At 49.8% G+C, this 54,574-nt stretch carries 64 protein-coding genes (2 of these 64 only partly in view); 37 read left to right on the top strand and 27 right to left on the bottom strand.

Features of this window, described 5'->3' with window-relative positions; translation table 11 throughout:
• The 5 genes from AF_RS09835 to AF_RS09815 form a co-directional block, all read right to left on the bottom strand.
• Positions 1-302: the 5' end (the start) of a BadF/BadG/BcrA/BcrD ATPase family protein gene (locus AF_RS09835; RefSeq protein ID WP_010879451.1), read on the bottom strand. 454 nt of this gene lie to the left of the window's left edge; only the first 302 of its 756 coding nucleotides appear in the window; it begins with the start codon at positions 300-302; its stop codon lies off the left edge, out of view.
• Positions 303-306: 4 nt separating this feature from the next.
• The gene (locus tag AF_RS09830; RefSeq protein WP_010879450.1) at positions 307-1,482 is read right to left on the bottom strand and encodes a 2-hydroxyacyl-CoA dehydratase subunit D; all 1,176 of its coding nucleotides are present in this window, start codon (positions 1,480-1,482) and stop codon (positions 307-309) included.
• Entirely contained in the window at positions 1,479-2,468 is a 990-nt protein-coding gene (locus AF_RS09825; RefSeq protein WP_010879449.1) for a 2-hydroxyacyl-CoA dehydratase subunit D, read from the bottom strand. The genes AF_RS09830 and AF_RS09825 overlap by 4 nt, the downstream gene beginning before the upstream one ends.
• Before the next feature lie 46 nt (positions 2,469-2,514).
• Positions 2,515-2,784, bottom strand: coding sequence for a DNA-binding protein Alba (gene albA / locus AF_RS09820; RefSeq protein WP_010879448.1), 270 nt, complete (start codon positions 2,782-2,784; stop codon positions 2,515-2,517).
• A gap of 72 nt (positions 2,785-2,856) precedes the next feature.
• Positions 2,857-4,281 carry a phenylalanine--tRNA ligase subunit alpha gene (locus AF_RS09815; protein ID WP_010879447.1) on the bottom strand — a complete coding sequence of 475 codons (1,425 nt, stop codon included), beginning with the start codon at positions 4,279-4,281 and terminating at the stop codon, positions 2,857-2,859.
• A gap of 68 nt (positions 4,282-4,349) precedes the next feature.
• Here AF_RS09815 and AF_RS09810 point away from each other — a divergent pair, with 68 nt between their 5' ends.
• Positions 4,350-5,711, top strand: a complete 1,362-nt coding sequence (locus AF_RS09810; protein ID WP_010879446.1) for an amidase — start codon at positions 4,350-4,352, stop codon at positions 5,709-5,711.
• Between the two features lie 13 nt (positions 5,712-5,724).
• Here AF_RS09810 and AF_RS09805 read toward each other — a convergent pair whose 3' ends face one another.
• From AF_RS09805 to AF_RS09750, 12 genes are all read right to left on the bottom strand, one after another.
• Positions 5,725-6,462 (bottom strand): hypothetical protein, encoded by a 738-nt coding sequence (locus tag AF_RS09805; RefSeq protein WP_048064496.1) that lies wholly within the window; start codon positions 6,460-6,462, stop codon positions 5,725-5,727.
• Positions 6,463-6,549: 87 nt separating this feature from the next.
• The gene (locus AF_RS09800; protein ID WP_048064495.1) at positions 6,550-7,323 is read right to left on the bottom strand and encodes a presenilin family intramembrane aspartyl protease PSH; all 774 of its coding nucleotides are present in this window, start codon (positions 7,321-7,323) and stop codon (positions 6,550-6,552) included.
• A complete protein-coding gene (locus AF_RS09795) occupies positions 7,320-9,089 on the bottom strand; it encodes a PINc/VapC family ATPase (RefSeq protein ID WP_048064494.1) in 1,770 nt (589 codons plus the stop codon). The genes AF_RS09800 and AF_RS09795 overlap by 4 nt, the downstream gene beginning before the upstream one ends.
• On the bottom strand, positions 9,073-9,399 hold the full coding sequence (gene hisI, locus AF_RS09790) for a phosphoribosyl-AMP cyclohydrolase (protein WP_010879442.1): 327 nt from the start codon (positions 9,397-9,399) through the stop codon (positions 9,073-9,075). Before hisI ends, AF_RS09795 begins: the two co-directional genes overlap by 17 nt.
• A 54-nt stretch (positions 9,400-9,453) precedes the next feature.
• Positions 9,454-9,942, bottom strand: a complete 489-nt coding sequence (locus tag AF_RS09785) for a hypothetical protein (protein ID WP_048064493.1) — start codon at positions 9,940-9,942, stop codon at positions 9,454-9,456.
• 2 nt (positions 9,943-9,944) lie between these two features.
• Positions 9,945-12,395, bottom strand: coding sequence for a hypothetical protein (locus tag AF_RS09780; RefSeq protein WP_010879440.1), 2,451 nt, complete (start codon positions 12,393-12,395; stop codon positions 9,945-9,947).
• Positions 12,396-12,547: 152 nt separating this feature from the next.
• The gene (locus AF_RS09775) at positions 12,548-13,186 is read right to left on the bottom strand and encodes a DUF333 domain-containing protein (RefSeq protein WP_010879439.1); all 639 of its coding nucleotides are present in this window, start codon (positions 13,184-13,186) and stop codon (positions 12,548-12,550) included.
• Complete coding sequence (locus AF_RS09770) at positions 13,183-16,449, bottom strand: CARDB domain-containing protein (protein ID WP_010879438.1); 3,267 nt, start codon at positions 16,447-16,449, stop codon at positions 13,183-13,185. Before AF_RS09770 ends, AF_RS09775 begins: the two co-directional genes overlap by 4 nt.
• Positions 16,450-16,585: 136 nt before the next feature.
• Complete coding sequence (locus AF_RS09765) at positions 16,586-17,278, bottom strand: COG1470 family protein (protein ID WP_048064492.1); 693 nt, start codon at positions 17,276-17,278, stop codon at positions 16,586-16,588.
• Between the two features lie 4 nt (positions 17,279-17,282).
• A complete protein-coding gene (locus AF_RS09760) occupies positions 17,283-18,320 on the bottom strand; it encodes a hypothetical protein (RefSeq protein WP_010879436.1) in 1,038 nt (345 codons plus the stop codon).
• Positions 18,317-19,963 (bottom strand): CARDB domain-containing protein, encoded by a 1,647-nt coding sequence (locus tag AF_RS09755; protein WP_081423277.1) that lies wholly within the window; start codon positions 19,961-19,963, stop codon positions 18,317-18,319. Before AF_RS09755 ends, AF_RS09760 begins: the two co-directional genes overlap by 4 nt.
• The gene (locus AF_RS09750; RefSeq protein WP_086976085.1) at positions 19,912-20,466 is read right to left on the bottom strand and encodes a hypothetical protein; all 555 of its coding nucleotides are present in this window, start codon (positions 20,464-20,466) and stop codon (positions 19,912-19,914) included. The genes AF_RS09755 and AF_RS09750 overlap by 52 nt, the downstream gene beginning before the upstream one ends.
• Before the next feature lie 201 nt (positions 20,467-20,667).
• On the opposite strand from AF_RS09750, the gene purS reads away from it, so the two are divergent.
• Both purS and purL read left to right on the top strand, forming a co-directional pair.
• Positions 20,668-20,910, top strand: coding sequence for a phosphoribosylformylglycinamidine synthase subunit PurS (gene purS, locus AF_RS09745; protein WP_010879434.1), 243 nt, complete (start codon positions 20,668-20,670; stop codon positions 20,908-20,910).
• A gap of 4 nt (positions 20,911-20,914) precedes the next feature.
• Positions 20,915-23,212, top strand: coding sequence for a phosphoribosylformylglycinamidine synthase subunit PurL (purL, locus tag AF_RS09740; RefSeq protein ID WP_010879433.1), 2,298 nt, complete (start codon positions 20,915-20,917; stop codon positions 23,210-23,212).
• A 265-nt stretch (positions 23,213-23,477) separates the two neighbouring features.
• Here purL and AF_RS09735 read toward each other — a convergent pair whose 3' ends face one another.
• A complete protein-coding gene (locus AF_RS09735) occupies positions 23,478-25,499 on the bottom strand; it encodes an acetate--CoA ligase (protein WP_010879431.1) in 2,022 nt (673 codons plus the stop codon).
• Between the two features lie 112 nt (positions 25,500-25,611).
• Here AF_RS09735 and AF_RS09730 point away from each other — a divergent pair, with 112 nt between their 5' ends.
• The 5 genes from AF_RS09730 (at position 25,612) to AF_RS09710 (ending at position 29,552) form a co-directional block, all read left to right on the top strand.
• A complete protein-coding gene (locus tag AF_RS09730; RefSeq protein WP_010879430.1) occupies positions 25,612-26,370 on the top strand; it encodes a ParA family protein in 759 nt (252 codons plus the stop codon).
• A gap of 35 nt (positions 26,371-26,405) precedes the next feature.
• The gene (locus AF_RS09725) at positions 26,406-27,089 is read left to right on the top strand and encodes an RNA ligase partner protein (RefSeq protein WP_010879429.1); all 684 of its coding nucleotides are present in this window, start codon (positions 26,406-26,408) and stop codon (positions 27,087-27,089) included.
• Between the two features lie 49 nt (positions 27,090-27,138).
• Positions 27,139-28,089 carry a methenyltetrahydromethanopterin cyclohydrolase gene (gene mch / locus AF_RS09720; protein ID WP_010879428.1) on the top strand — a complete coding sequence of 317 codons (951 nt, stop codon included), beginning with the start codon at positions 27,139-27,141 and terminating at the stop codon, positions 28,087-28,089.
• 78 nt (positions 28,090-28,167) lie between these two features.
• A complete protein-coding gene (locus tag AF_RS09715; RefSeq protein WP_010879427.1) occupies positions 28,168-29,019 on the top strand; it encodes a universal stress protein in 852 nt (283 codons plus the stop codon).
• Between the two features lie 47 nt (positions 29,020-29,066).
• Positions 29,067-29,552: a MaoC/PaaZ C-terminal domain-containing protein gene (locus AF_RS09710; protein ID WP_010879426.1), complete on the top strand. Its 486-nt coding sequence runs from the start codon at positions 29,067-29,069 to the stop codon at positions 29,550-29,552.
• On the opposite strand, the gene AF_RS09705 is transcribed toward AF_RS09710, so the two are convergent.
• From AF_RS09705 to AF_RS09685, 5 genes are all read right to left on the bottom strand, one after another.
• Complete coding sequence (locus tag AF_RS09705; protein WP_010879425.1) at positions 29,527-31,056, bottom strand: class I adenylate-forming enzyme family protein; 1,530 nt, start codon at positions 31,054-31,056, stop codon at positions 29,527-29,529. The genes AF_RS09710 and AF_RS09705 overlap by 26 nt on opposite strands.
• 84 nt (positions 31,057-31,140) lie before the next feature.
• Entirely contained in the window at positions 31,141-31,845 is a 705-nt protein-coding gene (locus tag AF_RS09700; RefSeq protein ID WP_052270512.1) for a formylmethanofuran dehydrogenase subunit C, read from the bottom strand.
• Between the two features lie 13 nt (positions 31,846-31,858).
• Positions 31,859-33,550: a formylmethanofuran dehydrogenase subunit A gene (locus AF_RS09695; protein WP_010879423.1), complete on the bottom strand. Its 1,692-nt coding sequence runs from the start codon at positions 33,548-33,550 to the stop codon at positions 31,859-31,861.
• A gap of 3 nt (positions 33,551-33,553) precedes the next feature.
• Complete coding sequence (locus AF_RS09690; RefSeq protein WP_010879422.1) at positions 33,554-34,819, bottom strand: formylmethanofuran dehydrogenase subunit B; 1,266 nt, start codon at positions 34,817-34,819, stop codon at positions 33,554-33,556.
• Entirely contained in the window at positions 34,820-35,188 is a 369-nt protein-coding gene (locus AF_RS09685; protein WP_010879421.1) for a molybdopterin dinucleotide binding domain-containing protein, read from the bottom strand.
• 166 nt (positions 35,189-35,354) lie between these two features.
• Here AF_RS09685 and AF_RS09680 point away from each other — a divergent pair, with 166 nt between their 5' ends.
• From AF_RS09680 to cmk, 28 genes are read left to right on the top strand one after another with little or no spacing between them, the layout of a single operon-like run.
• Positions 35,355-35,951 carry a LolA family protein gene (locus AF_RS09680; protein WP_048064487.1) on the top strand — a complete coding sequence of 199 codons (597 nt, stop codon included), beginning with the start codon at positions 35,355-35,357 and terminating at the stop codon, positions 35,949-35,951.
• Positions 35,952-36,008: 57 nt separating this feature from the next.
• Positions 36,009-36,779: a putative RNA uridine N3 methyltransferase gene (locus AF_RS09675; RefSeq protein ID WP_010879419.1), complete on the top strand. Its 771-nt coding sequence runs from the start codon at positions 36,009-36,011 to the stop codon at positions 36,777-36,779.
• Positions 36,776-37,771, top strand: a complete 996-nt coding sequence (gene rpl3p / locus AF_RS09670) for a 50S ribosomal protein L3 (RefSeq protein WP_010879418.1) — start codon at positions 36,776-36,778, stop codon at positions 37,769-37,771. The genes AF_RS09675 and rpl3p overlap by 4 nt, the downstream gene beginning before the upstream one ends.
• 2 nt (positions 37,772-37,773) lie before the next feature.
• Positions 37,774-38,532 (top strand): 50S ribosomal protein L4, encoded by a 759-nt coding sequence (gene rpl4p / locus AF_RS09665; protein WP_010879417.1) that lies wholly within the window; start codon positions 37,774-37,776, stop codon positions 38,530-38,532.
• Positions 38,526-38,771 carry a 50S ribosomal protein L23 gene (locus AF_RS09660; protein ID WP_048064486.1) on the top strand — a complete coding sequence of 82 codons (246 nt, stop codon included), beginning with the start codon at positions 38,526-38,528 and terminating at the stop codon, positions 38,769-38,771. The genes rpl4p and AF_RS09660 overlap by 7 nt, the downstream gene beginning before the upstream one ends.
• An 11-nt stretch (positions 38,772-38,782) precedes the next feature.
• Positions 38,783-39,496, top strand: a complete 714-nt coding sequence (locus AF_RS09655) for a 50S ribosomal protein L2 (RefSeq protein WP_010879415.1) — start codon at positions 38,783-38,785, stop codon at positions 39,494-39,496.
• Positions 39,497-39,500: 4 nt separating this feature from the next.
• Positions 39,501-39,902 (top strand): 30S ribosomal protein S19, encoded by a 402-nt coding sequence (gene rpsS, locus AF_RS09650; protein ID WP_010879414.1) that lies wholly within the window; start codon positions 39,501-39,503, stop codon positions 39,900-39,902.
• Between the two features lie 5 nt (positions 39,903-39,907).
• Entirely contained in the window at positions 39,908-40,369 is a 462-nt protein-coding gene (gene rplV / locus AF_RS09645) for a 50S ribosomal protein L22 (RefSeq protein WP_048064485.1), read from the top strand.
• Complete coding sequence (locus AF_RS09640; RefSeq protein WP_010879412.1) at positions 40,369-41,058, top strand: 30S ribosomal protein S3; 690 nt, start codon at positions 40,369-40,371, stop codon at positions 41,056-41,058. Before rplV ends, AF_RS09640 begins: the two co-directional genes overlap by 1 nt.
• A complete protein-coding gene (gene rpmC, locus AF_RS09635) occupies positions 40,994-41,185 on the top strand; it encodes a 50S ribosomal protein L29 (protein WP_048064484.1) in 192 nt (63 codons plus the stop codon). The genes AF_RS09640 and rpmC overlap by 65 nt, the downstream gene beginning before the upstream one ends.
• Entirely contained in the window at positions 41,161-41,469 is a 309-nt protein-coding gene (gene rnp1, locus AF_RS09630; protein WP_010879410.1) for a ribonuclease P component 1, read from the top strand. The genes rpmC and rnp1 overlap by 25 nt, the downstream gene beginning before the upstream one ends.
• Entirely contained in the window at positions 41,466-41,801 is a 336-nt protein-coding gene (locus AF_RS09625; protein WP_010879409.1) for a 30S ribosomal protein S17, read from the top strand. The genes rnp1 and AF_RS09625 overlap by 4 nt, the downstream gene beginning before the upstream one ends.
• A complete protein-coding gene (gene rpl14p / locus AF_RS09620; protein ID WP_010879408.1) occupies positions 41,782-42,180 on the top strand; it encodes a 50S ribosomal protein L14 in 399 nt (132 codons plus the stop codon). The genes AF_RS09625 and rpl14p overlap by 20 nt, the downstream gene beginning before the upstream one ends.
• Before the next feature lie 10 nt (positions 42,181-42,190).
• Entirely contained in the window at positions 42,191-42,553 is a 363-nt protein-coding gene (gene rplX / locus AF_RS09615) for a 50S ribosomal protein L24 (RefSeq protein ID WP_010879407.1), read from the top strand.
• 5 nt (positions 42,554-42,558) lie between these two features.
• Positions 42,559-43,257 carry a 30S ribosomal protein S4e gene (locus AF_RS09610; protein WP_048064748.1) on the top strand — a complete coding sequence of 233 codons (699 nt, stop codon included), beginning with the start codon at positions 42,559-42,561 and terminating at the stop codon, positions 43,255-43,257.
• Positions 43,258-43,260: 3 nt separating this feature from the next.
• Entirely contained in the window at positions 43,261-43,797 is a 537-nt protein-coding gene (locus tag AF_RS09605) for a 50S ribosomal protein L5 (protein ID WP_010879405.1), read from the top strand.
• Positions 43,794-43,949, top strand: a complete 156-nt coding sequence (locus tag AF_RS09600; protein WP_010879404.1) for a 30S ribosomal protein S14 — start codon at positions 43,794-43,796, stop codon at positions 43,947-43,949. Before AF_RS09605 ends, AF_RS09600 begins: the two co-directional genes overlap by 4 nt.
• A 5-nt stretch (positions 43,950-43,954) precedes the next feature.
• Positions 43,955-44,344, top strand: coding sequence for a 30S ribosomal protein S8 (locus AF_RS09595; RefSeq protein ID WP_048064747.1), 390 nt, complete (start codon positions 43,955-43,957; stop codon positions 44,342-44,344).
• A complete protein-coding gene (locus AF_RS09590; protein WP_010879402.1) occupies positions 44,295-44,885 on the top strand; it encodes a 50S ribosomal protein L6 in 591 nt (196 codons plus the stop codon). Before AF_RS09595 ends, AF_RS09590 begins: the two co-directional genes overlap by 50 nt.
• A gap of 9 nt (positions 44,886-44,894) precedes the next feature.
• Positions 44,895-45,284: a 50S ribosomal protein L32e gene (locus AF_RS09585; protein WP_010879401.1), complete on the top strand. Its 390-nt coding sequence runs from the start codon at positions 44,895-44,897 to the stop codon at positions 45,282-45,284.
• A gap of 5 nt (positions 45,285-45,289) precedes the next feature.
• On the top strand, positions 45,290-45,730 hold the full coding sequence (locus AF_RS09580; RefSeq protein ID WP_209435117.1) for a 50S ribosomal protein L19e: 441 nt from the start codon (positions 45,290-45,292) through the stop codon (positions 45,728-45,730).
• Positions 45,731-45,735: 5 nt separating this feature from the next.
• Positions 45,736-46,299 carry a 50S ribosomal protein L18 gene (locus AF_RS09575; RefSeq protein WP_010879399.1) on the top strand — a complete coding sequence of 188 codons (564 nt, stop codon included), beginning with the start codon at positions 45,736-45,738 and terminating at the stop codon, positions 46,297-46,299.
• Positions 46,296-46,892 carry a 30S ribosomal protein S5 gene (rpsE, locus tag AF_RS09570; RefSeq protein ID WP_010879398.1) on the top strand — a complete coding sequence of 199 codons (597 nt, stop codon included), beginning with the start codon at positions 46,296-46,298 and terminating at the stop codon, positions 46,890-46,892. Before AF_RS09575 ends, rpsE begins: the two co-directional genes overlap by 4 nt.
• 5 nt (positions 46,893-46,897) lie before the next feature.
• Positions 46,898-47,356 carry a 50S ribosomal protein L30 gene (gene rpmD, locus AF_RS09565; protein WP_010879397.1) on the top strand — a complete coding sequence of 153 codons (459 nt, stop codon included), beginning with the start codon at positions 46,898-46,900 and terminating at the stop codon, positions 47,354-47,356.
• Between the two features lie 5 nt (positions 47,357-47,361).
• Positions 47,362-47,892: an uL15m family ribosomal protein gene (locus AF_RS09560; RefSeq protein ID WP_052270492.1), complete on the top strand. Its 531-nt coding sequence runs from the start codon at positions 47,362-47,364 to the stop codon at positions 47,890-47,892.
• Between the two features lie 14 nt (positions 47,893-47,906).
• The gene (gene secY, locus AF_RS09555) at positions 47,907-49,388 is read left to right on the top strand and encodes a preprotein translocase subunit SecY (RefSeq protein ID WP_010879395.1); all 1,482 of its coding nucleotides are present in this window, start codon (positions 47,907-47,909) and stop codon (positions 49,386-49,388) included.
• On the top strand, positions 49,385-50,050 hold the full coding sequence (locus tag AF_RS09550) for a DUF106 domain-containing protein (RefSeq protein WP_010879394.1): 666 nt from the start codon (positions 49,385-49,387) through the stop codon (positions 50,048-50,050). Before secY ends, AF_RS09550 begins: the two co-directional genes overlap by 4 nt.
• Position 50,051: 1 nt before the next feature.
• A complete protein-coding gene (cmk, locus tag AF_RS09545) occupies positions 50,052-50,594 on the top strand; it encodes a (d)CMP kinase (RefSeq protein WP_010879393.1) in 543 nt (180 codons plus the stop codon).
• On the opposite strand, the gene dnaG is transcribed toward cmk, so the two are convergent.
• Entirely contained in the window at positions 50,575-51,774 is a 1,200-nt protein-coding gene (gene dnaG / locus AF_RS09540) for a DNA primase DnaG (protein ID WP_010879392.1), read from the bottom strand. The two genes, cmk and dnaG, sit on opposite strands and share 20 nt — an antisense overlap.
• A gap of 42 nt (positions 51,775-51,816) precedes the next feature.
• The gene (locus AF_RS09535) at positions 51,817-52,170 is read right to left on the bottom strand and encodes a response regulator (protein WP_010879391.1); all 354 of its coding nucleotides are present in this window, start codon (positions 52,168-52,170) and stop codon (positions 51,817-51,819) included.
• A gap of 74 nt (positions 52,171-52,244) precedes the next feature.
• On the opposite strand from AF_RS09535, the gene AF_RS09530 reads away from it, so the two are divergent.
• On the top strand, positions 52,245-53,312 hold the full coding sequence (locus AF_RS09530) for a glycosyltransferase (protein WP_010879390.1): 1,068 nt from the start codon (positions 52,245-52,247) through the stop codon (positions 53,310-53,312).
• On the opposite strand, the gene AF_RS09525 is transcribed toward AF_RS09530, so the two are convergent.
• Together AF_RS09525 and AF_RS09520 are read right to left on the bottom strand one after the other, a co-directional pair.
• A complete protein-coding gene (locus AF_RS09525) occupies positions 53,309-53,914 on the bottom strand; it encodes a flavodoxin family protein (RefSeq protein WP_010879389.1) in 606 nt (201 codons plus the stop codon). The two genes, AF_RS09530 and AF_RS09525, sit on opposite strands and share 4 nt — an antisense overlap.
• Positions 53,915-53,947: 33 nt before the next feature.
• On the bottom strand, positions 53,948-54,574 hold the 3' portion of the coding sequence (locus AF_RS09520) for a YkgJ family cysteine cluster protein (protein ID WP_010879388.1). Its footprint extends 3 nt past the window's final position; only the last 627 of its 630 coding nucleotides appear in the window; its start codon lies off the right edge, out of view; its stop codon occupies positions 53,948-53,950.

Genomic DNA, 54,574 nt, shown 5'->3' with positions numbered 1-54,574 from the left:
CCAATGTCCACAACAGTTCTCGCTGTTGGAATGAAGTAAATCGCCCCCCTTGCGTGGCAGCTTATCTCCGTCACCTTCTTGTCCGCAAATCCGACCTTGTTTCTCCCGTAGCCCGTTGCGACAATCCTTTCCACCTCCTCCCTCCCTATTCCTGCAGCCTTAAGCGTTTCCTGAAAAACCCTCTCTGCCGTTTCCTCCAGATTGGGGGAGACCTTTATGACCTTGTAGGCTATCAGCTTTCCGTCCCTCATCAGGGCGCATTTTGCAGTTAAAGACCCGATATCGATGCCTGCCGCTATCATGGATTCACCTGAGCATTTCGAGAAAGGCCTCAAGCCTTGTCTCAACCTGAGCCTCGCTGAAGGTTCTTGAGTCCACCATATCAGCCTCTATAATCACCGATGGAACCTCTATCATCTTCTGCAGCTCGTACTGGCCGAATGAGTACGGCTTGCAGCTCCTGTTTGAGTGTATAACAGCGCCATCGACATCATAGTAGTCTATGAGCCTGTTGATGGCCTCGGCCATGTGCTCAAGTCCTATATTGAGGTAGATGAAGGTGTAGGTCTCTGCCATGCTCCAGAAGATGTCGCTCTTATCGATGGAAATGAATCCCGTCCAGGCGTTTGTGTATGTGTCCGCTACGAGGCAAGCATTTCTTTCCGCGAAAAACTCCGAAAACCACTTCAGCCTGTACCACACAGGAATGTTGTCCCAGAGGAGCCTTATTTCCTCGTTCTCAATTGCTCCCTCCCCCCTCTTAACCCTCTCCTCAAGCTCTTCCTTCATTTCGGCGTAGAACTGCACTGGGTAATCAGTTCCCCTTAAACAGACTATGGGAGCCATGTTTATGAAAGCATCGAAGCATGTCAGCGGTGAGGGCTTGTGTCTGGCCATTCCGAGCACTTCGGCATAGGCCTTCACGCCCTGAATCGATTTGATTACTGTATCCCTGAGCTTCGAGTCGCTCAACTCTCTTCCTGTGGTTTTCTCAAGAAAGTCAACAAACTCGTAAAGCTGGTCGTGTACGTACTTGACATAGCTTTCCTTGAGCTCCTTCCTCACGAAGGGAGTGTCAAGAACGAAAAGCGGCACCTTGAATATCCTGCTCAGCACCTCGTACCACTTCACAACTGTATTGCAGATGTTGTTGCAGGCGAAGAGGAAAGTCGGCTCTGGCAGCCCTCCGATGGGGCTGGTTCCTGCAAAAACACACCCTATGTCGCAGCGGGCGTAGGAGCAGAGGTCTCTCGAAAACCCCTTCCTTTCTGCGAAGTCGCTGAAGTATGGCCCCTGCTTTGCCGCGCCAATCAGAGCACCGTGGTTTTCGGGGTAAACTGGATAAATGTCCATCGCGTAGAGCAGCTCCACTGGAGCTCCGCTGGTTATCCACCCTTTAACCTCAGCCTGGTTTCCCATCATGTAGTAGCCGGCCATGATCTGCTTCATTCTGTCGTTGGCTCTCAGCTTCTTCAGAGTCATGCTATCACCTCGTAGAAAGCCTCAATCCTCGTCCTCAACTGCTCGATTGAAGCGATGGGAAATTCAAGTTCGAGCAGGAGAACTTTCTTGCCCATCTCTTCAAGCCTCTCTTTAAGCTGCGGGTAATCGTAGAAGTGCGGCTCGCAGAACTTGAGCAGCAGGAACACAACCCCGTCGCAATCCTTGGCCATTTCAAGGATATATTTGAATCTATCGTCATTTGGGAAGTGCTTCGTCGGGCAGGGGGCTTTTTCAAAGTACTTGTCCACCAGAAACCTCAACCCCTCATCAACCGACCCTATTTCTCTCGGCGGTGTGTTGAAGGTGAAGAACCTCGTTCCCGTGCAGATGTCGTCTTTAAGGGCAAAACCCGCCTCCTCGAACAGAGTGTAAACTTCCACAAAGGGACACACGCTTCCGGTAATCAGAACCCTCGGTTTTCCACCTTCGCTTTCAGCTTTTCGCAGCCTCTCATCCACGAACTTTATCGCTTCTCTTACATTCATCTCCTGAACTCTCTTTGCTGCTTCGTAGTCAGGCTTGAGGCTGAAAAGCCTTTTAAGCTTCTCTTCAAGCTCGTGATAAAGTTTTAGACTCTCCCTCAAACTCTCGAGTGTAACACCACCGCCCCACTCTTCGAGAACTTTGACGAAGTCCTTGAGCTCGTTGAAGTAGTAATCCTTGCTTCTCTCCTCAACCCTCGTGGGGAATTCGATGTTGTAAACTCTCATATCTGTGTTTCTCTCCCAGATGTCGGCTAATCGCATGAGAGTGTCGCAGCACCTCGTGAAAACAACCGCCTGAACATCTAGCTCTCCTCTTAGAGCCCTCTCAAGGCTCCCCCTTGCCTGAGAGCAGGCGTAACTCTGAATATGTGCTGTGGCGAGGCTGATTTGCATGTCACCAGCAAAAATCCTTATTGGTGTGAAGCCCGCAGCGTCGATAAGCTCTTTTGGAGTGTAAGTGCAGAGATATCCAACATTCATGGAGTGTTCTGCGAACTTAAAAAATTAAAAATTTTCCGAGAAGAGATTACTTGGCAAGGACAATTTCAATTGTAGAAACGTTAGACCTTCTTCCCTGCTCGGATTCGAGCTCCTCGGTGTCGATCTTAATCTCCTTGACCTTAACACCGGGCATGAATCTGTTCCTGACGATCTCTGCCACATCCACTGCTCTGCTGATGGCCCTGCCTCTCGCCTTAATTACGACTTCATCTGCCCCCTCGTTCAGCTGTGTCAGTGTTGCCAGCACGTAGTTCATTACAGGCTTGTTTCCGACATAGACGACGTGTTCTGCCATGTTTTTCTCACCTCAGCAAGTCTTGAAGGAAAAGGAATTTAAATTTTGTTGAAAAATAATTAATCATTAAATTTACTTTCTCGCGACGGGCATGCTTCTCAGCCATCCCAAGTCCGGCAGGTAAAGTCTTCTGAGGTCCTTGAGTCCGATTTTGAGCATTGCAAGCCTTCCTATACCAAGTCCCCATGCTAGAACCTTGCCTCTGATTCCGAGCGGTTCGGTCACCTCTTTTCTGAAAACTCCTGCCCCACCAAGCTCAACCCATCCCAGTCCCTCGACGTAAACCTCAGGCTCAACGCTCGGCTCGGTGTAGGGGAAGTAACCGGGCCTGAATCTTACGTCCTCAAACCCCATTTTCGTGAAGAACTCCTTAAGTAAGCCGAGAAGGTGCTTGAATCCGACATCCCTATCGAGGACAACTCCTTCGAGCTGGTCGAACTCTGGCAGGTGGGTGGCGTCAATAGTCTCCCTTCTGTAAACCCTGTCGATGCAGAAGGCCTTCTGCGGAGGTTCCGGGTTCTCCGCAAGGTAGTGTATGGTTATTGCTGTTGTGTGGGTTCTGAGAACAAGCTGTCTGGCTTTTTCAAGGCTCCACTCTCCACCCCATCCCGTTGAGCCGGTAATCCAGCCGTTTTCGTGCGTTGCTTTAACCCTCTCCACGATTTCCCCTTCGAGGTCGATGTAGCGGTCTAGGTAGAAGGTGTCCTGCATGTCCCTTGCCGGGTGGTCCTGAGGCTGAAACAGAGCGTCGAAGTTCCAGAAAGCCGGCTGGACGTAGTGACCCTTTATCTCAGTAAAGCCCATTTCGAGGAATACCTTTCTGCACTCCTCGATTATTCTCTCATACGGATGTATCTTCCCCCCGTAAATCTCCTTTGCAGGAATTGTTATATCATACTTCAAAAACTGCTTTCCCCTCCAAGTGCCCTCGAGAAGCATTTCTGGAGTTAGGTCTGTGATTATGTCCTCAAGCTCAATTTCCGGTTTCTTCATGACCTCTATGTATACCTGCTTGGTTTCTGACTTTGTTACAAGCTTCCTTTTCATCAGAGTTTTCAGAGTGCCTTCATCAACACCTCTCCCCTCCTTGATGGCCTGAAGCGCTGCCCTTTCATCGAAGCTCGGCTCCCTCTTGGGAACGACTTTATCTCCCTCAACCTCCACCGCACCCTTTCTCCTCAGCCAACCCAGTGCTATCTGAAATTCCCTGCCCATTCTCTTTCGGAGCTCATCCATTGAGTTTACGCCACTTTTAACGAGTGAGTAGAGTTTCTCCTCAGGCAACCCCTCTTTAAGGTACCTCTCACCCTCCTCCGTTAGGCTGTAGTGTGTTCTCACGTTCTCTATAACTCTGACGTACCCCCTCTCCTGAAGCATGTAGGCAGCTTTAAGAACAGCATCCTTGCTCAAACCGGACAGCTCAGCAGCCTCCTCAGGTGTGTAGGTCTTCCCGGTTTCGAGAGAACGGAGCAGCATGAGTTCAATTTTTGAAAGCATAAGCTGAGTAGTAGAAATGTTTTAAAGTGTTTCTTCAGAGATATTAAACAATTAATTGAGGTGGTTAGATGGAAAGAGCGGTTGATATTGTGGAGAAGCTGAAGGGTGGGGAGATTAAGCCCGCAGAGCTCGTTGAGGAGTGTTTGGAAAAAATTGAGAGGCTGAATCCGAAAATAAACGCTTTTGTAACTCTGAACGAGAAGGCGATAGAGGAGGCTAAGAAGGCAGATGTAAGCACACCTCTCGCCGGTTTGCCGATAGCCATCAAGGACAATGTCGAGACGAGGGGGATAAGGACGACGTACTGCTCAAAGTTTTACGAAAACTACGTTCCCGAAGAGGATGCTGTGCTTGTTGAAAGACTTAAGAAGGCCGGAGCGGTCATTATAGGAAAGACCAACATGCCGGAGTTCGGACTTATAGCATACACCGACAACCCGATGTTCGGCCCCACCAGGAATCCCTGGGACCTCTCAAGGACTGTAGGAGGGAGCAGCGGTGGAAGTGCGGCTGCTGTGGCAGCAGGAATACTGCCGGTTGCGAGCGGAAATGATGGTGGAGGGAGCATAAGAATTCCCGCGTCCTTTTGCGGTCTTTACGGGCTGAAGCCGAGTTTCGGCAGGGTTCCATGCTATCCCTCCCTGCCAATCTTCATTGGTCTGCACTCCGAGGGATTTCTGACGAGATACGTTGAGGACACCGCCTTGATGCTCGATTTGGTCAAGGGATGGGATATAAGGGATGTGAAATCATTGCCGGACGAGGAATTCAGCTACCTGAAAGCCATTGAAGAGCATCCGGATGGTGTTAGAATTGCTTTCTCTCCCGACCTCGGCTACGCGATTGTAGATCCTGAAGTGGAGGAGAAGGTCAGAGAAGCGGCATTCAAGCTGGAGAAGTTCGGTGAGGTAGAGGAGGTGAAGCTGAGCCTTCCAAACCTTGAGCAGGAGCTTGTGACGAAGGTCGTTCTTGAGGTTGTGACCTTCATCGGCGACAGAATGGCGGAGTGGGAGAAAGTTGCTTTTCCACCGTATCTCGGATTTATGGCCCTGGCCCAGTCTTTGACCTTCAGAGAGTACATCAAGATTGAGGAAAGAAAAATGGAGCTGTGGAAGGCTCTGAGAGGGATTTTTGAGGAATACGACTACCTCATAACACCGACTGTAGCATGCAAGCCCTTCGAAATTGGCAAACTCGGCCCGGAGGAGATTGCAGGTAAGGCGATAACGCCAATAGGATGGATGCCCTTCACGTACCCCTTCAACTTCACCGGACAGCCAGCAGCTTCGATTCCGGCAGGGTTCAGCAAGGAAGGCCTGCCAATAGGAATGCAGATTGTCGGAAAGCCTTATGATGATGTGGGAGTCTTGAAAGTATCAAAAGCCTTTCAGGACGTCTCTCCCTGGCAGGATAGGTATCCCGAACTTTAATTTTTTAAAAAACTTATGGGAAGGGCTTTCCTCTGTAGAGGATGTCCTTCAGGTACTCCTTTGTCGCCTGCGGAATTTCAAGCTCCATTATTCTGTCTTCTACCTCCTTGATTTTGTATTCGAAAGTCTCGAACGACACGTGGAGGGTCTTTGTGTCCACAAGGGCAAAGGTCGGCTCCCTGCCGAGTCCCGCTATTCCCGGACAAACTATTTTTCCTATTTTGGTGTTTACCGCGTACGGTTCCCTTCCTGCAACTGCTATCACCTCATACTTTTTCAGGTCGGCGTACTTTGCCTCGTAGTACGACGGTGGCTGGTTCTCAGCGGGCATCTCGTCGGGATTCTCCAGGAGCCCATAGGTGAAGTAGAACTCATTCCAGTCGAACTTTTCGGCAATGAACCTTTCAGTCATGTTTCTAACCCACTTCCTTCCCTCATGTCCAAGCTCGTCCCAGTAGATGTCCATCACTTCCACAAGCTCTTTCCCCACCGCTTCCTCCTTTTCCTCATCGCTCAGCTCGTTCCATTTTGCAAGCAGCCTGTCGTATTTTCCTGATACAACGCTGATTATTTTCCCCTGCCCTCCTGAAAGGAGCTTGTAAGTTTCTTCGGGGTAGGGCATTAAACCGAAGGCGGATAGAATGTAAATTTTCTTTACATCCGTTCCCTCTTCCTTCATCTTCTCCACTATCGACAGAACCTCTGCAAGCGCTGGGAGGTTTGAGTGCAGGTTTGAGAGTATCGCAATCATATCCACTCCGAGTTCTCTCCGTAATATATGCTTTTCTTAGCCTGAAATTTGAAGGTCTAAGTGAAAGCCCTCTCAGTCGTTTAATAGCTAAAACAAGACCGAACCAAGGATGTATCCCGCAATCGCACCGAAGTTGACGAAGGGCAAGCCGGGATGCGCCCCTCCACGCTTCTCCACGATGTAGAGCAAAATCATAAGCCCGGCAAAACCTCCGATGAGAGCAAAAAGAGCAGGAAGCTTGATGAAACCGACTGATGGAGAATTCGAGAAGTACTGGGCGGAAACTACGAGGATATTGGGCATAACTGCATCCCCAACTCCCATATAGGCGTTTCCGTCCTTCCGCGGAATGATGAAGAGCATAGGAGCGTTTATCGCTGTGACGGATTCGGCGAGCTTTATCATGTGCCTCGTTCTGTAAACCGAGATTGCATCGTAGGCTGCAAGAACTGCGAGCAAGATTATCACTGGCAGCGGCTCGAGGCTTATGCCGAAGATTGCTGTAATTCCAGCGGCAAGCATCAGGGCGGAGAAGTTGATGACCAGCCAGTAGGGCTTTTTGATTAGCAGAATTACAACTCCGATGGAAAGGGGGATTGCCAGAATCCCTATGAAGGGAGAAAGGACGTAGAAGATTGACAGAAAGGTGAGGAAGTATATCACCGCCTTCAGAACGGCAGAGAATTTCACGGCGAGGAGAATGAAGGCCGTAAATCCAATAATCAGGCCGAAGTAAAGTAAGGAGTTTGAAACATCCGAAGGGTTCTCGAAAACGACCATTCCCGCCTCTTCATACTTCGGCATCGCTGCTAAAGCGAGTAAGGCGGTGAGAAGAAAAAGCAAGCCGAAGAGGTATCTCAACCTACCACCTTCAGCCTTATCGGCAGGTTCTTAGCCAGAGCGAGCCTCAAGCTCTTCCCACCCTCCTTATCCTTCCTGATCCGTATCCACCCCTTCCTGCTCACCAAAGCCGTGAACAGGTACTCATCCCCCGCATAGACGTCCACAGTCCTGCCCTCAAGCCCCTTTGCGTGGATGACGTAGTGCTTTCCGCTCTCCTCCACACTCGCCTCTACCTCCTCTTCAACTTCCTTAGGAATGACGTCGATTGAAATTTTGAACTCGTCCTCGATATTCTTTATCCTCCTCCCCTTTCTTCCTATCAGCGTGGGAATGTGCTTCTCAGGAACCTTTATCACCGCTTTTCTTCCAACCATCTCCACCTCGAAGTCGTCAACGTACTTGGAAATCTTCTCCTCCAGCGCAGCCTTCAGGTTTTCGTCTGTCTCAATGGGCATCACCACAACCTGCTCTCCGTAGGTGTAGATCTCGTATTCAAGATTCTTGGTCTCAAAGTCCCTGACCTCTATAACAGGTCTCGCCAGATCAGCTTCCGTCATCCCTGTTGGCACTTTGACGGTAAAGGAAAGCTCGTAAACCTTCACTATTCTGCCAGCATCGATGAAAACAACCGTGTCAACAACCTGTGGAATCATTCCGAGCTCCACCCTGCCTATCATTCTCTGTATCGCGTCAACCGCCCTTGTGGCGTGTGTTACTCCGATCATTCCAACCCCAGCTAAACGCATATCCGCGAAAACCTGAAAGTCTGACGTTCTCCTGAGCTCGTCGTAGATTGTATAATCAGGCCTTACCAGAAGAAGGATGTCCGAAGTCAGGGACATGTCCCCCTCAAGCGGCGCATACTGAGTAATTTCATCTCTCACCATCAAATCTCTTGGACTCTCCATTGTTTTGACAATGTATCCGTTCTCAAGCAGGAAGTTTGCCACACTCGCCGCGAAGGTTGACTTTCCCGCTCCGGGCGGGCCGGATATGAGAATTCCCCTCTGCCTCTCCACTATTCTGCGCTTCAGCTCCTCGCTAACTCCATATTCATCAATTGAGACCTGAGCTATCGGCCTCACTGCTGTAATCTCCATCCTGTCCGCAAAGGGTCTCTCTGCAATGGCAATTCTGAGTTCCCTGAGCTGAACCACTGTTGCACCTCTCCTCTCGATCTCGATGCTGCTGTCCTCGTCCTGCCTCGCAGCCTCCAGAATCTCGTTGGCAATCTCGTTAAGCTCTTCGTAGCTCATCGGCCTGTCATCGAGCTTTACGAGCTTCAGGTCTCCAATTCTCCCTCTCTTGGCGTAGGGAGGCACACCCTCCCTCAGATGCACGCTCGCCGTGTCGGGGGTGAAGAAGGACATTATTCGGGTGTTTTCGGGTCTTACAACCCTAGGCCTGACGTAGATGGTTTCTATGCCCTTTGCCCTCGCCACCAAGTGCTGAACCCTGTCGGAGGTTACGAGAACAGCATCGAACTCGGCAGCAACTTCCCTTATCAGATTGTCTATCTCCCCTCCCTTTGCAAGTCTGATGTGCTCAAGCTTTGGCCTCTCCCCCGCAAAAATGACCTCAAATCCCTTATCCTTTGCGAGCTTCGTAAGCTTCTCGATTTCGCTGAGCCCCTGAAAGCCTGTCATCTTGCCAAAGTTGGCCTGAGCTTCAAGCTCCGCCATTACGGCTTCAGGAACTATTATCGTTCCTTTAATCTCCCCACTTTCAAGCATTTCGGTTACTCTTCCTGATATAACCACACTGGTATCAACAACGTACTTCATCTCCTTCCAACCTCCTGTAGAAGCATGAGTAATTGCCCGTATGGCAGGCATTACCCTTCTGCTCTACCAAATAAAGCAGAGCATCACAATCACAGTCGTATCTGATTTCAACCACTCTCTGGACATTTCCTGAAGTTTCTCCCTTTTTCCAGAGCTTCTTTCTGCTCCTGCTCCAGTAGTGAGCGAAACCTGTTTTGAGGGTGAGCTTAATGGCTTCTTCATTGGCGTAGGCTAACATCAAAACCTCCTTCGTTTTAACATCCTGAGTGATGACGGGGATTAGGCCCTTCTCGTCGAACTGCAGTTCCATGCCTTAAATTGGCCGGGTGGTAAAAATAGGTTTTTGTGTTGTAAAAAATAGAATTTAATGTTTCCTTCTCAACAGAGCTATTGAGCCTATTACAGCCACAGCTACGAATGCCTCAAATCCGGGCGTACCCTTGGGTTGCTCTGCGGACTTCTCAGAAACTTCAAGCTCGCTGTCACCACCTATGTTCTCGTTTCCGAGCAGGGTCTTTACCGTGCCGCTGAATTCCAGCTTTCCAGCCTTCTCGACCTTAACGGTGTACTGCAAAGTCATGTCCTTTAGCTGCTCACCATAAAAAGCCCACTTCAGCTTCCCCTCACTCACTGTCGCTTCAGGACTGCTTGAGATGTAGCTTGCACCATCGGGAATGCTCTCTTCAATTATTGCTCCTGCCGGCTTCTCGCTGCCAATAGTAAGGGCAAGAGTGACGGTGATTTCGTCTCCAACCTTAGCCGAATCTGGCAAATCTCTTGTAACCGTGATCTGAGCTGAAACGGCGGGGATTGAAAGAATCAGCAGCACCAATGCCAACCACAAAGCTCTCATCCTCAGCACCCCTTATCCCACACTTCAACAACCTGCAGAAGCTCAAGGTCGGAGAGCTTGCCCTCAGACCACTGGGTGATGTAGTTGAGCAGCATGCTGTCGGTAACAGGACACGGCGGCCAGTTCGTCCTGGATGGCATGACTTTTATGCTGGTATCCCCCACAATGGTTCCCGCATTGGTGTCAGTCTCCCAGATGCCGTTGAAGTAGTACTCTCCAGCCGCATTTCTTGGCAGGCAAAGCTTATACTCAATCTCCTGCTCTTTCAGCCCGTTCTTGTCCATAAGCAGCCACTTCGCCGTTCCATTTCCGTATGAGGATGGTGCGATGGATGGTGATGCGAATCTGAACTGTTGTGGGTAGTTTTCAGTTATTATCATCCCCGTAACTCCCGAAGCTGGTTTCACGTAGAGCTTGACTGGAATGCAGGTCAGCGGGGAAGCTTCGGGTGGTAAAGCTCTTTCAACAACGCTGGTTTCGAGGACTGTCTGGGTTATCTTGGTAAGACAGCTGCAGAAGGGATTTCCGTAGGAGTCTCTCATCAGTGTGCACTCTCCCCTCTCGCATCCTCCAACACACTTTCCGCTCTCCCTGTCGTAGTGGCAGGCCTGCTCACCTTCCCTGAAGCAGTAGGAGTAAACCTCCCATTCCTCTCCTGTTCTCTCGTCTTTCACCTTCTCAACGGCACACGGATTTGGATTGCATGCTTGTGGGTTGCTGAATACCTCCTCTGCCTTTTCTTTCGGCATACACTCGCATCCTGCTGGGCAGATGTTCACGGGCTTGCAGGCGCACTCTCCGTAAACCACCTTGCCCGTCTTCGGGTCTCTTACAATGGTGTTTAGATTGCACTGCCCGACGTCGCAACCGCCAACGCACTGCTCCTTCTCGTAGTCAAAGTGGCACTTTTGAGGCGTGACTCTGTAGCAGTAGTTTCCAGCAAGGCAGGTTTCGGCAGCACAGCGCTCAACTGTGTAGCCTGCAGACTGGTACTTCTTAACCGTCTCCTCGTTGAGACATTCGCAGCCTGCAGGGCAGGTTATGGGCTTACACTCACAGGATGGTTTGCAGCCACTCCAGCACTCTTCATAGACTTTCTTGCACTCCTCCTCAGGAACGTCGCCCTTCAGGCACTCCTCGTACTTCATCTTGCAATCTTCGACGCAAAGCTGGTAATCTGCCGAGAACTCGCACTCTCCACTCTCGCAGTAGCCCGTGCAGACAGATTTTGCTCTGTCAAAGTGACACTTTTCGGCCTCTCTGAAGCAGTACTTGTAAACTCCATGCTCAGCATCGATTACACCACACCTTATCAGGTTTCCTGCAGAGTCCTGACAGAACTCCATGCCCTTTGCATACCCCTCCTCCTTGGAGAGGCACTCACATCCAGCTGGGCAGATTTCCTCAACCTTCCTGTAGCAGTACTTGCCATCACCGCATGGCTGGGAAGTGCAGCGCTCGAGCTTTATACCAGAGGACTCGTACTTCTTCACCTCCTCATCGCTCAGGCATTCGCAGCCAGCAGGGCAGGTGGGGGAGGAGATTTTGTAGCACATTCCCTTTTCGCTGCACTTTTCCTCGCCGCACTTTTCAACTACATACCCCTCCTCCAGATATTTCCTTACCTCCTCGTCAGTGAGGCACTTGCAGCCCTCAGGGCACTCGTAGGGCTTCTTATAGCAGTGCTTTACCACATTATCCCCGATGAGACCGCACTCATAATCTCCGCAGGGCTCTGTGTAGCCCTTTTCTTTTGCCTCCTCATCCGTCAGGCACTCGCATCCGAAGGGGCAGGAAACATTTGCAGTGCAGTTGTCCCTGAAGCAGTACTTCGGAGTTTTCTCATCGTAACCGCAAATCGCATCGCCACAAAGAGTTGGGCAGGTAAACTTTTCCTTCGCCTCCTCCTCTGTCAGGCAGTTGCAGTTGTCAGGGCAGGTTGCTGGAGTGGTTGTGGTGGTAGTGGTGGTTGTTGTAGGAACAGCCTTCCAGCAGTACATCGGAACCTTTACCACTGCTGTCGGGGTTTGTGAGATGGTGTAGTCGCAAACATCATCGCTGCAAAGCTCCGTGTATCCCTTCTTCTCCGCATCCTCCTTGGTTAAACAAACGCATCCCTCAGGACAGACAGGTTTGGAGAAGCAGTAAAGGAGCTTCCCTTCCTTTTCCCCGCAAACCATCATCTGGTCTCCGCACGTGGTCAATCCCTCAGCCTTCGCCTCCTCTTCGGTCAGGCAATAGCAGTTATCGGGACAGGTGTAGGTCTGGAAGCAGTATTTGGGCTCCCCCTTGGTTGTTTCACCGCATGGCTTATCCGAGCAGAGCTTGCTCAGCCCGTACTTTTCAGCTGTCGCCTTGTCAAGGCAGGCGCAGCCCTCAGGGCACTGGGCCTGCACCATTGCAGCAAGAAGCAGGACTCCAAAAAGGCCCGCTACAAGAACACCAATTCGCATGAAAAATTTTTAACTTTTTCTTTAAATAGGTTTCGAAAAGTTTTGTGGGCTTTTAATGGAAAATTGGAGGTTTAGGGAAGTCTAAAGTATGATTTTCGAACTTCGGAACGTGTGAACTTGTTAAAAGTCCACTGATTTTAAAAAATGAAAAGTTAAATCCTTCTTCTGCTCACTGCAAGAACCAAGGCTAAAGCTGCAAGCACTTCCAGCGCCTCAAACCCCGGAGTTCTCTTCACCTCGCTTGGAGTAATTGTGGTGGCTGTAACTGTTGTTGCACCCCCCTCTAAATTCTCAGCACAGTCAGCATCTTCACCCTTCGTGCAGTCAGGGTCGCAAATACCATCCTTTACTGCATCACAGTATCCATCCTCCTCCCCGGAACTGCAATCCTGAGGGCAGGATGAGTAATTTTCAGGAATCCCGCAAACTCCATCCCCACACGTTGTCTCCTCAAAGCTCAGGCCCATGAGCTCAGCAACCTCCACCTCCCTTCCGTCTGGCAAAACACAAACAAGGCAGCTCTTGCAGTCCTCTCTCTCCACATGCTTCGCCTCGTAGCCCTGCTTTGCACAGTAGCTGTATTCCAGCGCAACCACTCCCCTGTAGAAGTCCCACGCATTCACAGCTTCACCGTTGGGCAGGACGCATTTGCCAACGTCACCGTAGGGGGAGGAGAAGATTACGTAATTATAGCCCATGGCCTCACAGTAGACTGCAGAGGGATTTCTGAGGGCTGAGGCTGCTGGGAGCAGCAGGATTAGAGTGAGAAAGCAGAGCAAAACCCTCCTCATTCAAACCACCTCTCTCCCTTTACAACGTGGAAGGAATCTCCCCTGTCTCCGTGAATGATATCATCCTTACCATCTCCGTTGAAATCAGCCACAGCAAACCCATCCCCGAATTCAAAGTTAAAGCGCATCTCACCCAGCAATGCACCGTGCATGTTGTAAACCCTCACCCAGTCGTCCCTGTCTCCATGCACAATCTCATCAACGCCGTCGCCATTCAAATCACCGCATTGCAGCGCATCTCCCTGCTCGAAGTCAAGCTGGAACTCACTCAGCTTTGTCCCATACATGTCGTAAACCCTCACCCAGTCACCTCTGTCTCCATGCACTATCTCATCTTTTCCGTCACCATTAACGTCTCCAACGCAGATTCTGTCTCCCTCTTCGAAGTTCAGCTGGAAGCTCGCAACCTGATTGCCGCTGGCACCGAGAACACTTATCAAATCCCCTCTGTCTGCATGCACAATCTCATCAACGCCATCTCCGTTGACGTCTCCGGCTGCGATGTCATCGCCCTCCTCGAAGTCGAGGTAAAAGCTGCTGACAACCCCAACGGGTGGTTGGAAGTGGATGCTAACTTCATCCCCTCTGTCGGCGTGTATGACATCCATCCTTCCGTCCCCATCCACGTCTCCAGTGGCTATTCTGTCTCCCTCTTCAAAATCCATCTGCTCACTGCTCTGCAACCCTCCAAGGTTGAAAATCTGCAGCAGGTCTCCTCTGTCAGCGTGCACGATCTCAGCCATACCGTCTCCGTCCAGATCCCCAGCAGCGAGGCCGTCCATCATCTCGAAGTCGGCATGAAGAGTGTAGTCCGATGGAATAACGTAGTAGGCCCCGTTTTTGATGTCGCTGTATTTAAAGCCCGAATATGGGATGTAGGCGTAGCCATACTCGTGCCATACGTCATGCGAAAAACCGCTGAAAACTCCCCAGCTGTTCTTGAGTATCCAGCATCCTGATTTCCCGTATTTCTGCGTGCAGATGGTGCTCAGGTCATCGTAACCTACGAGAAGCAATGCGTGCTCCCAGTTCTCCGAAGCCACCGAGAGGGGTCCGTGGCATATCAGGGCTCTTTTCAGGGCTTCAACGTTACTGCTGACCTTCCCCCTGTAAACTGCCCCCTCTGTCCTGTCCTCCCAGTCACCGCACTTACTCCCGCAGTTCCCGTTGGTTGCGGTGTAGGGAAAGCATGACTCATCCGGAACGCCGTTGTTTATGATGAAGTTGAGAGCCTTGTGGGGCCAGCCACCATCACAATCTCCGCTGCTCGCCCAGCACCAGTCACCAATTCCCACCTCACAGTCCTGCTCGCAGCTCAGAAGGTGCTGCTCGGAGAGGTCTATGCTTGAGCTTGCACCCGATTCGACAATGAGTGCAGATTCCAGAGCTGCGACGGCAGAATGTGCCCAGCAAGACCCGCAGCTCCCCTGATCCCTGACAGCGGAAAGTCCCGTGTAGTCTCTCCAGTCGAATCGAGATGGCAGCGATGCCATGTCGCACCTGTTGCATGGCAGACAGCTCCCTCCGCAATCAATCCCTTCCTCATCCCCGTTCTGCACACCATCGCTGCAGGTGGAGGTGAAGGTAAGTATCCTGCTGGCACAGTTGTTGTCCTCCCTTTCCTCATCCACGTCGTTTTGGACATCAATGCAAACGGTTATGGTTGTTGAACTGCTCTGCGGTGACCAGTGGAGAAGCCTGTATGTCTCTATCCCGCCCGGAGAAATGGATGACACCTGAAGAGTTGCAACCTGCTGCCCGTTCTCATAAACAACCACCTCGGTCTGGGGGCTTTCCGCCTTGCCGAAGTTCTGCAGCGGGATGTGGAGTGTCAGGTCTGAATTACCCGTCCCCTCAGTCCAGACCGCCCCCACCTGAAGGTCGGGCTTTTGCTGAACAAAATCTCTGCACAGCCAGACAACACTGAAGGCGTTGTTACCCTCATCAAGCTCTAAAACGCTGTCATCAACATCCGCCACGACCTCGAAAACGTTGCCCGTGCAACTTTCAATGCTGTATCTCCTGTAGAAAGCCTCCTCTCTCGATTCTTTCGGACTTAAAGGCCCGACATCGTCCACTGCAAATAGCTCCCCATCAACGAAAAGCCCCGCCTGAGAGCTGCAGGCATATCCATATCCCGTGTTTTTGATTTCGTAGTAAACTCTCAGCTCGTTGTTGTAGGACTCGTTCCATACCCTCACGACAGTTAAATCCGCCCCCTCAGAAGACGGAAGGCAGGATAACTCAACTTCCACCTCGTTGTTGCTCTCTGTGGATTCTAAAACTGTATTCTGTGAGTCCGCAACAACTCGGATTGTGTCCTTTTCTCTGCTACAAAGGACCTGAAAATTGAAGCTGAACAGCTCTTCCTCTCCCGGCTGGAGGGGTGGAATGCTGAAGGTCTGAAGGAGTGTTCCGTCAATGTAAAGCTCCCCTTCCGCTGTAGGGCTCGCCCCATCCCCGGAATTCCTCACCTTAAATGTGACAGGGCTCTCCCTGTAGTCCAGCCTTTCGCAGTCCTCGCTTCTCTCCACTTCCACGCTTAAAACCTCAAAGTCAGGAGCTCCACGCCGGTAGCAGTATTTTTCCTGTCCATTCTCGTATCCGCAGAATATTTTTCCGCACGGGTCCATTTTCAGCTTCTCCGCCTCAGATTTGGTCAGGCACTCACATCCTTCCGGACAGCTCTGAACCTCTCTGAAGCAGTACTTCGGCGTCTTTACCATTGCCGCCAAGCCGGAAACGCTGTATCCGCAAACCTCTTCCGAATACCTGACGTAGCTCCCGGAAGCCTCCTCCGCAGCCATGCAGCTCCACCCCGCAGGGCACTCGAAGAAGACGTCGAAGGTGCAGCTGCTGAAATCGTGGCAGATGTCGCCCTTAGATGTAGAAATGCACGCTCCGGGAGATACGGAAAGCTGGCCGGTGTTCTCAGCAACAAACGTTGAGCTGACGGTCAATGCTCCTGATGGCTCAATCACCTCTTTTGCGTGAAATCTGTAAATTTGTCCATCGCTACTCTTGAGGTAAGCCCCACCAAATCCGATGGTTACAGGCTCCTTTCCCGTGTTTCTGAGGTTGAACTTGTAGGTAACTGTGTCACCGACCTTGACAGGCTGATTCGACTCCACCAAAAAGCCGTAAAGCTGCAGAGAGTTCCAGATCTCCTCTCTCTCCTGCTGGCAGACGGGCGAAGCAGAGGCTGAGGCGACTGAGGCGAAAATGAGGGTGCAAATGACCAAGGCTTTGAGCAAGTTTTTCATCAAACCACCGATGGTCAGAACAGTCGGGCCGTTCCAACAGTTTTTAAGGGATGAATTACTTTATAAAATTTGCCTTTAAAACCCTCATTAACACAGTCACATTGACTTTAATACATTGATAAAAATAAATAAAAGATTAATAGTAAACAACTTCTCCTCCACTCTCGTCAACTCTCAGCACAATTTCCTGCTCCACCTGCTGGTAGTCAAATCTACTCTTTTCGAGGAATAGAGCAATGGTCAATGCATACTCATCGCTCTGCTCTGGTTTTACAACAAAGGTGAATTTCTTAGTCTCCTCTGCGGAAATCTCGAACTTATAGCGGATATTTGATTTAAGCTCCATTCCCTCCGGCACCCCTCTTTTTATCCCGACCATACCCTCGCAGTCGGAGTAAGCCTTGACGGTTGCGGTAATATTCACCGTCGAGCCGGGTTTGAGGTCTCCTTCGACGTCAACTGCAAGCTCTCCAAGCACTTCGGGCGGATAGTAATCCCTAATCAGATCTATAGCTGCATATGCAGCAGCAACCACATTCTGGTCTTTGGAGGTGCTTGCAACCTCTTTCAGATATTCAATGGCCCTATCACTGTCGTTGAGCATAACTGCAATCTGCGCCATTTCCAGTATTGCCTTCTCCTTCTCCTTTGGCGTTGTATCCCCCTCAATGACCCCCTTTAGCTTATCAAAGTAGCCGCTGTCAAGCGTAACGTTGTAGAGGGTTGCAGCTGGCTGGCTCTCCTGTCCACTCTCAGGTTGGCCCGGCTGTGAGCAGAGGGGGATTGAAGAGGCCAGCAGAATCACCAAAACAAGCAGTATCCACCTCATACTATCACCTGCACGCATTGTAATGCTCAAAAATCCGCTCCACTTTGTTCAACGTAGTTGAATCAAGCCGATGGTCGAGATTGCCATGCATTTCACATAGGTCAGGAGCATCGTGCCAGTGGTCGAGCTCACTGTCGAACATCTTGAAGATAACATCGTCGAGCCCTCCAACCGTATCGAATGATTCGCTTGCATTGTAGTCTGGAAAGCTGCTGTTGTCAACCATGTCCCAGAGAACTGCGGCAACTGTGGCTTCTATATCGTCATCAAATTTGCTGCAACCCGGATTCTCGATTGTACCGAAACTTATGTCCGGATGCGAGAGGTGGTCGTTTATTGCCACTATGAAAGTCCCGTAGTATTCTGCAAACCCTTCACTCCACGCAAATTCCGTATCGTCCTTGTCGTCGCAGAAGGTGTGGGAAGTGTTACCAACATATATGTCTTCCTCGCTTATGTGGTCTTCGAGGAAGTGCCCGTACTCGTGGATGGCAACTCCATCCAAAAATCCGTGATTCGTTGTAAGCGTTATCTCATCCCAGGTTTGGTCGTAGTTGCTCCAGTCGCTGTCAGGATACTGAACGTCCACTCTTCCTATACCGTCATCGTCGCTCCTGTGAAGGTCCGCATAGGCTCTGGCTGCAAGCAGGGCGTCGGCAATGTTCAGATAAACTGACCCTCCCTGAATTACATGTACCGAACCCCCACAGGCGCAGAGACCGAAAAGGCAGGTGTGCCTCTTTTCCTGCCAGTAGGCAGTGAAGTCGTAGTTGGCATCTTTACCTATCCTTAGCTCACCCAGATCCAGCCTTCCGTGATCTGGCACAGTAATCTCGTCCGAAAGGAACCACACGTACTCGTTGCACCGATCCAGATCCCTTGCAATTCTTGCAGCGTAGTTTATATCCCATGGCTCAATCCTGATCCTGAATTTCTTGCCTGCTTGGCTGTCTGGGATTGGAATGGTGAAGTAACCATCGCTGTCGGTCAGAAATGGCCCCCAGTTAAAGTCTCCTTCAGTTCTGATCTTCGTCAGCTTCACTGGAAGCCAGCTGCCATCGTCATCCTGATAGAGCAATCTCCCTTTAACCTCAACAAAGCCGCAGGAACACAGTAATATCCGCCACAATCCACACCGACCTCATCTCTGTTCCTCACTCCATCATAGCAACCAACGTCCTCGATGGTAATCGTTTTGGTCAGGCAGTTGTTCATCTCATTGGGAATCTCATCAACAAGATTTCCGCTGTCCGCACACACCTCAATGGTGTTCTCCTGCCACTGGGCGGTGAATCCTGAAATTCTGAGTTCAACACTCTCTCCAGCGTTGAGTGGAGGGATGGGAGTGCTTCCTGCGGGGTTGTAGTTCACCCCAACATACGCATTTGTCGCTCTGCTTGCAGCCAAGCCGATGTTTTTGACCGTGAAAACTATGTCCAAGTTGGATGCCCCCTCTCCTTCAATCCACACGTCTTCCACCGTGAGGTCAGGCTTAATCAGGGGATATTCAATGCAGTAGAGCGTAACGCTCCTCTCGTTGTTGTTCTCATTTGACTCGGCCACGTCGTTGTTGACGTCAGCCTTCAAAGTCAGCGTGTCACTTATTCCGCTGCACCTCTCCCAGTCGTATTTCGCAATAAAAGTCCTCGTGATTGAGTCTCCCGGAGCCAGTGGTGGAAGGTATTGCTGACCCTGAAAAACGCCATCTATAAACAGCCCCACTTCTGCGTTGCAGGAGTAATCCTCTCCGAGATTCTCTACGGTGTAGTTTATTTCCGACTTCAGGGGGTAGCTCAGCCCACCAGCCAGAAGTTCCTCAACAACATGTGTCTCTAAATAGCTCACCACCAGATCAGCAGTTCCTGAGGGCATTGGTATGCAGTCTGTTATGAATGTATACTCATTGTCGTTCTCATTGCTCTCAACCACGTAGTTTCTGCTGTCAACCACAACCCTGATCTCGTCGCTGCTCCCCTCACACATATACGGGAAGTTCATCGAGATGGTGGTTTCTTCACCCGGCTGGAGTGAGGGGATGTCAAAGCCTCCTCTCGAATTACCGTCAATGTAAATCCATCCGCCCGTTTGAGGAGATGCCTGCTCTCCCGTGTTTGCAACGACAACGACAATGGAGCTGTTTCTGTAGTTGAGGGCTCTGCAGAAGTCCTGATAGTCAATATAAGCCTCAACAACTTCTAAGTTGGGCATCTCTCCCCCACTGCACTGGAAGATGCGGGGGCTTTCGTGGTAGTTGTCGTTCTCATTTTCTTCATCCACTTCATTGTGGTAGTCAACCTGAGCAGCAAAGGTGTCTGTCTCTCCCTCACATGGATGGGGGTAGCTGATCCTTGCAACCGTGTTCTCGTTGGCACCAAGACCGTTAACCTCAACCTCTCCAACGTAGCTGCCATCAATGAAAAAGGCAACGCTGAACTTTCCTGCATAACCATGCCCGTGGTTGTAAACGAGAGCTCTAAGCTCGGAGTAAACTCCGGGAGTGGTGTTGTAAGCCCAGACGTCGCTTATGACTAAATCAGGCTTTCCTTCGGAGTAGCAGTACATCTCCTGCCCATTCTGGTAATCACAGAAAATCCCTGTTGGAATCATCCCGTTTTTCTCAGCTTCTCCCTGAGTTACACACCGAGTGCCTGCAGGGCATTCAGAAGCTTCTCTGTAGCAGTACATCGGACCTTGTTCATTGCTGTGAAGCCGGTGATGGTGTAACCGCAAAGCTCGTCAGAGTAGCGAATATAGTTGCCCTGAGAAGCATCTTCGGCAGTCATGCAGTTCCAGTTTTCTGGGCACTCGATGAAGACGTCAAAGGTGCATGATGTCTCGAAGTTGTGGCAGAACTCTCCTTTGGCAGTGATTATGCATACGCCCGGATAGGTTGTCCACTCTCCAGATGATGAGGCTATAAAGCAGTCTTTCACAAAAATGGACTTCCCCGGGCTGATGGTAGCTCCTGAGTTACTGCTCAAATCGCCGTCGTTGGTGTGGAGGTAGACTCCCTTTTTCCCCAGCGTTACATCGCTGCTGCCTGTGTTCTTCAGATAGAAGGAGTAGCAAACCTTATCGCCAACCCTAACGGGCTTGTAGGCTTCAACCTGAAAGCCGTGCAGCATCAGGTTTCCCCAGCTCTCATCTTCCTGCTGACTGCATAGGGTGTCGGCTGAGGCTGTGGCCATAACTAATACCAGCAAGGTTAACGGAATTAACTACCTCATTCAACCACCCTTAGTTGAGAACAGCAAGCTATCCTCAATTTTTATTTTAGTAAAATTTTTTTACTTATAAATTTTATCCTTCAGATTATTGTGAGTACCATCATACACTATCATCATACACCGAATCGCTTGATTTTTAAAGAGCATGAGCAAAAAACAACCATGATTGCAGACGTTTACATCGAGCTCAAGGAGGGCGTTGCTGACCCTGAAGGTGAGGCGACGCTCAAAGCTCTAAGGCTGCTTGGCTTTAAGAGGGTTAAGAAGGTCTCAACCGTGAAGGTTTTTCGAATTGACATCGAAGCGAGAAGCAGGGAGGAGGCGGAGAGGGAGATTGCCGAGATGTGCGAGAAGCTCCTCGCCAACCCTGTAATTCAGAAGTACAGCATAGTCTGGAGAGAGTGAGAGTATGTACAGGAAGGTTGACGTTCCCTTCGAGCTTTACGAGGTTGAGATTCTCGATGCCAGTGAAGAGGAGCTGGCGAAAATCAGCGAGGAGATGGGCTTAGCTTTGAGCGTTGACGAGATGAAGCGCATTCAGGATTACTTCCGCCAGAAGGGCAGAAATCCCTACGACATCGAGCTTCAGAGCCTTGCCCAAGCATGGAGCGAGCACTGCTGCTACAAGAGCTCGAAGTATTATTTGAGGCAGTACCTTCTCGAAGCTTCTAAGGCTGATTACGTCATCTCCGCCATTGAGGAGGATGCTGGAGTTGTGGAGTTTGATGATGAGTATGCCTACGTTACGGCCTTTGAGAGTCACAATCATCCCTCGGCAATAGAGCCCTACGGCGGGGCTGCTACAGGCATTGGAGGGATTTTGAGGGACGTCCTCTGCATGGGTGCCCAGCCTATTGCACTAATAGACCCCCTCTTTTTCGGGAATCTCGACACTCCCTACGAGAAGCTGCCGAGGGGGACGAAGCATCCCCTTTACCTGCTTAAGGGTGTTGTTGCGGGGATAAGGGATTACGGCAACAGAGTTGGAATTCCAACGGTTGCGGGAATGGTGTTTTTTGACAACTCCTACCTGACGAACTGCCTTGTTAATGTGGGATGTGTGGGCATAGTGAGGAAGGACAGAATCATCCACAGCCGTGCTGGAGGGGCTGGAGACCTCTTCGTGCTTGCTGGCGGCAAGACGGGAAGGGATGGGATTCACGGCGTAACTTTCGCATCAGCAGAGCTTGACGAGAAGAGCGAGGAGGAGGCGAGGGGAGCGGTGCAGCTGGGAAATCCTATAATGAAGGAGCCCCTCATCCACGCCTGCCTTGAGGTCGTGGAGAAAGGCCTTCTGACGGGAATGAAGGATTTGGGAGGAGGAGGGCTGAGCTGCGTCATCGGGGAGATGGCCCTCGCCGCTGGTTTTGGGGCTGAGGTTTATCTGGACAAGGTTCCGCTGAAGGAGGAGGGAATGGCCCCTTGGGAGATATGGATTTCCGAAAGTCAGGAGAGGATGATGCTCACAGTCAGGCCGGAGCACATAGACGAAGTTCTTTACATCTTCCAGAAGTGGGATGTTCCAGCCACTGTCGTTGGAAAGGTGATTCCAGAAAAAATCACCAGAATCTACTACAAAGGCTACAAGATTTACGAGATGGACACGGAGTTCGTCACCTCAGGGCCTGAATACTGCCGTCCCTACGTTGCCAGAAAGCCTGAGAAGGAGCTGCACGAGGAGGTCGAGCCACCTGCGGACTACGTTAAGACCTTCATGAAGATGCTCTCCCATCCGAACGCTGCCTTCAAGGAGTGGATTGTGAGGCAGTATGACCACGAGGTGAGGGCCTCAACCGTCTTAAAGCCTCTGCAAGGAAAAATGAACTTCGAAACGCATGGAGATGCTGCCGTCATCAAGCCAACGAGATCCTTCAGGGGTCTGGCAATAACGGCAGATGTGAATCCGTGGATGTGCAAGGTTGACCCCTACTGGGGCGCTGCCAGCAGCTTTGATGAGATGGTGAGGAACCTTGTTGCGGTCAACGCCGTTCCGCACTCCTTCAACGACTGCCTGAACTTCGGCAATCCTGAGAAGCCTGAGAGGATGGGGGAGTTTGTTGAGGCTGTTAAAGCCTTGGGATGGATGGCCAAAGGTGTGGGAGTTCCCTGCGTGAGCGGAAACGTGAGCTTCTACAACGAAACCCCCTACGGGGCCGTTGCTCCCACTCCCTCACTGCTTGGTGTGGGCATAGTGGAGGATGTTAGAAAGGCGATAACGAGCGAGTTCAAGGGCAGAGGAGCCGTAATTCTCGTCGGAGAAACGCATAACGAGTTTGGAGGCAGCCTGTATTCTGCGGTGATGGGGCAGAGGTGCCACAAAGTGCCGAGAACCTCGCCTGAGAGGCTGAAGACATACAGCGATGCGATGCTTGAGTCCTTCAGGAAGTTTGAGGTCAAAGCCTGCCACGACGTCAGCATGGGTGGATTAGCAGTCTGCATCGCTGAAATGAGCTTTGGCAGGGGATTGGGCTTTGAGGCTGCGAGAGAGCTTAGCTTCGTCGAGCTTTTCTCCGAGTCGAACACGAGGTGGGTGGTGGAGGTTCCCGAAAGCGTTGCGGAGGGCTATGCGGAGTTTTTCAGGGCGAAGGAGCTTAAGGCTGAAGTTATTGGCTACAGCGGTGGAGAAAGGCTTGATTTTGGGGCTTTCAGCGTTGAGCTTGGCGAGGCGGATAAATCCTGGAGGGAAGGGCTCACGAAGTTCCTGTAAATTCACGAGGCTTTTCTCTCTTTATTGCGCAAGGGGTGGTTTGTATTTTTAATTTATTTTTCTATTAAGCCTCTCATTACGAGCATTATTGTTATTATTATAGCAATGATAATATATAGTTTGGAAAAAAATATATACCTTTACGCAGAACTTAATATATGACCGAGGCAGAGAGATTTCAGATGATAAAGGAAAGCGTTTCGAAGAATGCTGAGAAGTTAACGAGAATGGACATATTCGAGATGGTGAGGAAAAAGAAGATAATTCACGACTGAATTCTCCTTTTTGCGTATTTCGTCACCTTTCCGAGAACATTCACCGCGTTTATCACGTTGGTGTAAACGGGAATACCGTTAAGCTCAAGGGCATTTTTGTGGTCGAAAACGACGTCTCTTGCCCCCTCAACGCAGAAGTAGATGGGCTTGCCGTACTTCTTGAGGCTCTTGTAATCCGGCTCAAAGTCGGCGTTGATGAGCCTGTTTGCCCATACGCACGCGATGACCGAATCCACGCCTTCATCCTCCATTACAGCTTCTATTGCGGTCTGATAAGCCTTGAAGGCTCCGTAGTATTCCACCATTGGCCATATATCAATTGGGTTGTTCACGTTGTGCCATTCGGGTGTGACTTCACTTATTTTATCAACAGTATCTTTTGAAAATTCTGCTAGCTTTAATCCGGCAAAGTATGCAGCGTCTGACCCCTGAACACAACCAGAACCGGTGTAGTGGATGATTGCCACCCTGTCCCCTTTTGGAAGGGGCTGGAGCGAAAAGGCTTTGGTCACGTCGAAAAGCTCGTCGAAGCTGTAAACCCTTACGAGGTTCGCTTGCCTGCACACGGCATCGAAAACGTCATCGTCTCCGCAAATTGAAGCCGTGTGGCTCATTGCGGCCTTTTGCCCGTACTCCGTCCTTCCGCTCTTGAAAACCACGATGGGCTTCTCAGCACTGGAGGCAACATCGTAAAAAGCCCTGCCATTCTTTATTCCTTCCATGTAAATGCCTATTACCTTCGTCTGCTCATCTTTCAGCAGAAAATCGAGAACCTCGTAGTCCTCCACATCGATTTTGTTTCCCATTCCTACGATTTTGCTGAAGCCTATGCTCGGATGGTTTGACGTGACTATATCCATCATAATTCCGAGGAATAGCCCCGTCTGTGCGATTATGCCGATGTTTCCCTTCTTGATGACGGGCTGGATTGCAAAGGATGTAATGAATCCGTTTTCCGTGTTGAGCACGCCCGTCGTGTTAGGGCCGAAAATCCTTATTCCGTGCTTCTTGGCAATTTCGAGCACCCTTCTCTCGTATTCAGCCCCCTTCTCCCCTTCCTCGCTGAAGCCCGAGCTCACTATGACCGCTCCTTTGATTCCCTTCTGAGCGCACTCCGCCATCACTTCCGGAACAATTTTAGCCGGAACGGCAATTATCGCCATGTCCACCTCATCCGGGATGTCTAGAATTGAGGGGTAGCACTTCAATTCGAGTATCTTGTCAGCGTTCGGATTTACCGGGTAAATTTTACCCATAAACCCATTCTGCTTTAAATTCCAGACTATGTTAAATCCCGGCTTGCCTACAGTTCTTGAAGCTCCTATGACGGCAACGCTTTTCGGGTAGAAAAGGTCCCGCAAATCCGGAATCGTGTAGTCGAACCTCTTCCTCTCCCCAACAACTATCCTCGCGTCTGCGACAACAGCTCCTCTCTCATAAACAAACACAGGATTCAGGTCCATCTCCACTATACTCTCCCTCTCAACAACCTCATTCAGCTTAAGCAGCAAATCAACAACAGCCCCAACATCCCCCTTAACTCTTCTGTAACCCTCCAACAATTTATACCCCTTAACCTCCCTAACCATCTCCTCCGCATCTCTCCTTGTTAAGGGCAAAAGCCGGAAACTGACATCCTTCAGAACCTCAACAAAAACACCACCAAGCCCAAACATTGCAACGCTTCCAAACTGCTCGTTCTCTGCAACGCCAACAATAACCTCGATCCCCTTCTCAAGCTGGGGCTGAATGTTAACTCCCTCAGCCTTTGGAATGGACATCAGCCTTTGAAAAACCTCTCTAACCTCATCCTCCGATTTAACGTTAAGAATGACTCCACCAACATCGCTTTTGTGCACAATTTCCCTCCCTGCAACCTTCATCACAACGGGAAAGCCGATTTCCTTCGCAGCTTTAACAGCCTGCTCTTCTGTTTCGCAGAAGATGCACTTTGCAGTCTTTATGCCGTACTTTTCCAGCAGAGCTTTGGATTCGTGTTCGAGGAGTAGCATGAAGGCTGGTGGAATTAGGGATTTAAAATGCTTTTCAGATGATTTCTCGCTCTTTATGGCAGTTCAGCAGCAATACAAAAAATTTAATTATTTTAAAAATAAGACATTATCGATGAGGGAAGTTTTGGCGGCAGTCTCAGGAAAAGAGTCTGAGGGAAAAAGCACGCTGACAGTTAATTTGTCGGTTTTAATGGCTCAAAAAGATTACAGAGTTGCCGTTATCGATTTCGACCCATCTTTACCAGCACTATCCTCTCTCTGCAAAGTCGATGACGTCCCTCTCACGGCCAAGAATGTAATCGACGGATTTGCTTCTGTCGATGACATCTTTTACAGCGGAATTTCGGGAGTGGAGGTTATACCTGCAGGTATGAGCATCAAGGAGTTTAGAAAAGCAAATTTGAGGGATTTACTCGAAAGGGTTGAGGAGTCGGCGGACGTGCTTTTCCTCGATGTTCCGGGTGGTCTTTGCCATGACTCCGTTCTGGCAATCTACGCAGCCACCTCGGTTTTACTGGTGATTAAGCCGGAGGCTGCATCATTGGAGGCTGCATTACCGTTACCCAGGATTATTGAAAAGCTGAAGGCTGACTTTGCCGGTGTTGTGCTAAACAAGGTGGAGGAGGGGGAGGTGGAGATTGATGATGTCGAAGCACTCATAGGTAACGTAATCGCAGAGATCCCATACGATGAAGCCATTAAAAAGGCGATGGCTTCCGGCAGGCCGGTTATCTTCTCCTCACCGATGAGTGAGTCATCCAAAAGCTTTGTTGAGATTTCTGAAGCGCTCTCGGTTTGGATTGACAGTTTTGAGGGAGAGAGAAGGGAACTTGTTGCAGGAAAGAGGCTTTTCAAAGCCCTGTGTCCATGAGAAAGTACTTATATTGTCGTGTATATTTCCAATGAATGAGGCAGAGGTTCGTTCTCGACACTACGGCTATAACGGATGCGGGGCTGAGAATCAAGGAAGGCTACGAGTCCCTGTGTGAGTCCGCTGCGGAGGTTTTGGACCTCATCGCTCTTGCAAGGCTCAAGCTGGACATTAGCTGTTACATCCCCTATCCCTCCGTTTACACCGAATTAACGAGCTTTTTGAAAAGATATGGTTGCGATGAGGAGATATTCACAAAGCTCGACACGTGGCTTGTTAAAAAAACCCCGAACAGGTATGAGGTTAAAATTCCGGCGGCGATATTTTACGAGTACATAATCACTGTAAGGCAGAAAATGAACAGAGGGAGAAGGCTTGCCGAGGAGTACATTCTCGAATCCTCCGCCATTACGGCGAAACTTGAAGATAAGAGCAAGATTGAGGAGGAGATTGGTGCTCTCATCTCCAAATTCAGGGACAAGTACAGAGCGGTGATGAGGCAAGGCATTCTCGACAGCGCTCCCGACTTGGATGTTCTCCTTCTGGCCAAGGAACTGGAGGCGGGGGTTGTCAGCAGCGATGCCGGAATAAGGAAGTGGAGCGAGAGGCTCGGTTTGAGGTTTGTTGAGGCCGCAAAATTTCCGCGAATGCTCAAGGAGTACCTGAAGCTGATGGGCTCTAAGGATATTGTCGGGTGGTTTGAGAGTGAAGAAGATTAAAAGATAAAAAATAAAAACTCCAATGTTAGTGGTCTTTTGAGGTGGTAAAATGTTAAGCGTAAATGAGATTGCAGCAGAAATCGTTGAAGACATGCTGGATTATGAAGAGGAGCTGAGAATTGAGTCTAAAAAGCTTGAAAATGGCGCTATTGTTGTGGACTGCGGAGTGAACGTACCGGGAAGTTACGATGCTGGAATAATGTACACACAGGTCTGCATGGGTGGCTTGGCGGACGTCGATATTGTCGTTGACACCATCAACGACGTGCCCTTCGCCTTCGTTACGGAGTACACCGACCATCCGGCTATAGCCTGTCTCGGCAGCCAGAAGGCCGGATGGCAGATAAAGGTCGACAAGTACTTCGCAATGGGAAGTGGCCCTGCAAGAGCCCTCGCCCTGAAGCCAAAGAAAACCTACGAGAGAATTGAGTATGAAGATGATGCCGATGTTGCAGTTATTGCTCTCGAAGCTAACCAGCTTCCCGACGAGAAGGTTATGGAGTTCATTGCCAAAGAGTGTGACGTCGACCCTGAGAACGTCTACGCCCTAGTTGCCCCCACAGCCTCGATTGTGGGAAGCGTGCAGATTTCAGGAAGAATTGTTGAGACCGCAATTTTCAAGATGAACGAAATAGGATATGATCCAAAGCTAATCGTCAGCGGAGCCGGGAGGTGTCCAATTTCGCCAATTCTTGAGAACGACTTGAAAGCCATGGGCTCCACCAACGACAGCATGATGTATTACGGAAGCGTTTTCCTAACCGTGAAGAAATACGACGAAATCCTGAAGAACGTACCGAGCTGCACGAGCAGAGATTACGGTAAGCCTTTCTATGAAATCTTTAAGGCAGCCAACTACGACTTCTACAAGATTGACCCCAACCTCTTCGCACCAGCGCAGATTGCGGTAAACGACCTTGAGACTGGCAAAACTTACGTCCACGGAAAGCTGAACGCAGAAGTGCTCTTCCAGTCATACCAGATTGTTCTGGAAGAATAACTCTTTTTTATTTTCCTTTTTAATCGTGACTCTGTCGGAAAATTTTTAAGTTTTAAACCTTTACAAGGAGGTGGCATTGTGATAAAGAAAGTCCTGTTTCCTGTCGATTTCTCTGTGGTTTCGGAGTATGCGTTCGGTAACTGCATTCCGAAATTCTTTTCCACGGGCGCACTCACGAGCTCATTCTCTTTCACGCGCTTGATGTTGACCTGCAATCTCCTCAGGAGCTTGAAGTTGCAGAAAAGCTTGAAAAAAGTACACGGATATGATAGAGAAAATTGCCGAAGAGTTCAGAGAGATGGGGATAAACGCGAGAGGGTCGTAAGGCTTGGAACTCCAGCATTGGAGATTGCGAAGATTGCAGAGGAGGAAAATGTGGATTTGATTTACATGCCCATGAAAGGAGAGAACATAATTAGGGAAATGCTTATCGGCTCCACCGCTGCCAATGTCGCCAGAGTCGCAAAGAAACCGGTTCTGCTGGTTAGATATGAGTGGGATAGAGGTAAAAAAGCCGTTAAGTGCTACTGGGATGCGAGGAGAGTCTTTGACCGTCCACTGTTTGCTTTGGACTTCTCGAAGTGCACAGAAAAAATAATACAGACTACTGAACTTTTCAAAGAGCTCGTTAAGGAAGCGATTTTATTGCACGTCGTTGACTACGGAAAGGAGAGTGAGGTGGAGGAAAACATACAGAAAGCAACACAGAAACTGAAGGAAATTGCCGAAAAACTTGACTTTCCGTCCGAGGTTGTGGTTCATAGCGGAGATGCCTCCAAAGAAATACTCATGACCGCCCCATCAGTGGGTGCAACGCTGATAGTGATAGGCAAGAGAGGAAGGAACATTCTTCAACTGCTGATGGGAAGCACTGCGGAGATAGTCATCAGAAACTCAGTCCTGCCTGTGCTTATAGTGCCGTGTGATTGAGGATTCTCAGTATTTTCCATAGCACACCCAACAAATACATATTTATAATGGACTTTCCGAGAATAATCATGGCCAGAAATCCTATTTACTTCGAATCCATCCAGATCGGAGAAAAAATAGAGGGGTTGCCGAGAACTGTAACTGAAACGGACATCTGGACCTTTGCCTACCTAACAGCAGACTTTTTCCCCTTGCATACCGATGTGGAATTTGCCAAGAAGACCATTTTTGGAAAGCCTATTGCCCAGGGTATGCTCGTCCTCAGCATAGCTCTCGGAATGGTTGACCAAGTAATCCTCTCCAACTACGACGTTAGCTCAGTAATTGCGTTTTTTGGCATAAAGGATGTGAGGTTTCTGAGGCCGGTCTTCATCGGAGACACCATCGCGGCTTCAGCGGAGGTTGTCGAAAAGCAGGATTTCGACGAAAAAAGTGGAGTTGTTACTTACAAGCTTGAAGTAAAAAATCAGAGGGGCGAGCTTGTGCTGACGGCGCTCTACTCTGCCCTCATTCGAAAAACTCCTTCAAAATGATTTCCTTTAGCTTTATCCTGTCTGCCTTTCCGAGCCTCGTAAGCGGAATGGAGTCCATTATCAGCACTTTTCTCGGTACTTTGAAGTCTGCCAGCTCTTTCTTGCATGCTTCGATAATTTCCTCTTCACTGACTACCTCTCCTGCTCTGGGAACGACCGCAACCCATACCACTTCCCCATATATTTCGTGGGGATAACCGAAGGCTGCAGCTATCCCAACTTTGGGATTTTTCATCACAACCTCCTCAACTTCTGAAGGGAGCACCGTGTAGCTACCTACTCTTATCACCTCCTTCTTTCTGCCTACAATGTACAACTCCTTCCCCTTTTTAAATCCCAGGTCTCCGCTGACCCAGTAGCCATCTCTGAACCCCTTCTCTGTCTCTTCAGGCTGCCTGAAATACCCTTTGCTCACCATCGGTCCCTTTACCAAGACCTCTCCGATTTCTCCATCTGGTAGCTCGTTCCCCTCATCATCAACGATTCTCACATCCACTCCCTCGAACGGTACGCCTACATAACCCTCGGTGAACTTCAATGGGTCATCCTCTGGCAGAGAGAAGGTCGCAAAGCCGGCCGTTTCTGTTGAACCGTAGCCAACTCCAATCTTCTCACACCACTGCATCATTCTTTTAAGGAGTTCAGGATTCAGTTTCTCGCCAGCAGTTACAAGAAGCTCGACAGGCGGGAGTGGCACATTCAAGGAGAAGATTAGAGCAAACATCGTAGGAACGGCACCAAAGAACGCTATTTTTTCCTCTTTTAGCTCTTTTAGCACTGTATCCGGCCTCCAGTGGTCTATAAGTACCATTTTCGAGCCGTTTACCAATCCTGTTGCGAGCAATTCTGTTGTGCCTCCGACATGGCTTGGAGGAAGGTGTACGAGCATGTTCATTCTCTCTTCCCTTCCGATGTACCTGATAATACTTTTTAACTCGCCGAGTGCCATTGACACTATGTTTATGTGGGAGAGGAGTGTAGCCTTTGGAACACCAGTAGTCCCTCCAGTAAAGATTATCAGGATATCATCGTTCGGTTCTTGCTCTACAGCTTTCCCCAAGGGTTCACTTTTAAGCAGTTCGTCAAACTCCCCTACAAAGAAAATTTCGGGGTTTCCGATCTCTTCCTTTATTTCATCAAGGATTTTTCTTTGATTGTTCTCCTGAAAGCTTTCAACTGAGATTATAACTTTCGGCTCCGCATGACTCAAAAACCTCCTAAGTTCTGCCGTTCTGTACCTGACATCCATCGGAACGCAGATTGCTCCAATTTTGGAGCATGCTAAAAAAGTGCAGACATATTCAGGTGTCATTGGGAGAACTGTGGCGACTCTGTCTCCCTTACCAACTCCAAGTTTTAGTAGTGATGCCGCAAGACGATTAGCATTCTCCTTCAGCTCACCGTAGCTGATTTCTTTGTCCTTGAATTTTATAGCAGGATATTTTTCATCTACATCAGCCCAGTGGTCAAGATACTGCCAGATATAATCGAATTCCCGAACCATAAAAACGGTGTTTCTGGAATTATTTAAGGTTTATCATGAGCTTTTTACAATTAAGAGACAATTTATAAAACAAAAAAGAAAAAATTAAAGCCTCTTAACAACTCCCTCTCCCTTGACGTTCACATCCCCAACCCAAGCATCCTCCTGCCTTACGAAGGTGGGCATCAGCTCGAACTCTCCGCCGATTTTGATTTCTCCTGCTTTCATGTCCCCTCCAACAAACCCGCAGCTTCCGTGGATGATTATTGTCCCGCCCTTCATCTCTGTCCCAATGAAATCTCCCGCATTGCCCTTGATCTCAATCTCTCCTCCAGCCATCTTTTCGCCGATGTAGTTTCCGGCGTTGCCCTCAATGAGAATCTTGCCACCGCTCATTCCCGTTGCATCTCCGTAGTAAGCGCAGCCCACAAGGTTTGCAGCGTTGCCCTTCACGATTATTTCGCCGTCCTTCATCTCTGCCCCAAGCCAGTCGTCAGCGTTGCCCTCGATGACGATTTTTCCGCCCGCCATGTAAGCTCCGCAGTTCGCCCCAACGCTGCCCTTCACAACTATCTCTCCATCCGTCATTCTGCAGCCGATCCACTTCACCCTGCTGAAGTCGCCATCAAGCAAAAGCTTCTTGTCATCGCCATCCTTTGTCACCTCAAACAGCTCTCCAAGCTCAACCAAGTCCTTGCCGTAGTAAACCTTGAACTTTTTCACCTCATCAACGTCCATCTCAGCCAGATCAGGTGTGAGCTCTGCCTCGACTGTGACAACAAACTCGGTTTTGGGCTTTATGATGAGCATCTCCATCACCCCCTCAGATTACAATCCTCTCTGGCTTCCTGAGCCATCTCTCCTCCACACCGTAGTTCTGCAGCTCGACGGTGTAGTATTTGCTGAACATTTCGTTGAGGTCGTCTTTGATTGCCTCCATGTCAGCTTTGCCGGTCGCATCAACCCAGTAGGTCCTGCCCCAGTATTCATCAACAAGCTCTCCGTCCTTCACGAGGATTTGGCCGTCCTTGATTGTATAGACAGCAGTCTTGAAGGCCTTGTAGACCTTCTCGAAGTCGTTGGATGTGTCAACATCAAGCGGGTTGAGGTCGTAGATGGCTATGTCGGCATCCGCTCCAACGCCAAGGTGTCCCTTCTGAGGCAATCCAAGCACCCTCGCAGGGAGAGAGCGGGTCATGTGGATGACCTCCTCCAGCGTTTTCTCGGTGTCGATGGCTGGCAGGTTTGAAGCCTTCTGCACGAAGGGGCTGACTCTCTCAAGCTCTCCTTCCCTCATCTTCTTGCTCATCAGCATCGCCATGATATATGGATACTCCGTGAATGGCCCTCCGTTGGGGTAATCGGTTGTAAGAACGACCTTATCGCTGTCTATCAGCAGTCCGAGCTCCAGACCAATGGCCCACTGCAAGGCATGAACTGGATTCTTGGGCAGGTAGGCTATTGGCACTATACCAGCACCACCCTCGATCTCGCTGTCCTTGTTGCTCCATCTTGAGCCTGTAAGCTTGTGGAGGGTGAACTGGAAGGGAGCATCGCCCGTCATTGCAGTTGCGTGACCGAAAATCGGCTGTCCCATGTCGATCGTGACGTTGTCCATGCTGTTTACTGTCTTGGCAATCGCCTCAGCACCGCTGGCAACAGTTCTCCAGCTGTCTCCAGCGTAGGCGTTGAACTGCACGTGAGTAACGTGGAGAACCTGCCTTGCATCGTTTCTGATTCCATCCACAAGCTTGATGCTCTCTACCGTTGTTTCATAGTTCCCCGGCACGCCAAGGCGGTTGCAGTGCAGATGCACTGAGTGGTTGAGCTGCAGTTCTTCCGTAGCCTTAACGAGAGAGGTGATTATCTCCCTCGGAGTCACATTGAAGCCCGGCACCTGGTCGTCGAGGCTTGTAACGTTGCCGCCATACATCCAAGCTCCAACACCTCCGGGGTTGACGACCTTCACACCGAATCCCTTCGTTCTCTCAATGGCCCATGCGATGAAGGCCTTCAGCTTTTCCATGTCCTTCTCGGCCACATACTTCAGCACAAAATGCCAGTTACCAAAAACAGGCAATGCAGCCTTGTCAATCATCGGAATTGCATCAAGCTCCTCGTGAGTGTGGGGTGAGCCGATTGGTGGCTGAGCTGCCTCTATTGAAATGGTGTAGCCCATTTTAGCATACTCATAGCCTATTGCAGGAGAGGTGAGCAGAACTCTTCCTACAGCAGCTCTGAACTTTCCTGCAATGTTCCTCACAACCCTCATTTCCTCAGGCCGCATCGTTCTGCCCGTGTTGATTTTGCTGCCCGCAATGTGGGCGTGCATGTCAACTCCGCCAGCAACGACGAGCTTGTTGTTTGCATCGATAACCTTAACATCCTCCCCCTTAACCTCGCTTTCCTCAACAATCTTGCCGTTTTTGACAAAGATGTCCATTTTTTCCGCCTTAACCCCGTTTTTGGGGTCGATAACAATTCCATTTTTAATATGCAGTGCGTGATGCATCATTTATCACCCCTTAAGCTCCTCAACCTTCTCGAGCAGCTTTTCAAGAATCTGCTCGTCGCTCCAGTAGCTGCTCTCTACAACCTTCTTAACTCTCAGGGCTATGCCGTCCATCCTGTAAGCCGTGCCCTCCGCCTCAAGCCCCGCAACCGCTGAGGGAATGACGACATTTGCAACAAGGGTCGTCATGTTGGGGAAGGGGTCAATCTGAATGACGGGGATCTCCTTGAGGTGCTTAACTGCTGCCCTTGGGAAGTGCGCTACCGGGTCTGATGCGATAATGAGGGCAGCATCACAGTCCTTCCTCTTCAAAACCTCAACGGCAGAGAACTCAGCTGGAGAGAACCTCGGATAGCCTCTGCTGAAGTCTATGGCGTACTGGTAGCCAACCTCCCAAGCAGGAACCTCTCCCGCACCAACAACATTGTAGTGACCTCTCATCGGCCAGATAACCCACCTCGTGTGGCGGTTGAGGAGCTGAATCAGCTTTACGGCGTTCTCAACGTTCCTGTCTCTCCCCCTTGACTGCGTAACGCCCAAGCCGTAGAGAACTGCTCCATACTTGGCATTCTTCATCGTCTCGGCAAGCTCAACCAGCTTTTCCTTGCTCACACCACCAACCTCATCCGGCACGGCATCAGCATTGCCCGAAATTATCGCTCTCAGGGCTGATATTATCGGATAATCGTATCCAGGCTTGATTTGAATGAACTCGTCTGCGAGCTTTGCGGTTTTAGTTGGCCTTACATCAACGACGATAACCTTTCTCTGCTTCCTGTCCTTTATCAGCAGTCCTTTGGCAGAGATGGAGTATCTCATCCCGTGCCTCGGATGGGCCTCCATCGGATTTGCTCCCCAGAATACCACGACATCAGCCCTGTTCTTTATCGCCCCAAGAGTTCCACCGGGCAGACCTTCTTCAATGACGGCAAGAGTTCCGGGGGCGTGGCAGACACTTGCGCACTGGTCGTAAACACCGCCAACCTTCTCCGTAAGAATGACTCCAAGCCTTATGGCCTCGTTCACCGTTGAAGCCCAGCCGTAGAGCAGCGGCTTTTTGGCGTTTACAAGAATCTCAGCGGCCTTCTCGATAGCCTCCTCATAGCTAACCTCTTTGCCATCAATCATCGGAGCCTTAATGCGCTCCTTCTTGGAGAATTTGGCACTGCCGAGCTTACAGAGCTTCTTTGATTTGAACTGCTCTACGTCAAACTGCCCGTCGTCACAAACGCTACCGCAAAAGGTGCAGACCAAATTCACACTTTCCGCCATTTAAATCGCCTCCAGAAGCTCCTTCACACTCAAAACCTTCTCATCCGTCTTCTCCACAGTCCCTTTTACGCCCTTAAACTGCGGCATTCCTGTGCCATCAGTTGAAGGGTCAATGACCATGTTGGCGTAGGGGCCCATGGGAATGAATATCATCCCTTTCGGCACATCTCCCTTCTTTGCAAAAACCACAACCTCTCCAAACTCCGTTTTTACCTTTACCCTGTCGCCCTCCTGCAGACCGAGAGCGTTCCAGTCCTCCTCGTTGATTTCTGCATAATTGACAGCGTTGAAGTACTCTTCGGTTAGTTTTTCCTCAACAGTGGCCCCCTGATTGAGGGTTCTACCAGATATAACTTCCACTTCCAGCATCCTATCACCAAAAGTTTTTGAGGAAGTCTTAACAAATACTATTTAACCGTTCTCTTTTTGGGCGAGGAGAAAAATAATAGTCTTTCGTAGTGTTTATTAAAAGTTTTTTTTATATATCCAGCGCGCTTTTGGCAAAGTTTAAATGCTTTGTTGTGCTATAGCTTGCATGAAAAGAGTTTGGCCCCTCATCGCCGCCCTCGTCTTTCTGTCCGCCTGCATACAGACTCCGACAGCAGAGGAAATTCTTACCAAGCTCTATGAAAGGTATGAAGAAGCTGAAAGCTATAAAGCAAAAATTCAAGAAGTAAGTGACAATCACGTGAGCTACATTAACGTCGCCTTCAAAAAGCCCGACAGAATGCGGATAGAGTACTTGCCTGAAAACACGGTGAGCGTGTTCAACGGAAGCGCGGTGAAAATTTGCAGTGGGAACGGATCGAAGACGATAACATTAAACAGAGTAGTTGACTTCTACTATGGCCATTTTTTGGAGATGCTAAAGTCGTACGAGGTAACGCTGGTTGGAGAGGAGAAGGTTGTGGTGAATAACGAAAGTAAGGAATGCTACGTTCTTGCCGCGAAAGATGGGGGAAAGGGGGAGGTTGAAATTGAGAAAGTATGGGTTGTCAAGGGCGAGTGGTATCCCGCAAAAATCCAGCTGAGAGTGAGCTTTCCTGAAAACAACACAGTAACCCTACATTTTGTGAGCATGGAGCTTGATGCTACGCTTAGCGACTCTCTGTTCGAGCCGTGCGATTTGTAGGGCACCAGCATAGCGATTTGGGCTAATACTTTTTATCACCCCACACAATTAAGCATCATGCTCTCCATCGCCATTCCATCTTCAGCCCTCATCAACGAGAGGGACGAGAAAATAAAGACCTACAAAGTTGGGCTGATAGCTAGAGCAGCGGCCGTTTTCAGAGTAGATGAGATTATAATATACTATGACCCTATACTTGATGAGTCTGACTTTATCGCTGAGATACTGGAGTACCTTGAAACACCGCAGTATCTGAGGAAGCACATATTTCCTCTCAAAAAATCGTTGAAGTATGCCGGCTTGCTTCCTCCGCTCGCCATTCCCTCCCACAGGTCGAAACATTTAAAAGTCGGTGAATTGAGGGAGGGCGTTGTAAGACACGTTGCCCCTGACGGGACGCGATGGGTGGATGTTGGCATCGACGCCCTGGCGCCCATGAAGAGTGATGCGGAAAAGGGCGCCCGCGTGACCGTCAGGATCTGTTCGAAGACGCCGTTGCGGGTGGAAGAAGCTGAGCCCCAGGAGTATTGGGGTTACAGGGTGAAAAAGCTCCGTCTGGAGGAGCTGGTAAAGAGGAAAAATCTGGTGGTGACCTCACGCAAGTGTGAGGTTGTGAAGCCACCAGCATTGAGACGGGACGTTACACTCGTATTCGGAAATCCCGAAGAGGGTGTGTTCGAAATCGCGAAAAGGTTGGGGGTCGAGATGGAGGCAGAGTGCTGGAATGTGGTGCCGAATCAGGGAACGAAAACCGTGAGGTTAGAGGAGGCTATCTTTGCGACTCTTTCACTTGTTAATTTTGCAGACTACTGGGGTGGTTTGGAATGAAGTATCACAGACCGAGAAGGGGTTCTTTAGCGTTTTCTCCAAGAAAAAGGGCTAAGAGCATCGTTCCAAGAATCAGAGCATGGCCGGAGTGTGACAGAGTTAGGATGCAGGGATTTGCAGGATACAAGGCTGGGATGACACACGTTGTGATGATAGACGACAGGAAGAACTCTCCCACATACGGTGAGGAGGTTGTGGTTCCTGTTACGGTAATAGAAACACCGCCGATGAAAGTTGCGGCAGTGAGGGTTTACAAGAAAACTCAGTACGGAATGCAGATTGCAGCAGAAGTTTGGAGCAACAATCTGGACGATTTTCTCGACAGAAGGCTGAATCTGCCAAAGAAGGAGCCGGATGTGGAGAAGCTCAAAGCAGCGGTGGAGAATGGGGCTTCGGAGGTGAGGGTTGTAACCTACACTCAGCCTTACCTCATCACTGGAGTTCCCAAGAAGGTTCCTGACGTGATGGAGCACAGGATTGGAGGAAATGTTGAGGAAGCTTTGGATTACGCAATTTCCAAGCTCGGTAAAGAGATTAGCGTTTCGGAAGTTTTTGATGAGGGAGCGATTATCGACGTTATTGCTGTAACAAAGGGTAAGGGCTTCCAGGGGCCTGTTAAGAGGTGGGGAGTGATTACGCTGGATGCAAAGCATGCGAGGAGCAGCAAGCACAGGAGAGTGGGTAATCTTGGCCCGTGGAATCCGCACCACGTGAGGTGGACGGTTCCGCAGGCAGGTCAGATGGGATTCCACCAGAGAACTGAGTACAACAAGAGGCTCATCAAGATTGGAGAGAACGGAGAGGAGATTACGCCAAAGGGCGGATTTCTGCACTACGGAGTTATCAGAACTCAGTATGTCCTTGTAACCGGCTCTGTTCCGGGGCCGGTGAAGAGGCTGATAAGGATGAGGGATGCGATAAGACCACCGAAGGCGCATTTTGATGGTGTGAATATTGTTTACGTTAGCACAACGTCCAAGCAGGGGAGATGATTATGAAGGCCAAGGTTTTGAACCTGAAGGGAGAGGTAACAGAGGAAATAGAGCTTCCCGAAGTGTTTGCAGAGGAGTTCAGACCTGACATCATCAAGAGGGCTGTTCTGGCCCTTCAGTCTCATCGCAGGCAGCCATACGGCCCGAATCCGCTGAGCGGTGTTGACTACTCGTGGGAGAACTGGGGACCGGGGCATGGATATGCGAGAGTTCCGAGGTGGAAGCTGGGCAGAAGGGCTGTTGTCGTTCCTCAGGCTGTCGGTGGGAGAAGGGCACATCCGCCAAAGCCGGAGAGAAAGTGGGCGGAGAAGATAAACAAGAAGGAAATGAGAAAGGCTTTGAAGTCAGCGATTGCAGCTACTGCAAATGAGGAGCTTGTGAGGCAGAGAAGCCACGTTTTCGAGGGAGAGCTGCCGAAGGTTGTGAGCAATGAACTGGAGTCGGTGAAGAGAACAAAGGACGTTGCGGAGGTTTTCAGGGCAATTGGCGTTTACGCTGATGTGGAGAGGGCGAAGGAGAGGAAGAGATACAGGGCCGGCAGAGGGAAGATGAGAGGAAGGAGATACGTCAAAAAGAAGAGCGTTCTGCTTGTTGTAGGGAAGGATGATGGAGTTGTGAAGGCTGCAAAGAATCTTCCGGGAGTGGATGCGGTGGTTGTTAAGGATTTGAATGTAGAGCTTCTCGCTCCCGGCTGTCATCCAGGAAGGCTTACTGTGTGGACAAAATCGGCAGTTGAGTATCTGGGTGAGTGGTTATGCTGATTAAATGCTTCCTCGTTACGGAGAAGAGTGTTGCAGAGCTGGAAAAGAACGTGCTGACGGCGATAGTTGACATGAGGGCCAGAAAGGAGCACATCAAAAAGGAGATTGAAAAGCTCTTCAACGTTGAGGTGGAGAGGGTCAACACGCTGATAACGCCGAAAGGCGAGAAGAAAGCCTACATCAAGCTCAAGCCCGATTACTCGGCTGAAGAGATTCTTTCAAAGCTTGGAGTGTTCTGAGGTGGTGATGTATGGGTAAAAGAATAATCTCCCAGAATAGAGGAAAAGGAACCCCAACATACAGGGCTCCATCTCACAGGTATAAGACAGACGCAAAGCTTCTGAGGTTCAAAGATGAGGTAGTTGCGGCGAAGGTAATTGACATCCAGCACGATTCTGCAAGAAACGGTCCCGTTGCTCTTGTTAAGCTTCCCGACGGTTCTGAAACCTACATTCTCGCTGTTGAGGGCCTTGGAACGGGTGACGTTGTTTACGCTGGAGATAACGTTGAAATCGCTTCTGGAAACATAACCTACCTGAAAAACATCCCTGAGGGAACTCCTGTCTGCAACATCGAAGCTCAGCCCGGAGATGGGGGGAAGTTCATCAGAGCGAGCGGAACCTTCGGCTTTGTTGTTTCAAGAGAGGCTGACAAGGTTCTCGTTCAGATGCCCTCTGGGAAGCAGAAGTGGTTCCATCCAAACTGCAGGGCGATGATTGGTGTTGTTGCGGGCGGTGGCAGGACTGACAAGCCCTTTGTCAAAGCCGGAAAGAAGTACCACAAGATGAAGAGCAAGGCTGCGAAGTGGCCGAGGGTGAGGGGAGTTGCGATGAACGCAGTTGACCATCCCTTCGGTGGAGGTAAGCACCAGCATGTTGGTAAGCCCAAGACCGTCAGCCGTAACGCTCCTCCGGGAAGGAAGGTTGGAAGTATTGCAGCCCGCAGGACGGGTGTGAGGAGGTGATATTGTGGCGTTAAAGAGCAAGGTTATCAGGCCGAGAGACTTCAAGTATCGCGGTTACACTCTGGAAGAGCTTCAGAAGATGCCTTTAGAAGAGCTTGCAAAGCTTCTTCCTGCGAGGGAGAGAAGGAAAATAAAGAGGGGCTTCACTGAGCAGGAGGAGAAGCTGCTGAGAAAGCTCAGAAAGAAGGGAACAGCAAGGACGCACTGCAGGGACATGGTTGTGCTGCCAGAGATGGTGGGCAAGGTCGTGTTCGTGCACAACGGCAAGGAGTTCGTGAGGGTTGAGATAAAGCCGGAGATGATAGGGCACCGCCTCGGAGAGTTCGCACTGACGAGGCGCTTCGAGAAGCATTCAGGGCCCGGTGTTGGTGCTACGAGGAGCAGCAAGTACGTCCCGCTGAAGTGATGCCTATGGCGAGGGTTAACTACGCTTACAAACCTGAGGATGAGACAAAGGCTGCGAAGGCGATGGGCTACGAGATGCCGATCAGCTTCAAGCATGCCGTTGAAATTTGCAGGGCAATCAGGGGAAAGAAGATAGAGGAGGCAAGGAAGCTGCTTGAGGACGTTGTGGAGATGAAGAGGGCAATTCCCTTCAAGAGGCACAAGAAGAAGGTTGCACACAGAAGGGGATTGGAGAAGTGGTATGCAGGAAGGTATCCTCAGAAGGCCGCAAAGTACGTGCTTAAGGTTCTGAGAAACCTTGAGGCGAATGCAGAGTATAAGGGGCTTGATGTGGAGAATCTCGTCATAGTGCATGCTCAGGCCCAGAAGGGGAGGGTTATTGAGAGATACATGCCGAGAGCATTTGGAAGGGCAACTCCGAGGTTTCAGCAGCTTACGACGGTAGAGCTTGTGGCAGAGGTGAGGTAATGGCGGTAGAGAGAAAGTTCGTTCAGGAGAGGTTGAAGAAGCTGATGGTCAAGGAGTGGATCAAGGATGAGGTGAGGAGTGCAGGGTTTGGCGGAGTTGACATTCTTCGCACACCACTCGGAACGCAAGTAACGCTTTTCGTTGAAAGGCCTGGACTCGTCATTGGAAAGGGCGGAAGGAGAATCAAGGCTTTGACAGAGAAGCTGAAGGACTTCGGAATCGAGAATCCGCAGGTCAGCGTAGATGAGGTTGAAAAACCTGAGTTCAACGCGCAGCTGATGGCTTCACTGCTTGCAAGAGCCTTGGAGAGGGGATGGTACTTCAGAAGGGCTGGCTACAGGTTCCTCTACAGAATCATGGAAGCTGGTGCTAAGGGATGCGAGATTGAAATCAGCGGAAAGCTTGTCAGCGAGAGGGCGAGGACTGAGAAGTTCGTTGCAGGGACAATTGTTCACACAGGCGATCCAGCGGAGAGCATGGTTCAAAAGGGATTTGACATTGCCATCAAAAAGCTCGGAGTTCTGGGAGTTAGCGTTAGGATAATTCCGCCGGATGTGACTCTGCCCGACGAGTTTGAGGTTAAGGATGTAAATATTGAGCATCTGAGGGGTGAAAGCGGTGAAGATGAAGGAGATAAGGGAGATGAGCAGGGAGGAGAAGCTCAGGAAGCTGAGGGAGCTGGAGCTTGAACTTCTCAAGCTCAGAACCCTCGTGAGAAGCGGTGGCGCAGTGGAGAACCCGGGGAGAATCAACCTCATCAGGAAGGACATTGCAAGGCTTAAGATGGCGCTATGCGAGGAAGGCTACAGGGTGTAGAGCTGATAGCGAGGGACTGGATTGGCCTGATGGTGGAAGTGGTGGAGAGTCCAAACCACAGCGAAGTGGGGATAAAGGGAGAAGTGGTTGATGAGACTCAGAACACGCTCAAAATAATGACTGAAAAAGGTTTAAAAGTCGTGGCGAAGAGAGGTAGAACCTTCAGAGTGTGGTATAAGGGTAAAATCATGCGGATAAAGGGTGATCTGATAAATTTCAGGCCGGAGGATAGGATAAAGAGAGGTTTGATGATGCTTAAAAGAGCCAAAGGTGTGTGGATATGAGGGATATTGGTATTGACGTGAAACCTCCTGAAAGGGAATGTGAGGATGAAAACTGTCCGTTTCACGGAACGCTTTCAGTGAGAGGACAGTTGCTTCGCGGCAAGGTTGTGAAGGTTTACGGCAAAACGGCAGTAATCGAGAGAGAGCTCATCAGATACGTGCCGAAATTCGAGAGATACATGAAGAAGAGGTCAAAGCTTCACGCTCACAATCCGAGGTGCATCAGGGCGAGGCCGGGAGATATTGTAACCATTGGAGAGTGCAGGCCGATTAGCAAAACAAAAAGCTTCGTGATTTTAGAGGTGGTGGGCAATGAAGGCAATAAGAGCTAACATTCCAAGAGCGCTGCCAACAGGAGCGAGGCTTGTTTGCGCCGACAACACCGGAGCGAGGGAGCTTGAAATTATTGCGGTAAAGGGATACAAGGGCGTCAGGAGGAGATATCCCGCTGCAGGCGTAGGAGACATAGTTGTTGTGACCGTAAAGAAGGGAACTCCCGAAATAAGGAAGCAGGTTCACTATGCAGTCATAGTGAGGCAGAGAAAGGAGTACCGCAGACCAGACGGAACGAGGGTGAAGTTTGAGGACAACGCTGCAGTGATTACAAACGAGAGGGGAGAGCCTAGGGGCTCGGAAATCAGAGGTGCTGTTGCGAGAGAGGCTGCGGAGCGCTTTAGCAAAATAGGCACCATTGCATCCGTAATCGTGTGAGGTGGTAAAAATGGCAGTTCCCAAATCAAAGCAGCCGAGGAAGCAGAGAAGGTGGCTTTACAAGACGGCCAAGCTTCACGAGAGGCACAAGCTTCTTCACGCTACTCTATCCAAGGATTTGAGAAAGAAGTACGGAAAGAGGGCAATCAGAGTCAGAAAGGGGGACAAAGTGAGAATCATGAGGGGTCAGTTTGCCGGACATGAGGGAAGAGTGCTTGAGGTTGACATGAAGAGGTGCAGAATCACGGTTGATGGCGTTACTGTCACCAAAGCTGACGGGACTGAGGTTGCGGTTCCGATTCATCCGTCAAATGTTATGATCACAGACTTCGGCGAAGTGGACGAGGTCAGAAAGAAAATCCTTGAGAGGTGATTGAGTTGCATCAGAAGAGACTTTCCGCTCCGAAAACGTACAAAATTCCGAGAAAGGTTTCAAAGTGGGTTGTAAAGCCCTCACCTGGCCCACATAACAAGGAAGCCATCCCGCTTCTCGTGCTCGTTAGGGACTTCCTTGAGCTTGCCGATACCGGTAGAGAGGCGAGGAGAATCATTTCTGCAGGAGAGATACTTGTTGACGGAGTCGTCAGGAAGGACTACAAGTTCCCCGTGGGGCTTTTTGACGTTGTCACCATTCCAAAGCTTGAGAAGAGCTACAGAATTCTTTTCGACGAGAAGGGAAGGTATATACCAAAGGAGGTTGAGGATGCGGACCTCAAGCTCTACAAGATAACCAACAAAACGCTTGTGAGAGGGGGCAAGGTTCAGCTCAACCTCTTTGACGGCACAAACATCCTCGGCAGCAATGATTACAAGACGAAGGACAGCATCCTGCTAAGGATTCCCGAAAAGGAGGTCGTTGACCACCTCAAGTTCGAGGAAGGGGCCCTCGTCATGATTACCGGCGGCACTCATGCTGGTGAGATTGGCAGGATAAAGAGCTACAAGATTGTGAGGAGCTCTGCACCCAACCTCGTTACTGTTGAGGGAGAGGAGAGGGACATCACGACCATTGAGGACTACGTGTTTGTTGTGGGCAAAAAGGACAGTGATAAGCCCGTGATTGACCTGGGGGTGTAAGGGATGCAGGCGGTTGAGATGGAAAAGAAGGCAGGAAATGAAAATCCGATGAGGGAAGTGGTGCTGGACAAGGTTGTCATCAACATAGGCGTTGGTGAGAGCGGAGAGAGACACAAGAAAGCTTACAGCCTGCTTGAAGAGCTTGTAGAGCAGAAGCCTGCAATAACTTACGCCAAGATGACTATCAAGAATTTCGGAATCAGGAAGGGAGAGGCGATTGGAATTAAGGTAACCCTTCGCGGTGAGAAGGCACTTAAGTTCCTTAAGGATGCGCTCACCGTTAAGGAGAACAGGCTGAGCCGAAAATCGATTGGAGAGGGTTACTTTGCCTTTGGCATTGCCGAGCACATTGATTTGCCGGGAGTGGATTACGATCCCGATGTCGGTATTTTTGGCATGGACGTGTGCGTGTCTCTGAAAAGAAGGGGCTACAGAGTTGCGAGAAGGAGAAGAAAGAAGGCCAAGATTGCGACTTCCCATAGAGTGACAAAGGAGGACACCATCCGTTGGCTCGAATCTCTGGGGGTGATTGTGGAATGAAGAAGGAGAGAACCAAGGTTTTTGGAAGAGGTGCCAACGAGTGCAGAAGATGCGGCAGGAGGAGGGGCTTAATCAGAATGTACGGTCTCTACCTCTGCAGGCAGTGCTTTAGAGAGGTGGCTTCTGAACTCGGATTTAAGAAGTACTGGTGATGGTTATGAGCGTTGATACTCTGTCAAATGCCATGATAGCGATAAAGAACGCTGAGATGGTGGGAGAGAAAAAGTGCGAAATCAAGCCAGCTTCAAAGCTAATCGGCAACGTGCTCAAAGTGATGAAGGATTACGGATACATCAAGGGCTTCGAGTACGTCGAGAACCACAGGGGTGGGAAGTTCATAGTGGAGCTTTCCGGAAACATCAACGATTGCGGAGCTATAAGGCCAAGGTTCTCGTCGTCCGTCACAGAGTACGAGATGTACGAGAAAAGATACCTGCCTGCCAGGGACTTCGGGATTCTGATTGTTTCAACAACAAAGGGTGTTATGTCGCAGAAGGATGCGAGAAAACAGAGGTTGGGAGGTGTTCTCCTTGCTTACGTCTACTGAAGTTTACGAGGAAAGAGTTGTTGAAGTGCCGGAGGACGTGCAGCTAACCATCGAGGGAGACAGCTTCAGAGGTTACACTCTCAAGGCTGTGGGTCCGAAGGGGGAGAACACGAGGTATCTGAAGTACAGGGGAGTTTTCATTGAGGTTGGGGACGGGAAGGTGAGGGTTTACACAACCTCTCCCAAGAAAAAACACAAGGCAATGGTTGGGACCTTTGCTGGGCACATCGAAAACCTCATAACCGGAGTTAAGGAAGGTTTCGAGTACCATCTGAAGGTTGTTTACGCTCACTTTCCCATCAAGGTCAGAGTTGAAGGTAATGAGGTTATAATCGAGAACTTCATTGGAGAGAAGCATCCGAGAAGGGCGAAGATAGTTGGAAGGGCGCAGGTTGAGATAAGCGGTCAGGACATCTACGTGAGGGGCATAGACATCGAAGAGTGCGGTCAGACTGCCGCGAACCTCGAACAGGCGACAAAGATCAAGAGAAAGGACCCGCGTGTTTTCCAGGATGGGATATACATCGTAAAGAAGCCGTGAGTGGTTGTAATGGAGCACAAAAGGCTGCTTAAGGTGAGAAGGAGGCAGAAGGCAAGAAAGCCAGAGTTCAGAAGATACTGCTGGAACAAGAAGCTCAGATTGAGAAACAAAAGCTGGAGAAGGCCGAGAGGTTTGTTTAACAAGCTTAGAAAGAGATACGGTGGGAAGTGGAGCGGCAGAATTCCCGTCAATGTGGGCTTTGGCTCTCCCAAGGCCGTTAGGGGCTTGCATCCAAGCGGCTACGAGGAGGTCCTCGTTTACAATCCCGCTGATCTGGAAAAAATCGACAAGGAAAGACAGGCTGTGAGAATCGCCTCATGCGTTGGCATGAAGAAGAGGCTTGCGATTGAGGATAAGGCCAAGGAGCTTGGAATTAAAGTTCTCAATCCGTCAGGGTGATGGTTATGGATTTGAGTTTACAGCGCAGGCTTGCAGCATCTGTGTTGAAGTGCGGTGAAAACAGAGTGTGGTTTGATCCAGCTGCTTTGGAAGATATTGCCACAGCGGCAACAAAGCAGGACATAAGGGAGCTAATTGAGCAGGGTGTGATAAAGAGAAAGCCCGTAAATGGCGTTAGCAGGGCGAGGATAAACAAGAGAAAGCTCCAGAAGAGAAAGGGCAGGAGAAGAGGTCACGGCAGCAGAAAGGGAGCGAAGGGAGCGAGGATGCCAAGAAAGAGAATGTGGATTCTCAGAATCAGAGCTTTAAGGAAAGCTTTGAGGCAGATGAAGGCTGAGGGCGTTGTGGACAGGAGAACTTACAGAATCCTTTACAGAAAGGCGAAGGGTGGAGAGTTCAGGAGCGTTGCCCACCTTAAGATTTATGTTGAGCAGATGAAGAGGTGATGAAGTTGGCAAGAGGTCCGAGATACAAGGTTCCCCTCAGGAGAAGAAGAGAGGGTAAGACGAACTACAGGAAAAGACTTAAGCTGCTCCTTTCAAGGAAGCCAAGACTGGTTGTGAGAATTACCAACAGGAGAGTCATCGCTCAGATTGTTGAGTACGCCCCAGAAGGGGACAGAGTTGTTGTCGGTGTGGATTCAGCAATGCTGAGGGAATTTGGATGGAAAGGGGACCTGAACAACACCCCCGCTGCCTACCTGACGGGCATTCTCATAGCCAAGAAAGCTTTGCAGAAGGGCATTGGCGAGGCTGTTCTGGACATCGGCCTCCACACCCCGACGAGGGGCTCAAGGGTTTTTGCAGTGCTGAGAGGAGCGGTTGAAGGAGGGCTGGAAGTTCCTCACAGCGATGAGGTTCTGCCAGACGATTCGAGAATCAGGGGTGAGCACATTGCAGCCTACTACGAAATGAATCCCGAAAGGTTTGGTGAGTACGAGAAGAGAGGTTTGAAGCCCTCAGATTTGCCCGCTCACGTTGATGAGATTAAGGAGAAGCTGATGGTGATATCATGACCGAGGATTGGGTGCCGAAAACAAAGCTGGGGAGACTGGTTGCTGATGGAAAGATAAAGACAATGGATGAGGCTCTGGCCAGCAATCTCCCGCTGAAGGAGCCCGAAATCGTTGACATACTCCTTCCGGACCTTGAGGATGACGTCCTTGAGATTTCGATGGTTCAGAGGATGACCGACAGCGGAAGGAGGACCAAGTTCAGAGTCACGGCTGTAGTTGGTAACAGAAACGGATACGTTGGAATTGGCACCGGAAAAGCCTCTCAGGTTGCTCCAGCCATCCAGAAGGCCATAAACAACGCAAAGCTCAACATCTTCAAGGTTCAGAGGGGCTGCGGTTCGTGGGAGTGTGGTTGCGGAGGAGACCACTCATTGCCCTTCAAAGTTACGGGAACGAGTGGCAGCGTGAGAGTCACGCTCATCCCCGGACCCAAGGGACTCGGAATCGTTGCCGGAGATGTGGCGAAGAGAGTCATAGAGCTTGCCGGAGTTAAGGACGTCTGGAGCTTCACCAAGGGGCAGACCAAAACAACCGTGAACTTCGCAAAGGCGACTTATGAGGCTTTGAAGAAGACGATGTACGTGAAGAGGTGAGGAGAATGTTTGCAGTTGTCAGGATGAGGGGAACTGTTGATGTTCACCGCAAAATAAAGGAAACCCTGAAAATGCTCAGGCTCCACAAGCGCTACCACTGCGTGGTCATTCCCGACACTCCCTCATACAGAGGAATGCTTCAGGTTGTGAAGGATTACGTTGCCTACGGTGAAATCAACGCCGAAACCCTTGCATTGCTTCTCAGGCTGAGGGGAAGGCTTACTGGAAACAGGAAGCTGACAGACGAGTACGTGAAGGAGAAGACGGGCTACGAGACCATTGAGGAGTTTGCAAAGGCAGTGGTCGAGGGAAAAGCAAGCCTTAAGGACTTGCCTGATCTCAAGCCAGTCTTCAGGCTCCACCCCCCGAGAAAAGGTATAAAGAACATTAAGTGGCACTATCCGAGAGGTAATTTGGGCTATCACGGTGAGGAAATCAACAGGCTGCTTTACAAGATGAGGTGATTTTGATGCCAAAGAAGAAGGTAAAGAAGTTCCGAGGTTCGAGAACCTTTGGATGGGGCAGTCACAAGAACAGAAGAGGTAGGGGTAACAGAGGAGGTGCGGGTAACGCTGGAGTTCACAAGCACAAGTACATCAAATTCGTGAAGCTCGCAAAGAAGGGCGAGTACTTGTTTGGAAAGCACGGCTTTACGAGGCCCAAGATACTGAGGAAGGACTACCTGAACGTTCAGGCGGTTAAGGAAACCCTGAGGTGGCTCAAGGAAGAAGGGAAGCTCGACGACTACACCTATCGTTATCTCTACTCAAGGCCTGAGCTGAATGCAGGCGACCTTGACGAGATAATCGACAGACTCGCAAGCTTGGGGCTGGCGGAGAAGGAAGGGGACGTTTACAGAATTGATTTGGCGGAACTTGGCTACAGCAAGCTTCTTGGCTCTGGAAAGGTAACGAGGAAAATGGAGGTTAAAGTCTTTGAGGCAACGCCCAAGGCTGTCGAGAAGATTGAGGCTGCTGGAGGTAAGGTAGTGGCTGAGTAAAGGGGTTGATCGAATTGGACTCCGTGATAAGAGCCTTACAACCTTATTTTGAGCGCATACCCAGTGTAGAGAGGCCAAAGGGACATGTCCACTTCAGGGAGAAATTTGGATGGACTGCGGCAATACTCCTTCTCTACTTTATCCTGTCCAATGTTCCCGTTTTTGGCCTCTCTCCTGAGTCAATAGATATATTTGCTGCCTACAGAGCCCTTTTTGCTGGTTCTACGGGCTCAATAATTGCCCTCGGTATAGGGCCGATTGTTACTGCCTCAATCATCCTTCAGCTGCTGGTTGGTGCCGGCATAATAAAACTTGATTTGACAAATCCAGAAGACAGGGCAGCTTATCAGGACTTCCAGCGCTTCCTTGTTTTTGTGATGATTGCAGTTGAAGCTATACCGCAGATTGCCGGAGGGCTTTTAAAGCCCGATTTAAACCTTGCAGCCCAGCTTGGCGTCTCTCCGGGCATAATTTCATTCCTCATATTCATTCAGCTCTTCATCGGTGGAGTTTTGATAGTATATATGGATGAGGTTGTTTCAAAGTGGGGCATTGGCAGCGGTGTCTCGCTCTTCATCCTCGCTGGAATCGCTCAGTCCATTGTGGTTGGCCTATTCAACTGGGTCATTCCACCGAACTCAGCAATGCCAGCAGGTATAATCCCAAGGTGGATCTGGATAGCCCAGAACTATCCGCTCGACCAGCTTTTCACAGGGAGCGGGCTGGCTTTCCTGCTGATCCAGGGTGGCATTCTTGCTCTGATTACCACTGCTGCAATAATCCTGCTTGTTGTCTTCTTTGAGGGAACGAGGGTTGAAATTCCTCTGGCTCATGCAGTTGCAAGAGGTGCGAGGGGTAGATTTCCAATAAAGCTCATTTACGCCAGCGTTTTGCCAATGATTTTCGTTAGAGCACTGCAGGCCAACGTCGTGGCCTTAGGTCAGGTTCTTCACGCGAGGGGAGTGACGATTTTCGGAGAGTTTGTTAACGGAAAGGCAGTAAGCGGTCTGATGTTCTTCCTCCAACCCGTCAGCAGCCCCTACGACTGGATCCCCTCGCTCGTTAAATCACAGGGAGCAGCCTTTGCGGCAATTCCGGACTGGATGATTTACCTTCATTTGCTGATTGACGCCCTTATTTTGGTTGTTGGCGGTATAATCTTTGCATGGTTCTGGGTTGAGACGAGCGGAATGGATGCAAGGACTGTAGCATCTCAGATTGCCAAGTCTGGAATGCAGGTTCCGGGCTTCAGGAAGTCCCCACAGGTCCTTGAGAGAGTGCTTTCGAGGTACATCCCGAAGGTTACAATCCTTGGTGGTGCGATAATTGGCATTCTGACGCTTGTAGCCAACATGCTTGGAACAATTGGTAATGTGAGTGGAACAGGACTTTTACTTGCTGTGAGCATTGCCTACAGATTCTACGAGGATCTGGCCAAGGAACAGCTCACTGAGATGCATCCGCTCATCAGAAGGATGCTCGGTGAAGAAGCATGAAGGCGGTAATTTCAAGGTTCATAATGGTTCTTGGAGCTTTATTTTTCATTGGCATACTCTTCAGCAGGGAGTTCAGGCTGGAGCTTGGACAGATTGTAGAGTCCGTTCTGTTTTTTCTCTCTCCTTATCCCTTCCACGTTGTTATCTTGATCATGTCAATCCTCACTGGAATTTACTCAAATCTCATTCAGAAGTTTACTATCGATTACAAGAGAATGAAGGAGATACAGAAAATTCTGCGCGAGTATCAGAAAGAGTACATAGAGGCAACAAAGCAGAACAACAAATTCAAGCTGAAGCAGCTTGAGCAGAAAAAGAACGAAATCCAGCAGATTCAGAGCGAGATGATGTCAATGCAGTTCAAGCCGATGTTCTACACCTTTGTAGTCACGATTCCCATTTTTGCGTGGCTATGGGAGAAAGCCTCTGCCAGCTACGAGCTTGTGACGGGAGCAACAAATTACGGAAATCTGACATCAGAGTTGCCCGAGGTTTTCCTGCAAACTCTAAAACCGGAGCTTTACACTGTTGTGGCACCTTTTGCGGGGCAGATACACGTCGTAACCCCCGTTCTGATTTTCCCATGGTGGCTTTTCTGGTATCTGCTGTGCTCCATAACCTTCGGTCAGATAATAAAGAAAGTTCTGAGGGTAGGGGTGTAGTATGAAAATAACCATTTCCGGACCTCCTGGGAGTGGTACTACGACTGTTGCAAAAATTGTTGCCGAAAAGCTTGGCTTAAAGCTTATTTCTGCAGGAGATGTTTTCAGACAGCTTGCGGCCAAGAAAGGAATGACTGTTGAGGAGTTCAGCCAGTACGCGGAGGAGAACCCGGAGATAGACCGCTTAATCGATCAGACTCAGAAGGAGATGGCGGAGAAGGAGAAGAACGTTGTGGTCGAGGGCAGACTTTCCGGCTGGTTTGTTAAAAACGCCGACCTCAAGGTTTGGATTTTTGCCGACCCCGAGGTAAGGTACTCGAGAATAGCAAAGAGAGAGGGAAAGGACCTAACCGTAGTGAGGCAGGAGACGAGGCTCAGGGAGGAATTTGAAAAGAGGAGGTACTGGAAGTTTTACAGCATCGACATCGACAACTGGACGATTTACGATCTTATAATAAATTCGGGAAGCTTTGATGCTGAAGGAGTAGTGGAAATAATACTTAAAGCGGTAGAGGTTAAAAAAATTAAAGTTGATCAAAAGTAATAACTCTGAGTGATGTGGGGACCTTAACAACACTTCCTAGCCTAACTCCGACGATGTAGTCAAACTCTTTTTTCGCGGCGAGATCGATGAGTCTCTGTGTTATAATGCCGTCAAAGACGATCGCACTGCCCTTCATGTTGTTGGTCTTCAGGATCTTTACAAGGTCCCTCACCGGAACCTCCTTTATGACGTTCAAGTTCCTGTCGAGGACTCTTGCAGTCAGTCTGCCCTTCACGGACTCTGTGTGCTTCCTGAGCACGTCGGAGATGCTGTCCTTGGGCATTTCCGCTAGTTTCTCCCTTTCCCTGCCCTCCTTTGCCTCCTTCTTCAGCACGTGAAGCTGCTCAACCGGAACTTTGTTCCTAAGGGACTTCAGGATTTCCTTCTGCGTCAAATCCTCCACTTCTTTCCCTTCAGGTGCCCTTGCCACGTAGTCAACCTCAGCAACTTGCAGCAATTCCTTTAAAATCAAATCTCCTCCCCTGTCACCATCAAGAAACGCTGTAACGGTCTTCTTCTTGCTGAGCTCAACTATCGTTTTAGGTATATTCGTTCCCTCGACAGCAATAACGTTCTTGATTCCGTGCTTCAGCAGGTTCAGCACGTCAGCCCTGCCCTCGACGACTATTATTGCATCAGACTCATCAATCGCTGGCCCTGCTGGCAGCTTTTCCTCGCCGTATTCGACAATCTCGTCAGCCCTTATAGCCTGCCTTACGATTTCCACTATCCTCTCAGACTCAATCTCCGGCTCTTCGAAGTGCTCTCTGAGAATGTTCATGGCCCTCTCAACGATTCTCTTCCTCTTGCTCGCCCTCACGTCCTCAATTTTCAGAACTTTAATCTTTGCAGAGCATGGCCCAACTCTCTCGATCGTTTCAAGCGCTGCAGCTAGGATAGCCGTTTCCACCTTATCGAGGCTCGATGGAACCTTGATTTCTCCAAAGCTCCTGCCTCCCTTGCTCTCTATCTTAACCTCTATCCTCCCTATTCTCCCAGTTTTCTGCAGTTCTCTCAGGTCCAGGTCACCACCCAGCAGTCCCTCAGTTTGACCGAATATAGCCCCAACTACGTCAGGACGTTCAACAACACCTTCTGCTTCTATTTCAGCATGAATTAAGTATTTTGTAGTGTCGTTAGCTTTCATGGTTATCATACCTCCTTCCATGTCAGATGACATTCAAATAAAATTCTAACTCGCTTTATAAATAGTTATTGCAGATTAGGACGAGTTGAGAATTCTCTTAATAAGCTCCACCACCTCCTTTCTGGTGAAGGGTTTTTTGAGAATGTAATCCGCCCCGGCTTCAATTACCTTCTCCCCTTTGGAGCTTGCGTAGGCCGTTATCGCGACTATTTTTGCATCAGGGTCTATTTTCTTGATTTCCGATGTGGCCTCAATTCCATTCATCAGGGGCATCATGACGTCCATGAGAACGATGTCCGGCCGCTCCTCCCTGTACAGCTCAACCGCCTCCCTTCCGTTCGAGGCCTCGATGACCTTGTAATCTTTAAGCATTATTTTGAGAATTTCCCTCATTGCAATTTCATCATCGACGACCATCACTTTGATCATTTCCTGACACCTGTAAAAATTAGACTTGGCAATTTAAAAACTTAGTCATTCCGATACCTTTTTGTGGCGAGGCAATGCTCGACCTTCAGATGAAAACAGCAGTGATTGCAGTGTACAAGAATGCCGCGTTTCTGGAGGAGAACGTGAGGCTGCTGCAGAAGGAGGGGTTTGATGTAATTGTCGCCGCCGATGAGCCGGAGGAGAGCGTTAGGGAGATAATTGAAAAGTACAGCCTCAGAGCTACGGTGAGCGAAAGGAGGAGAGGAAAGTGGAGAGCGCTGAACGATGCTGCAAGGATTGCCGATGGTGAAGAGCTGCTTTTTCTGGATTCGGATACCATAATCAAGAATCTCACGGGTCTTAACGGTGCCGATGTTGTTGAAGTTGTTAAAGAGGTCGAGGGAAAAGGGTTGCTTGAAAAGCTCGTTGCTGTGGACTATCTTGTTATGGCGATGTGTGCCAAGCTCGCCTCAAAATTCGGCTCTTGTCTTGGGGTTAACGGTGCGGCGTTTTTGATAAAAAGAAGGGCCTTTGAGGAGCTTGGAGGGTTCAGGTGTAAGGTTAATGAGGACACGGAACTCGGCATTAGGGCGGCGTTAGGGGGATACAGATTCGCAGTATGCGGAAGGGCCGTTACGTCAGTCCCAAAGAGCATTGGAGAGTGGTTCAGGCAGAGGGAAAGGTGGAGCGTAGGAGGGACGGAGGTTTTTGTGGAGAACCTCTCGGCAATCATTCGCAAACCTCGTTTGTGGGTGCCGTATCTGGTGCTCTTCTACCCTGCGATATTCGGTTTGGTGATTTCTCTCTTTTTCACCGAAAACTACATTGCAAAGCTTCTTTACCTTGTCTTGCCCTTTCTGGCACTTATTTCACCAAAGCTCGCTTCAATAGCTATACTGGCCGTTTACGAGATGGAGAACGTGAGAAACTTGGTTGCGGGAGTGGCGTCTTTCGTTGCATGGTCGGGCCTTATTTTGCTTGCATCGAAAAAGCTCGGTTACAGAGTGGACATGAAAGTCCTTCCGATTTACTACTTCATTTACTCACCGCTGTGGACTGTGATTTGCCTTATATCACTTGTAAGGGTTGCGGTTGCCAGGGTTACGGGAAGAAAAATAGAGTTGAAGGACTGGGTGGTTTAGGACTCTCTCAAGTTCTTGGTTGCTTCAGCAACCTCCACAATCCTTTTTGCGAGAGCTTTCGCAGAGTTTATCGCAATTTCATCCTTTTTAACGCTTCTCCACCCCGCATCTCCCTGAATCACTCCAACAGGGAACGTTCCCGTCGTGATGGGGTTTTCAACTATCGAAACTGGAAGCATTGCCTGGCCGAGTGCGTAAACTATGAGGCTCATCGCCGCGTACTCAGCACCTCCGTTTCTGAGGCCTGAAGTTACAACGGGAGCAAAAACTCTGTTTCTCAGCCTGTAATTCCCCATTCTCGCCATCCTGCTTCTGTCGATGAGATTCTTAACAATTCCCGTCACGTTTCCGAAGTACGTGGGAGTGCCGATAACTATCGCATCTGCCTCCTGCATCTTCTCAAGCACCTTGTAGATGTCATCTTTCTGGCTGCAGTCTCCTTTCAAACAGGCATCGCAGCCCTTGCACTCCTTAATCTCGTAGTCTTTCAGGTGGATGATCTCTGCCTCATGACCAAGCTTTTTCACCTCTTCGGCAATCACCTCAAGCAAGAACAGCGTGTTTCTCTTGTTGGGGCTGCCATTTATTGCCAGCAGTTTCATAGGGGGAATAAGGAGGGAAGTATTTAACCTTTTTTAAAGTGAGAGAACCAAATCTATGGAGTAGCGAATTCCTTCTTTCAGCGCTTCTATGTCGTCCTCAATCTCCGTTTCGCTCTTGAACCTGTCAACGTCGAAGCAGGCTTTGTATATTTCTTCGATTTCACTTTCACTCAGCGTCCTTCCCGATCTGTTTTTTGCCGAAACCAGCTCGAAGAATAGGTCGTTCATGCTGTTGTACTCCATCGCTCCCTGATCCTCAACCCACTTTTCCGGGCTCCACTCTCTTTCTTCCGCATGCCCAAGGCAGAAATCCTCTCTCAGCAGGTAGTACTGGATTTCTTCGCCAACTCTGACCCTTGCGAGGGGGTAGAGTCTGCACGGTGTGGGGCGATGGGCGTAGATGCTGCATCCTCTTTCGGTCACAAAGGGACACCTTTCATCCACCATCCTCAGCACGACAACGGGAAGCCCGGTTGCCATCCCCACATGTCTTGACGTGTACTTTTCGAGGAACTCCGTTGTTGTAATCTTCAGCCCCCTCGCCATTCTGAGAACGTCGTAGGGTGTTAAAGCGAGGTTTAGATTCTTACAGCACTCGTTAAAGCACTTTATGCCGGGATAACAGGCAAAGTTAAACCTGTCAACGGGCTCAAGTTCCTG

Source organism: Archaeoglobus fulgidus DSM 4304 (genome assembly GCF_000008665.1).
Classification (GTDB): domain Archaea; phylum Halobacteriota; class Archaeoglobi; order Archaeoglobales; family Archaeoglobaceae; genus Archaeoglobus; species Archaeoglobus fulgidus.
This window is presented reverse-complemented; position numbering and strand designations above follow the sequence as displayed.

What these genes read in the sequence shown, in the direction of transcription:
- AF_RS09830 (WP_010879450.1), bottom strand. Translation starts at nt 1,482, where the DNA reads ATGACTCTGAAGAAGCTGAGAGCCAACGACAGAATGAAGCAGATCATG.
- AF_RS09825 (WP_010879449.1), bottom strand. Translation starts at nt 2,468, where the DNA reads ATGAATGTTGGATATCTCTGCACTTACACTCCAAAAGAGCTTATCGAC.
- albA (WP_010879448.1), bottom strand. Translation starts at nt 2,784, where the DNA reads ATGGCAGAACACGTCGTCTATGTCGGAAACAAGCCTGTAATGAACTAC.
- AF_RS09815 (WP_010879447.1), bottom strand. Translation starts at nt 4,281, where the DNA reads ATGCTTTCAAAAATTGAACTCATGCTGCTCCGTTCTCTCGAAACCGGG.
- AF_RS09810 (WP_010879446.1), top strand. Translation starts at nt 4,350, where the DNA reads ATGGAAAGAGCGGTTGATATTGTGGAGAAGCTGAAGGGTGGGGAGATT.
- AF_RS09805 (WP_048064496.1), bottom strand. Translation starts at nt 6,462, where the DNA reads ATGATTGCGATACTCTCAAACCTGCACTCAAACCTCCCAGCGCTTGCA.
- AF_RS09795 (WP_048064494.1), bottom strand. Translation starts at nt 9,089, where the DNA reads ATGAAGTACGTTGTTGATACCAGTGTGGTTATATCAGGAAGAGTAACC.
- hisI (WP_010879442.1), bottom strand. Translation starts at nt 9,399, where the DNA reads ATGGAACTGCAGTTCGACGAGAAGGGCCTAATCCCCGTCATCACTCAG.
- AF_RS09785 (WP_048064493.1), bottom strand. Translation starts at nt 9,942, where the DNA reads ATGAGAGCTTTGTGGTTGGCATTGGTGCTGCTGATTCTTTCAATCCCC.
- AF_RS09780 (WP_010879440.1), bottom strand. Translation starts at nt 12,395, where the DNA reads ATGCGAATTGGTGTTCTTGTAGCGGGCCTTTTTGGAGTCCTGCTTCTT.
- AF_RS09775 (WP_010879439.1), bottom strand. Translation starts at nt 13,186, where the DNA reads ATGAGGAGGGTTTTGCTCTGCTTTCTCACTCTAATCCTGCTGCTCCCA.
- AF_RS09770 (WP_010879438.1), bottom strand. Translation starts at nt 16,449, where the DNA reads ATGAAAAACTTGCTCAAAGCCTTGGTCATTTGCACCCTCATTTTCGCC.
- AF_RS09765 (WP_048064492.1), bottom strand. Translation starts at nt 17,278, where the DNA reads ATGAGGTGGATACTGCTTGTTTTGGTGATTCTGCTGGCCTCTTCAATC.
- AF_RS09755 (WP_081423277.1), bottom strand. Translation starts at nt 19,963, where the DNA reads ATGTACTGCTACAGAGAAGCTTCTGAATGCCCTGCAGGCACTCGGTGT.
- AF_RS09750 (WP_086976085.1), bottom strand. Translation starts at nt 20,466, where the DNA reads ATGGCCACAGCCTCAGCCGACACCCTATGCAGTCAGCAGGAAGATGAG.
- purS (WP_010879434.1), top strand. Translation starts at nt 20,668, where the DNA reads ATGATTGCAGACGTTTACATCGAGCTCAAGGAGGGCGTTGCTGACCCT.
- purL (WP_010879433.1), top strand. Translation starts at nt 20,915, where the DNA reads ATGTACAGGAAGGTTGACGTTCCCTTCGAGCTTTACGAGGTTGAGATT.
- AF_RS09735 (WP_010879431.1), bottom strand. Translation starts at nt 25,499, where the DNA reads ATGCTACTCCTCGAACACGAATCCAAAGCTCTGCTGGAAAAGTACGGC.
- AF_RS09730 (WP_010879430.1), top strand. Translation starts at nt 25,612, where the DNA reads ATGAGGGAAGTTTTGGCGGCAGTCTCAGGAAAAGAGTCTGAGGGAAAA.
- AF_RS09725 (WP_010879429.1), top strand. Translation starts at nt 26,406, where the DNA reads ATGAGGCAGAGGTTCGTTCTCGACACTACGGCTATAACGGATGCGGGG.
- mch (WP_010879428.1), top strand. Translation starts at nt 27,139, where the DNA reads ATGTTAAGCGTAAATGAGATTGCAGCAGAAATCGTTGAAGACATGCTG.
- AF_RS09710 (WP_010879426.1), top strand. Translation starts at nt 29,067, where the DNA reads ATGGACTTTCCGAGAATAATCATGGCCAGAAATCCTATTTACTTCGAA.
- AF_RS09705 (WP_010879425.1), bottom strand. Translation starts at nt 31,056, where the DNA reads ATGGTTCGGGAATTCGATTATATCTGGCAGTATCTTGACCACTGGGCT.
- AF_RS09700 (WP_052270512.1), bottom strand. Translation starts at nt 31,845, where the DNA reads ATGCTCATCATAAAGCCCAAAACCGAGTTTGTTGTCACAGTCGAGGCA.
- AF_RS09695 (WP_010879423.1), bottom strand. Translation starts at nt 33,550, where the DNA reads ATGATGCATCACGCACTGCATATTAAAAATGGAATTGTTATCGACCCC.
- AF_RS09690 (WP_010879422.1), bottom strand. Translation starts at nt 34,819, where the DNA reads ATGGCGGAAAGTGTGAATTTGGTCTGCACCTTTTGCGGTAGCGTTTGT.
- AF_RS09685 (WP_010879421.1), bottom strand. Translation starts at nt 35,188, where the DNA reads ATGCTGGAAGTGGAAGTTATATCTGGTAGAACCCTCAATCAGGGGGCC.
- AF_RS09680 (WP_048064487.1), top strand. Translation starts at nt 35,355, where the DNA reads ATGAAAAGAGTTTGGCCCCTCATCGCCGCCCTCGTCTTTCTGTCCGCC.
- AF_RS09675 (WP_010879419.1), top strand. Translation starts at nt 36,009, where the DNA reads ATGCTCTCCATCGCCATTCCATCTTCAGCCCTCATCAACGAGAGGGAC.
- rpl3p (WP_010879418.1), top strand. Translation starts at nt 36,776, where the DNA reads ATGAAGTATCACAGACCGAGAAGGGGTTCTTTAGCGTTTTCTCCAAGA.
- rpl4p (WP_010879417.1), top strand. Translation starts at nt 37,774, where the DNA reads ATGAAGGCCAAGGTTTTGAACCTGAAGGGAGAGGTAACAGAGGAAATA.
- AF_RS09660 (WP_048064486.1), top strand. Translation starts at nt 38,526, where the DNA reads ATGCTGATTAAATGCTTCCTCGTTACGGAGAAGAGTGTTGCAGAGCTG.
- AF_RS09655 (WP_010879415.1), top strand. Translation starts at nt 38,783, where the DNA reads ATGGGTAAAAGAATAATCTCCCAGAATAGAGGAAAAGGAACCCCAACA.
- rplV (WP_048064485.1), top strand. Translation starts at nt 39,908, where the DNA reads ATGGCGAGGGTTAACTACGCTTACAAACCTGAGGATGAGACAAAGGCT.
- AF_RS09640 (WP_010879412.1), top strand. Translation starts at nt 40,369, where the DNA reads ATGGCGGTAGAGAGAAAGTTCGTTCAGGAGAGGTTGAAGAAGCTGATG.
- rpmC (WP_048064484.1), top strand. Translation starts at nt 40,994, where the DNA reads ATGAAGGAGATAAGGGAGATGAGCAGGGAGGAGAAGCTCAGGAAGCTG.
- rnp1 (WP_010879410.1), top strand. Translation starts at nt 41,161, where the DNA reads ATGCGAGGAAGGCTACAGGGTGTAGAGCTGATAGCGAGGGACTGGATT.
- AF_RS09625 (WP_010879409.1), top strand. Translation starts at nt 41,466, where the DNA reads ATGAGGGATATTGGTATTGACGTGAAACCTCCTGAAAGGGAATGTGAG.
- rpl14p (WP_010879408.1), top strand. Translation starts at nt 41,782, where the DNA reads ATGAAGGCAATAAGAGCTAACATTCCAAGAGCGCTGCCAACAGGAGCG.
- rplX (WP_010879407.1), top strand. Translation starts at nt 42,191, where the DNA reads ATGGCAGTTCCCAAATCAAAGCAGCCGAGGAAGCAGAGAAGGTGGCTT.
- AF_RS09605 (WP_010879405.1), top strand. Translation starts at nt 43,261, where the DNA reads ATGCAGGCGGTTGAGATGGAAAAGAAGGCAGGAAATGAAAATCCGATG.
- AF_RS09600 (WP_010879404.1), top strand. Translation starts at nt 43,794, where the DNA reads ATGAAGAAGGAGAGAACCAAGGTTTTTGGAAGAGGTGCCAACGAGTGC.
- AF_RS09595 (WP_048064747.1), top strand. Translation starts at nt 43,955, where the DNA reads ATGAGCGTTGATACTCTGTCAAATGCCATGATAGCGATAAAGAACGCT.
- AF_RS09590 (WP_010879402.1), top strand. Translation starts at nt 44,295, where the DNA reads ATGCGAGAAAACAGAGGTTGGGAGGTGTTCTCCTTGCTTACGTCTACT.
- AF_RS09585 (WP_010879401.1), top strand. Translation starts at nt 44,895, where the DNA reads ATGGAGCACAAAAGGCTGCTTAAGGTGAGAAGGAGGCAGAAGGCAAGA.
- AF_RS09580 (WP_209435117.1), top strand. Translation starts at nt 45,290, where the DNA reads ATGGATTTGAGTTTACAGCGCAGGCTTGCAGCATCTGTGTTGAAGTGC.
- rpsE (WP_010879398.1), top strand. Translation starts at nt 46,296, where the DNA reads ATGACCGAGGATTGGGTGCCGAAAACAAAGCTGGGGAGACTGGTTGCT.
- rpmD (WP_010879397.1), top strand. Translation starts at nt 46,898, where the DNA reads ATGTTTGCAGTTGTCAGGATGAGGGGAACTGTTGATGTTCACCGCAAA.
- AF_RS09560 (WP_052270492.1), top strand. Translation starts at nt 47,362, where the DNA reads ATGCCAAAGAAGAAGGTAAAGAAGTTCCGAGGTTCGAGAACCTTTGGA.
- AF_RS09550 (WP_010879394.1), top strand. Translation starts at nt 49,385, where the DNA reads ATGAAGGCGGTAATTTCAAGGTTCATAATGGTTCTTGGAGCTTTATTT.
- cmk (WP_010879393.1), top strand. Translation starts at nt 50,052, where the DNA reads ATGAAAATAACCATTTCCGGACCTCCTGGGAGTGGTACTACGACTGTT.
- dnaG (WP_010879392.1), bottom strand. Translation starts at nt 51,774, where the DNA reads ATGTCATCTGACATGGAAGGAGGTATGATAACCATGAAAGCTAACGAC.
- AF_RS09535 (WP_010879391.1), bottom strand. Translation starts at nt 52,170, where the DNA reads ATGATCAAAGTGATGGTCGTCGATGATGAAATTGCAATGAGGGAAATT.
- AF_RS09530 (WP_010879390.1), top strand. Translation starts at nt 52,245, where the DNA reads ATGCTCGACCTTCAGATGAAAACAGCAGTGATTGCAGTGTACAAGAAT.
- AF_RS09525 (WP_010879389.1), bottom strand. Translation starts at nt 53,914, where the DNA reads ATGAAACTGCTGGCAATAAATGGCAGCCCCAACAAGAGAAACACGCTG.